The 56,089-nt window shown below is 40.8% G+C and carries 62 protein-coding genes and 2 pseudogenes (1 of these 64 only partly in view); 47 read left to right on the forward strand and 17 right to left on the reverse strand.

Going from position 1 to position 56,089, the window contains the following annotated elements; genetic code table 11:
* Window positions 1-581: pseudogene (locus NDQ71_RS02700) on the reverse strand (porin); its annotated part reaches 319 nt to the left of the window's first position; the annotation flags it as partial.
* Between the two features lie 95 nt (window positions 582-676).
* Here NDQ71_RS02700 and NDQ71_RS02705 point away from each other — a divergent pair.
* Window positions 677-1,894 (forward strand): IS4 family transposase, encoded by a 1,218-nt coding sequence (locus NDQ71_RS02705; RefSeq protein ID WP_301562645.1) that lies wholly within the window; start codon window positions 677-679, stop codon window positions 1,892-1,894.
* 25 nt (window positions 1,895-1,919) lie between these two features.
* On the opposite strand, the pseudogene NDQ71_RS02710 reads toward NDQ71_RS02705, so the two are convergent.
* A pseudogene (locus tag NDQ71_RS02710) lies at window positions 1,920-2,240 on the reverse strand (porin); the annotation flags it as partial.
* Window positions 2,241-2,562: 322 nt separating this feature from the next.
* Between NDQ71_RS02710 and NDQ71_RS02715 the strand changes: the two are divergent.
* From NDQ71_RS02715 to NDQ71_RS02745, 7 genes are all read left to right on the forward strand, one after another.
* Complete coding sequence (locus tag NDQ71_RS02715) at window positions 2,563-4,149, forward strand: ABC-F family ATPase (protein WP_301562646.1); 1,587 nt, start codon at window positions 2,563-2,565, stop codon at window positions 4,147-4,149.
* 207 nt (window positions 4,150-4,356) lie between these two features.
* Window positions 4,357-4,839: a 5-(carboxyamino)imidazole ribonucleotide mutase gene (purE, locus tag NDQ71_RS02720; RefSeq protein WP_192542282.1), complete on the forward strand. Its 483-nt coding sequence runs from the start codon at window positions 4,357-4,359 to the stop codon at window positions 4,837-4,839.
* A gap of 1 nt (window position 4,840) precedes the next feature.
* Window positions 4,841-5,989 (forward strand): 5-(carboxyamino)imidazole ribonucleotide synthase, encoded by a 1,149-nt coding sequence (locus tag NDQ71_RS02725; protein ID WP_192542281.1) that lies wholly within the window; start codon window positions 4,841-4,843, stop codon window positions 5,987-5,989.
* A gap of 47 nt (window positions 5,990-6,036) precedes the next feature.
* A complete protein-coding gene (locus NDQ71_RS02730) occupies window positions 6,037-6,261 on the forward strand; it encodes a DUF2798 domain-containing protein (RefSeq protein WP_192542280.1) in 225 nt (74 codons plus the stop codon).
* A gap of 8 nt (window positions 6,262-6,269) precedes the next feature.
* Window positions 6,270-7,205 carry a YeiH family protein gene (locus NDQ71_RS02735; RefSeq protein WP_192542279.1) on the forward strand — a complete coding sequence of 312 codons (936 nt, stop codon included), beginning with the start codon at window positions 6,270-6,272 and terminating at the stop codon, window positions 7,203-7,205.
* 14 nt (window positions 7,206-7,219) lie between these two features.
* The gene (locus tag NDQ71_RS02740) at window positions 7,220-8,374 is read left to right on the forward strand and encodes an endonuclease/exonuclease/phosphatase family protein (RefSeq protein ID WP_192542296.1); all 1,155 of its coding nucleotides are present in this window, start codon (window positions 7,220-7,222) and stop codon (window positions 8,372-8,374) included.
* Between the two features lie 105 nt (window positions 8,375-8,479).
* Window positions 8,480-10,972, forward strand: coding sequence for a prolyl oligopeptidase family serine peptidase (locus NDQ71_RS02745; protein ID WP_192542278.1), 2,493 nt, complete (start codon window positions 8,480-8,482; stop codon window positions 10,970-10,972).
* Between the two features lie 23 nt (window positions 10,973-10,995).
* On the opposite strand, the gene rrtA is transcribed toward NDQ71_RS02745, so the two are convergent.
* A complete protein-coding gene (gene rrtA / locus NDQ71_RS02750; protein ID WP_192542277.1) occupies window positions 10,996-11,583 on the reverse strand; it encodes a rhombosortase in 588 nt (195 codons plus the stop codon).
* An 88-nt stretch (window positions 11,584-11,671) separates the two neighbouring features.
* On the opposite strand from rrtA, the gene ggt reads away from it, so the two are divergent.
* The 3 genes from ggt (at window position 11,672) to NDQ71_RS02765 (ending at window position 16,134) form a co-directional block, all read left to right on the forward strand.
* The gene (gene ggt / locus NDQ71_RS02755) at window positions 11,672-13,462 is read left to right on the forward strand and encodes a gamma-glutamyltransferase (protein WP_192542276.1); all 1,791 of its coding nucleotides are present in this window, start codon (window positions 11,672-11,674) and stop codon (window positions 13,460-13,462) included.
* A 159-nt stretch (window positions 13,463-13,621) separates the two neighbouring features.
* On the forward strand, window positions 13,622-15,316 hold the full coding sequence (locus NDQ71_RS02760) for an NAD-dependent malic enzyme (protein ID WP_192542275.1): 1,695 nt from the start codon (window positions 13,622-13,624) through the stop codon (window positions 15,314-15,316).
* Between the two features lie 107 nt (window positions 15,317-15,423).
* Complete coding sequence (locus NDQ71_RS02765; RefSeq protein WP_301562212.1) at window positions 15,424-16,134, forward strand: SIMPL domain-containing protein; 711 nt, start codon at window positions 15,424-15,426, stop codon at window positions 16,132-16,134.
* A gap of 17 nt (window positions 16,135-16,151) precedes the next feature.
* On the opposite strand, the gene NDQ71_RS02770 is transcribed toward NDQ71_RS02765, so the two are convergent.
* A complete protein-coding gene (locus NDQ71_RS02770; protein WP_192542273.1) occupies window positions 16,152-17,504 on the reverse strand; it encodes a DUF2254 domain-containing protein in 1,353 nt (450 codons plus the stop codon).
* 115 nt (window positions 17,505-17,619) lie between these two features.
* On the opposite strand from NDQ71_RS02770, the gene NDQ71_RS02775 reads away from it, so the two are divergent.
* The 5 genes from NDQ71_RS02775 to NDQ71_RS02795 all read left to right on the forward strand — a co-directional run bounded on the left by NDQ71_RS02775 (window position 17,620) and on the right by NDQ71_RS02795 (window position 20,790).
* Complete coding sequence (locus tag NDQ71_RS02775; RefSeq protein WP_192542272.1) at window positions 17,620-17,994, forward strand: MAPEG family protein; 375 nt, start codon at window positions 17,620-17,622, stop codon at window positions 17,992-17,994.
* Window positions 17,995-18,022: 28 nt separating this feature from the next.
* Window positions 18,023-18,886 (forward strand): ABC transporter substrate-binding protein, encoded by an 864-nt coding sequence (locus NDQ71_RS02780; protein ID WP_225736684.1) that lies wholly within the window; start codon window positions 18,023-18,025, stop codon window positions 18,884-18,886.
* Window positions 18,887-18,892: 6 nt separating this feature from the next.
* The gene (locus tag NDQ71_RS02785) at window positions 18,893-19,531 is read left to right on the forward strand and encodes a sulfotransferase family protein (RefSeq protein ID WP_192542270.1); all 639 of its coding nucleotides are present in this window, start codon (window positions 18,893-18,895) and stop codon (window positions 19,529-19,531) included.
* Window positions 19,532-19,638: 107 nt separating this feature from the next.
* A complete protein-coding gene (locus NDQ71_RS02790; RefSeq protein ID WP_064666240.1) occupies window positions 19,639-20,211 on the forward strand; it encodes a tRNA-(ms[2]io[6]A)-hydroxylase in 573 nt (190 codons plus the stop codon).
* Window positions 20,212-20,418: 207 nt separating this feature from the next.
* Window positions 20,419-20,790, forward strand: coding sequence for a hypothetical protein (locus NDQ71_RS02795; RefSeq protein WP_192542269.1), 372 nt, complete (start codon window positions 20,419-20,421; stop codon window positions 20,788-20,790).
* 434 nt (window positions 20,791-21,224) lie between these two features.
* On the opposite strand, the gene NDQ71_RS02800 is transcribed toward NDQ71_RS02795, so the two are convergent.
* A complete protein-coding gene (locus tag NDQ71_RS02800) occupies window positions 21,225-21,503 on the reverse strand; it encodes a hypothetical protein (protein ID WP_301562213.1) in 279 nt (92 codons plus the stop codon).
* 234 nt (window positions 21,504-21,737) lie between these two features.
* Between NDQ71_RS02800 and NDQ71_RS02805 the strand changes: the two genes are divergently transcribed.
* From NDQ71_RS02805 to NDQ71_RS02880, 16 genes are all read left to right on the forward strand, one after another.
* Window positions 21,738-21,986: a hypothetical protein gene (locus tag NDQ71_RS02805; RefSeq protein WP_301562214.1), complete on the forward strand. Its 249-nt coding sequence runs from the start codon at window positions 21,738-21,740 to the stop codon at window positions 21,984-21,986.
* Between the two features lie 944 nt (window positions 21,987-22,930).
* A complete protein-coding gene (locus NDQ71_RS02810) occupies window positions 22,931-23,140 on the forward strand; it encodes a hypothetical protein (RefSeq protein ID WP_301562215.1) in 210 nt (69 codons plus the stop codon).
* Window positions 23,133-23,456, forward strand: a complete 324-nt coding sequence (locus tag NDQ71_RS02815; RefSeq protein WP_064666245.1) for a hypothetical protein — start codon at window positions 23,133-23,135, stop codon at window positions 23,454-23,456. Before NDQ71_RS02810 ends, NDQ71_RS02815 begins: the two co-directional genes overlap by 8 nt.
* A complete protein-coding gene (locus tag NDQ71_RS02820) occupies window positions 23,453-23,878 on the forward strand; it encodes a hypothetical protein (protein ID WP_301562216.1) in 426 nt (141 codons plus the stop codon). The genes NDQ71_RS02815 and NDQ71_RS02820 overlap by 4 nt, the downstream gene beginning before the upstream one ends.
* Window positions 23,844-24,494: an ATP-binding protein gene (locus NDQ71_RS02825; protein ID WP_301562217.1), complete on the forward strand. Its 651-nt coding sequence runs from the start codon at window positions 23,844-23,846 to the stop codon at window positions 24,492-24,494. The genes NDQ71_RS02820 and NDQ71_RS02825 overlap by 35 nt, the downstream gene beginning before the upstream one ends.
* Window positions 24,495-24,777: 283 nt before the next feature.
* Window positions 24,778-25,587 (forward strand): major capsid protein P2, encoded by an 810-nt coding sequence (locus NDQ71_RS02830; protein WP_301562218.1) that lies wholly within the window; start codon window positions 24,778-24,780, stop codon window positions 25,585-25,587.
* 9 nt (window positions 25,588-25,596) lie between these two features.
* Window positions 25,597-25,959, forward strand: a complete 363-nt coding sequence (locus NDQ71_RS02835; protein WP_301562219.1) for a hypothetical protein — start codon at window positions 25,597-25,599, stop codon at window positions 25,957-25,959.
* Window positions 25,959-26,081: a hypothetical protein gene (locus NDQ71_RS02840; protein WP_264373506.1), complete on the forward strand. Its 123-nt coding sequence runs from the start codon at window positions 25,959-25,961 to the stop codon at window positions 26,079-26,081. Before NDQ71_RS02835 ends, NDQ71_RS02840 begins: the two co-directional genes overlap by 1 nt.
* Window positions 26,082-26,095: 14 nt before the next feature.
* Window positions 26,096-26,257: a hypothetical protein gene (locus NDQ71_RS02845; protein ID WP_167542962.1), complete on the forward strand. Its 162-nt coding sequence runs from the start codon at window positions 26,096-26,098 to the stop codon at window positions 26,255-26,257.
* A gap of 4 nt (window positions 26,258-26,261) precedes the next feature.
* Window positions 26,262-26,615 carry a hypothetical protein gene (locus NDQ71_RS02850; protein WP_301562220.1) on the forward strand — a complete coding sequence of 118 codons (354 nt, stop codon included), beginning with the start codon at window positions 26,262-26,264 and terminating at the stop codon, window positions 26,613-26,615.
* Window positions 26,615-27,487 carry a hypothetical protein gene (locus tag NDQ71_RS02855; protein WP_301562221.1) on the forward strand — a complete coding sequence of 291 codons (873 nt, stop codon included), beginning with the start codon at window positions 26,615-26,617 and terminating at the stop codon, window positions 27,485-27,487. The genes NDQ71_RS02850 and NDQ71_RS02855 overlap by 1 nt, the downstream gene beginning before the upstream one ends.
* Window positions 27,488-28,906 carry a hypothetical protein gene (locus NDQ71_RS02860; protein ID WP_301562222.1) on the forward strand — a complete coding sequence of 473 codons (1,419 nt, stop codon included), beginning with the start codon at window positions 27,488-27,490 and terminating at the stop codon, window positions 28,904-28,906.
* Window positions 28,906-29,370: a virion protein gene (locus tag NDQ71_RS02865; RefSeq protein WP_301562223.1), complete on the forward strand. Its 465-nt coding sequence runs from the start codon at window positions 28,906-28,908 to the stop codon at window positions 29,368-29,370. Before NDQ71_RS02860 ends, NDQ71_RS02865 begins: the two co-directional genes overlap by 1 nt.
* A complete protein-coding gene (locus tag NDQ71_RS02870) occupies window positions 29,363-29,764 on the forward strand; it encodes a hypothetical protein (protein WP_301562224.1) in 402 nt (133 codons plus the stop codon). Before NDQ71_RS02865 ends, NDQ71_RS02870 begins: the two co-directional genes overlap by 8 nt.
* Before the next feature lie 3 nt (window positions 29,765-29,767).
* Entirely contained in the window at window positions 29,768-29,917 is a 150-nt protein-coding gene (locus tag NDQ71_RS02875; RefSeq protein WP_301562225.1) for a hypothetical protein, read from the forward strand.
* The gene (locus tag NDQ71_RS02880) at window positions 29,911-30,066 is read left to right on the forward strand and encodes a hypothetical protein (RefSeq protein ID WP_301562226.1); all 156 of its coding nucleotides are present in this window, start codon (window positions 29,911-29,913) and stop codon (window positions 30,064-30,066) included. Before NDQ71_RS02875 ends, NDQ71_RS02880 begins: the two co-directional genes overlap by 7 nt.
* A gap of 51 nt (window positions 30,067-30,117) precedes the next feature.
* Here the strand turns inward: NDQ71_RS02880 and NDQ71_RS02885 are convergent, their stop codons facing one another.
* Entirely contained in the window at window positions 30,118-30,630 is a 513-nt protein-coding gene (locus NDQ71_RS02885) for a DUF3653 domain-containing protein (RefSeq protein ID WP_301562227.1), read from the reverse strand.
* Window positions 30,631-31,040: 410 nt separating this feature from the next.
* Here NDQ71_RS02885 and NDQ71_RS02890 point away from each other — a divergent pair, with 410 nt between their 5' ends.
* The 5 genes from NDQ71_RS02890 to NDQ71_RS02910 are packed head-to-tail and all read left to right on the forward strand — an operon-like array spanning window position 31,041 to window position 36,655.
* Complete coding sequence (locus NDQ71_RS02890) at window positions 31,041-31,421, forward strand: response regulator (RefSeq protein WP_016707179.1); 381 nt, start codon at window positions 31,041-31,043, stop codon at window positions 31,419-31,421.
* A 24-nt stretch (window positions 31,422-31,445) separates the two neighbouring features.
* On the forward strand, window positions 31,446-32,351 hold the full coding sequence (locus NDQ71_RS02895) for a MoxR family ATPase (protein WP_192542268.1): 906 nt from the start codon (window positions 31,446-31,448) through the stop codon (window positions 32,349-32,351).
* Entirely contained in the window at window positions 32,351-33,340 is a 990-nt protein-coding gene (locus NDQ71_RS02900; RefSeq protein ID WP_301562228.1) for a DUF58 domain-containing protein, read from the forward strand. Before NDQ71_RS02895 ends, NDQ71_RS02900 begins: the two co-directional genes overlap by 1 nt.
* Before the next feature lies 1 nt (window position 33,341).
* Window positions 33,342-35,336: a DUF3488 and transglutaminase-like domain-containing protein gene (locus NDQ71_RS02905; protein ID WP_301562229.1), complete on the forward strand. Its 1,995-nt coding sequence runs from the start codon at window positions 33,342-33,344 to the stop codon at window positions 35,334-35,336.
* Window positions 35,333-36,655 carry a Na+/H+ antiporter NhaC family protein gene (locus NDQ71_RS02910; RefSeq protein WP_283710695.1) on the forward strand — a complete coding sequence of 441 codons (1,323 nt, stop codon included), beginning with the start codon at window positions 35,333-35,335 and terminating at the stop codon, window positions 36,653-36,655. The genes NDQ71_RS02905 and NDQ71_RS02910 overlap by 4 nt, the downstream gene beginning before the upstream one ends.
* A 162-nt stretch (window positions 36,656-36,817) precedes the next feature.
* Here NDQ71_RS02910 and NDQ71_RS02915 read toward each other — a convergent pair whose 3' ends face one another.
* From NDQ71_RS02915 to NDQ71_RS02925, 3 genes are read right to left on the reverse strand one after another with little or no spacing between them, the layout of a single operon-like run.
* Window positions 36,818-37,249, reverse strand: coding sequence for an acyl-CoA thioesterase (locus NDQ71_RS02915; RefSeq protein WP_064666260.1), 432 nt, complete (start codon window positions 37,247-37,249; stop codon window positions 36,818-36,820).
* 5 nt (window positions 37,250-37,254) lie between these two features.
* On the reverse strand, window positions 37,255-38,070 hold the full coding sequence (locus NDQ71_RS02920; RefSeq protein ID WP_064666261.1) for a M23 family metallopeptidase: 816 nt from the start codon (window positions 38,068-38,070) through the stop codon (window positions 37,255-37,257).
* Window positions 38,063-38,920 (reverse strand): 6-carboxytetrahydropterin synthase, encoded by an 858-nt coding sequence (locus NDQ71_RS02925; RefSeq protein ID WP_064666262.1) that lies wholly within the window; start codon window positions 38,918-38,920, stop codon window positions 38,063-38,065. The genes NDQ71_RS02920 and NDQ71_RS02925 overlap by 8 nt, the downstream gene beginning before the upstream one ends.
* 203 nt (window positions 38,921-39,123) lie before the next feature.
* On the opposite strand from NDQ71_RS02925, the gene fabA reads away from it, so the two are divergent.
* Window positions 39,124-39,639, forward strand: a complete 516-nt coding sequence (gene fabA, locus NDQ71_RS02930) for a bifunctional 3-hydroxydecanoyl-ACP dehydratase/trans-2-decenoyl-ACP isomerase (protein ID WP_064666263.1) — start codon at window positions 39,124-39,126, stop codon at window positions 39,637-39,639.
* Between the two features lie 93 nt (window positions 39,640-39,732).
* Here the strand turns inward: fabA and rmf are convergent, their stop codons facing one another.
* Window positions 39,733-39,903 carry a ribosome modulation factor gene (rmf, locus tag NDQ71_RS02935; protein ID WP_016707188.1) on the reverse strand — a complete coding sequence of 57 codons (171 nt, stop codon included), beginning with the start codon at window positions 39,901-39,903 and terminating at the stop codon, window positions 39,733-39,735.
* A 467-nt stretch (window positions 39,904-40,370) separates the two neighbouring features.
* On the opposite strand from rmf, the gene NDQ71_RS02940 reads away from it, so the two are divergent.
* The 5 genes from NDQ71_RS02940 to NDQ71_RS02960 all read left to right on the forward strand — a co-directional run bounded on the left by NDQ71_RS02940 (window position 40,371) and on the right by NDQ71_RS02960 (window position 45,059).
* Entirely contained in the window at window positions 40,371-41,006 is a 636-nt protein-coding gene (locus NDQ71_RS02940) for a TetR/AcrR family transcriptional regulator (RefSeq protein WP_283710692.1), read from the forward strand.
* Window positions 41,007-41,062: 56 nt separating this feature from the next.
* Entirely contained in the window at window positions 41,063-42,055 is a 993-nt protein-coding gene (locus NDQ71_RS02945; RefSeq protein WP_301562230.1) for an MDR family oxidoreductase, read from the forward strand.
* 144 nt (window positions 42,056-42,199) lie between these two features.
* Entirely contained in the window at window positions 42,200-42,616 is a 417-nt protein-coding gene (locus tag NDQ71_RS02950; RefSeq protein ID WP_064666266.1) for a VF530 family DNA-binding protein, read from the forward strand.
* Between the two features lie 320 nt (window positions 42,617-42,936).
* Window positions 42,937-43,572 carry a hypothetical protein gene (locus NDQ71_RS02955; protein ID WP_301562231.1) on the forward strand — a complete coding sequence of 212 codons (636 nt, stop codon included), beginning with the start codon at window positions 42,937-42,939 and terminating at the stop codon, window positions 43,570-43,572.
* A 125-nt stretch (window positions 43,573-43,697) separates the two neighbouring features.
* Window positions 43,698-45,059 carry a methyl-accepting chemotaxis protein gene (locus tag NDQ71_RS02960; RefSeq protein ID WP_301562232.1) on the forward strand — a complete coding sequence of 454 codons (1,362 nt, stop codon included), beginning with the start codon at window positions 43,698-43,700 and terminating at the stop codon, window positions 45,057-45,059.
* Window positions 45,060-45,181: 122 nt separating this feature from the next.
* Here NDQ71_RS02960 and NDQ71_RS02965 read toward each other — a convergent pair whose 3' ends face one another.
* A complete protein-coding gene (locus NDQ71_RS02965) occupies window positions 45,182-45,991 on the reverse strand; it encodes a sulfite exporter TauE/SafE family protein (RefSeq protein ID WP_301562233.1) in 810 nt (269 codons plus the stop codon).
* A gap of 561 nt (window positions 45,992-46,552) precedes the next feature.
* Between NDQ71_RS02965 and NDQ71_RS02970 the strand changes: the two genes are divergently transcribed.
* Window positions 46,553-47,527, forward strand: coding sequence for a DUF1852 domain-containing protein (locus tag NDQ71_RS02970; protein WP_301562234.1), 975 nt, complete (start codon window positions 46,553-46,555; stop codon window positions 47,525-47,527).
* Window positions 47,528-47,580: 53 nt separating this feature from the next.
* Entirely contained in the window at window positions 47,581-48,627 is a 1,047-nt protein-coding gene (locus tag NDQ71_RS02975; protein WP_301562235.1) for a methionine synthase, read from the forward strand.
* Window positions 48,628-48,734: 107 nt separating this feature from the next.
* Here NDQ71_RS02975 and NDQ71_RS02980 read toward each other — a convergent pair whose 3' ends face one another.
* The 6 genes from NDQ71_RS02980 to NDQ71_RS03005 form a co-directional block, all read right to left on the reverse strand.
* The gene (locus NDQ71_RS02980; protein ID WP_301562236.1) at window positions 48,735-49,028 is read right to left on the reverse strand and encodes a HigA family addiction module antitoxin; all 294 of its coding nucleotides are present in this window, start codon (window positions 49,026-49,028) and stop codon (window positions 48,735-48,737) included.
* Window positions 49,028-49,306, reverse strand: coding sequence for a type II toxin-antitoxin system RelE/ParE family toxin (locus NDQ71_RS02985; RefSeq protein ID WP_301562237.1), 279 nt, complete (start codon window positions 49,304-49,306; stop codon window positions 49,028-49,030). Before NDQ71_RS02985 ends, NDQ71_RS02980 begins: the two co-directional genes overlap by 1 nt.
* A 23-nt stretch (window positions 49,307-49,329) precedes the next feature.
* On the reverse strand, window positions 49,330-49,785 hold the full coding sequence (locus NDQ71_RS02990; protein ID WP_301562238.1) for a DUF3859 domain-containing protein: 456 nt from the start codon (window positions 49,783-49,785) through the stop codon (window positions 49,330-49,332).
* Between the two features lie 29 nt (window positions 49,786-49,814).
* A complete protein-coding gene (locus tag NDQ71_RS02995) occupies window positions 49,815-51,638 on the reverse strand; it encodes a serine/threonine protein kinase (RefSeq protein WP_301562239.1) in 1,824 nt (607 codons plus the stop codon).
* Window positions 51,639-51,862: 224 nt separating this feature from the next.
* A complete protein-coding gene (locus tag NDQ71_RS03000) occupies window positions 51,863-52,789 on the reverse strand; it encodes an electron transfer flavoprotein subunit alpha/FixB family protein (RefSeq protein ID WP_192542634.1) in 927 nt (308 codons plus the stop codon).
* Entirely contained in the window at window positions 52,790-53,539 is a 750-nt protein-coding gene (locus NDQ71_RS03005) for an electron transfer flavoprotein subunit beta/FixA family protein (protein WP_064666275.1), read from the reverse strand. It abuts the gene before it with no gap.
* A gap of 196 nt (window positions 53,540-53,735) precedes the next feature.
* Here NDQ71_RS03005 and NDQ71_RS03010 point away from each other — a divergent pair, with 196 nt between their 5' ends.
* Complete coding sequence (locus NDQ71_RS03010; RefSeq protein WP_192542633.1) at window positions 53,736-55,382, forward strand: electron transfer flavoprotein-ubiquinone oxidoreductase; 1,647 nt, start codon at window positions 53,736-53,738, stop codon at window positions 55,380-55,382.
* 98 nt (window positions 55,383-55,480) lie between these two features.
* Window positions 55,481-55,951, forward strand: a complete 471-nt coding sequence (locus NDQ71_RS03015; RefSeq protein WP_064666339.1) for an acyl-CoA thioesterase — start codon at window positions 55,481-55,483, stop codon at window positions 55,949-55,951.
* Window positions 55,952-56,089: the final 138 nt, after the last annotated feature.

Below are 56,089 nucleotides of genomic sequence, written 5' to 3' on the forward strand. Positions count from 1 at the left end.
AAACGACCTAAATTATCGGTATCGTGATTCTCATTTTTATTGATGTTTGCCGCAAAATAAACACCGTCACTATCAAAGTTACCCCAAGTAACTCCAGCGCCATAAATAAAATCATTAACTGATTGAACGCGTCCTGAGGTGTAATTTACGTTGAGCTCACCGCGGTTAAAGCCAGCGGTGAGTGTTAAGTCATCATTTACTGCATAGGTAACAGCTGCACCATAGGTGGAATTAAACTCTACCTGTTGAGCTATATTACTGCCATTCTCCCATAATGTTTGACAAGCAGACTCTGAAATAGCCTCAATATCACAGGTATAAAAATCATTATTTTTAAACTGCACTTGGGCTGCAAAGCTAAAATCACCGTAACTATTGCGGTATTGTAATAACTTATCGCCGCGGCCGGTACCGTTGATCGCTCCGTCGTCTTTATTGTATGTGTAAACACCTGCCGCATTACCGTCCCACACTAAACTGTAGTTGGTGCTATAAACAACGTCGTACCATGCTCCCCATTGTTTACCTATAGTCACTTGTCCATATTTTTCATGCGCTATGCCCACATAACCCAGACGGTCTAAAGTATCCCCAAAATTAGCCTTTATATATCAATGAACTAATAGTGTTAAAAAATATGGGTAGTGAGGGAACATTCATGGTGTTTTGTGATCTTATGAATCGCTTAAAAACAACAGAACTAAACACCATGAATGCGTCTACTATTTTGCACAATATGCTCCGCGCTGTCACCCCTAACTCTATTCATAAAGCCAGATTTAATACTCTAGTCGCTGCCGTTAAATCTCTTTTGCACTGTCAGCAATGCACCTTGACATCTATTGGTCGCAATTTGGATTCAAAAACAACTGAAAAACATGATATTAAACGTATTGATCGACTACTCAATAACCACGAGCTTTTGCGTGAGTCGACATCGGTTTATGTTCGCTTAAGCCGTTTTGTGGTCACTGAAAAGCATCCCGTCATTTTGGTTGATTGGAGTCATGCAGATACACAAACCAAATACTGTATTCTGCGTGCCAGCATTGCCAGTGAAGGTCGTTCTTTGACCCTGTATCAGGAAAGTGCATTCAGTTTTCAGTATCATTGCCCAAAAGTTCAAAAACGGTTCTTAAAGATGCTCAAACTGATCTTGCCGAGTGATTGCCGCCCCGTCATTGTGACGGATGCGGGCTTTAAAGTTCCCTGGCTCAAAGCCGTGCGGAACAATAGCTGGCATTATATCAGCCGGGTTCGAGGTACGGCACATTTGAAAACGCAGGGCAGCGATGAGTTTGTTCCATGCCAGTCACTATTCAAGAGCAATCAACGTAAGAGCCAGTATCTTGGCGCGACCGAGTTGACCAAAAGTGCAAAATATCAAACTCATGCAGTGCTGGTTGGCAAGGGACATAAGTTATTAAAAAGAGATAAAAAACGTGGTTATAAGGAGCCTTGGCTACTCGTTTCTTCTCTTCCAAAGAGGCACCACTTTCTCGAAAAAGTACTCAAATTATATGGTATGAGAATGCAGATAGAAGCAGGATTTCGAGATCAAAAAAGTGTTAGGTTCGGCTTAGGCTCAGATCTGCACAGGACAAACAAACTCTATCGATTAGACATACTGTTGCTGCTTGCCACACTGGCTCATTGGTTCTCAATGATGCTGGGGGCAGTGATAGACAAAGCAGGAAAGACAGGCGCTTTTCAAGCTAATTCAACCAAAAAAAGACGAGTAGTGTCATGGGCATTTGTTGGGCTGCGATACTTCAAAAAACAGTCCATTAAACTGCGACGGCGAGATTATTTGGCAGGACTAGCCTATTTCGTACAGGTGGTAGTGCAACTCGATTGGAAAAATATGGATGTGAGTGATGTAATTGAAACTTAATGATTATTTCTGGGGATCCCTTAGCCAGACGGTTGTATAAAAACTCATCTTGTATTGATTCAAAGCGATTATTATAAAGAATATCGCTACTACCAACAGGATTTACACCCCATTCCAGTAATGCCAGAGCGGTCCACTGATTTTTAAGTTTACGGCTAAAATCAAAACTGATCCGTGATGCACCATTAACTATTTCTGTCTGTCCTTGGGTATGAATGACGCGCGCATCGATAAAACCGCCAATGGTCACGTTATTTGTTCCATCATCGTAAAGCTCAACAGCACTTACATAAGGAGTAAGCATGATGCTAGAGGTGAGGATAAGCTGAGCTAACTTGTTATTCATTCAGTTTTGCCTTGTACTAAAATTTGTATCGTTTACAGGTAGGGCGCAGACTAACAAAGCTAAATTGAGGGTAAAGTGAAAAAATATCATCAAAAAACCATAGAGGAAATTTGAAAATAGCTTTTCGATTGCTTTATGAGCAAGCGTTACTAATTAGTAATCAAAACGATGACTAATTAGTTGAGTTTAGCGCCTTGCTTTTTAATTACAAGTACGCTGATATGCGCTTAGAACATAGCTAATAATACATGGAAAAATCGGCCTAATTAATATAAACTCCAGCCAATTTTATTTTATGATTTCCCCGTTGGAGGGTAGCGCTATCATTAGTACAGCTAACATCACCATGCAATTTGGTGCTAAACCGTTATTTGAAAATATTTCAGCTAAATTTGGCGAAGGTAACCGTTATGGTTTAATTGGTGCAAATGGCTGCGGTAAATCTACATTTATGAAGATCTTAAGTGGTGAACTTGAGCCATCAGCTGGTAATGTTAGTACAGATCCAAATGAACGGGTTGCTAAACTAAATCAAGATCAATTCGCTTATGAAGAATATTCAGTAATCGACACTGTAATAATGGGTCATAAAGAATTGTGGGCAATTAAACAAGAGCGTGACCGTATCTACAGCTTACCTGAAATGAGTGAAGAGGATGGCATGAAAGTGGCCGACCTTGAAACTGAGTTTGCTGAAATGGATGGTTATTCTGCTGAATCAAAAGCGGGTGAGTTGTTAATGGGGGTAGGTATTGCAACTGATCAACATTACGGCCCAATGTCAGAAATTGCCCCAGGTTTTAAATTACGCGTGCTACTGGCGCAAGTGCTATTCTCTGATCCCGATATTATGCTACTCGATGAGCCGACCAATAACTTGGATATTTATACTATCAAGTGGTTGGAAGACGTGTTGAACCAACGCGATTGCACCATGATCATCATTTCCCATGACCGTCATTTCTTAAACTCTGTATGTACGCATATGGCTGATATTGATTATGGTGAATTACGTGTTTACCCAGGTAACTATGACGAATACATGTTTGCTGCAACGCAAGCACGTGAACGTTTATTAAGTGAAAATGCCAAAAAGAAAAGCCAAATTGCTGAGCTGCAACAGTTTGTTTCGCGTTTCTCAGCGAATGCGTCTAAAGCAAAGCAAGCCACATCACGTGCTAAGCGAATTGATAAGATCCAATTAGATGAAGTGAAAGCATCATCGCGTCAAACGCCGTTTATCCGTTTTGAACAAGAAAAACAGTTATTCCGTAACGCGCTTGAATTAACCAATTTAGGCCAAGGCTTTGAAGAGATGCTGTTCACAGGCCTTGAAGGTTTAGTTGAAGTAGGTGAGCGTATTGCCATTATCGGTGAAAACGGTGTGGGTAAAACCACATTATTAAATACCCTAGCTGGGCGTTTAGCGCCAAAGCAAGGTGAGTATAAGTGGTCTGAAAACCATAATATTGGTTATTATGCACAAGATCATGCGGACGAATTTGCTACTGACATGAACTTATTCCAGTGGATGGAGCAATGGCAACAAGAGGGCGATGATGAGCAAGTTGTTCGCAGCTTCTTAGGCCGTATGTTGTTCTCACAAAATGATATTAAAAAGTCTGTAAAAGTGATCTCGGGTGGTGAGCAAGGCCGCATGCTATTTGGTAAAATCATGATGCATAAACCAAATATATTGCTGATGGATGAACCGACTAACCACATGGATATGGAATCAATTGAGGCATTGAACCTTGCGCTTGAAGCGTATGAAGGCACGTTAATGTTCGTTTCTCATGATCGTCAGTTTGTATCATCAGTGGCTACCCGTATTTGGGAAATAAAAGACGGGAAAGTTACTGATTTTAGAGGCACTTACTCTGAGTACCTAGCCAGCAAAGAAGCCTAACGCTAAATTTGTTTGTTAACCTAAAAAGCCATGCATGTCATGGCTTTTTTGTTGTTTTGTATTTCAGGTTTAGTGTTCAATGCGTTGCCTAACTTGCTTTTAATACCAACGACGCTCGCATCTTGAGGTGGCTTGGGTATATAATACCGCCCATAAATGCGGACATTAGTCCGCTATAAGCTTTAAAACTATTACTGAGGAGTATTTATGACTGTTGGCATTATTATGGGTTCCAAATCAGATTGGCCAACGATGGAACACGCTGCGATCATGCTAGAAAAATTTGGTATCGCGTATGAAACTAAAGTTGTATCGGCTCATCGCACTCCTCAACTCCTAGCTGATTACGCAAGCTCTGCGGCAGAACGCGGTATTAAAGTGATTATTGCCGGTGCCGGTGGCGCAGCTCACTTACCAGGTATGGCGGCAGCATTTACGTCTTTACCTGTTCTGGGTGTTCCTGTGAAGTCTAAAATGTTAAATGGCATTGATTCATTATTGTCTATTTGCCAAATGCCTAAAGGTGTTGCAGTAGGGACTTTAGCAATCGGTGAAGCGGGCGCTGCAAATGCGGGTCTACTTGCTGCACAAATTTTAGGTTGTCAGCAGCCTGATATTTTTGCCAAAGTTGAAGCGTTCCGTAAAGAACAAACAGAGACTATTTTAGCTAACCCTAATCCAGCAGAGTAATATGACTATCTTAATTTTAGGCGCTGGCCAATTAGCACGCATGATGTGCTTAGCCGGTGCACCACTGAATTTAAATGTGGTTGCCTATGATGTGGGCAGCAAGCAAATTGTCCACCCACTAACCGGGCAAGTGTTTGATACGACTTTAGCGCAAGCAATCGCGGATGCCGATGCAATCACGGCTGAGTTTGAGCATATCCCAGATGATGTGCTCACACTATGCTGTGCAAGTAATAAATTTTACCCAGGTAAAGCGGCAATCAAAACCGGTGGCGATCGCGCTCTTGAAAAAGCCTTACTTAGCAAAACCGCTGTTGCATGCGCGCCATACCAGTTAATTACTGAAAAAGCGCACCTAGAGCAAGCAGTCGCGACTTTAGGCAAGCCGTTAGTGATCAAAACCTGTCAAGCCGGCTACGATGGTAAAGGACAATGGCGCTTAAAATCAGATGAGCAAATTGACCAGATTTGGTCAGAAATGGCTGATTTTATTGCCTCCGGTACTGAATCTGCTCCTCACTCCATTATTGCCGAGCAGATGATCCCATTTGACCGTGAAGTTTCTATTATTGGTGTACGCGATAAAAGTGGCAACACAGCAATTTATCCCCTCACTGAAAACCAACATACTAATGGCGTTTTAACGTTATCAGTGGCTGGTAAAGAAAAATCAACAATCCAAAAACAAGCTGAAGATGCCTTTAATAAACTTGCGAGCGAACTGGAGTACGTGGGTGTGCTCGCCATTGAGTTTTTTGATGTTGGTGGCCAATTACTCGTTAACGAAATTGCGCCTCGCGTGCATAATTCAGGTCATTGGACTCAACAGGGCAGCCATTGTAGCCAATTTGAAAATCACATGCGTGCGGTTGCCGGTTTACCATTAGGTAGTACAGAGCTGCAGCGTGTAACAGCAATGATCAATGTACTTGGGCAAGCATCTATCCCTGAGCAAGTACTGAGCGTACCTAGTGTCACCAGTCACTGGTACGGAAAAATGGCAAAACCGGGTCGCAAAATGGGCCACATCAATGTCTCAGCAAATAATCTTCATCAGTTAGGTGAACGTTTAGCACAGCTTTCAGAATATCTTCCGGAGGAGGATTACCCCGGCGTGTTAGCTGCCAGTACCGCGCTGATTTTAAATTAATCATAAAAGCCGAGTTTATCTCGGCTTTTTTATTAAGGAGATTGTTCATGTTCAGTGCTAAATACCGCACTATCGTATTTGCTTTTTTAATGGCGTTATTTATGTCTGGCTTTATGTCATTCGTTATTTCAATTTTCAATGTTGGTTTAGTCAATAATATTATTTCTATTTGGTTAACTGCTTGGGCTTTTGCATTTTGCGTTGCTTTTCCAACCGTCATTTTTGTAGCGCCCGTTGTTCATAAACTTACAGCAAAGCTTGTTCGTCCTTAAGGATCATTATGCTTTTGTCAGATCGCATTAAAAAACCTTTTTATATTATTTTACTCGGTTTGTGTATTACTCCTCTGATAGGCGGTGGCACGGCACTGATCCTTGGCGCATTGTTTGCTATTTTATTAGGAAATCCGTTTGCTGAGTTATCGCAACAAGCCAGTAAGTGGATGCTCAAAGCCGCAGTGGTTGGTTTAGGTTTTGCTGTCGATTTTAATCAAGTTATAGAAGTCGGCCGCAGTTCTTTGGTGTTAACGATTGTTAGTATCACTGCAATCATCGGCTTAGGGGAAATTTTAACGCAAGTATTTAAATTAAATCGTAATACTGGCGTGCTAATCTCCTTTGGTACTGCGATTTGTGGCGGTAGCGCTATTGCGGCTATGGCTCCTGTTATTAAAGCCAAAGATCACGAAGTGGCTGTTGCACTGGGCGTGGTATTTTTATTAAATGGCGTGGGCTTATTGCTGTTTCCTACAATTGGCCATTACTTTGAGTTAAGCCAACAACAATTTGGTTTATGGGCTGCTTTGACAATTCACGACACTAGTAGTGTAGTTGGGGCGTCAGCCGCCTATGGTGCTGTTGCGCTGAGTATTGCCACAACTGTAAAATTAACTCGTGCAATGTGGATCATTCCCTACACCACCATTGCAGGGGTATTTTGGCGCTCAGAAGAAAAAGCCAGTATCCCTTTATTTATTATTGGTTTTTTAGCCGCAGCCTTGATCAATACTTATTTGCCGCAGTTTTCTGACACTTGGCAGCTGATCAACACAGTTGCAAAACAGCTACTAGTCATGACTTTGTTCTTAATTGGCAGTGGCTTATCACTTTCAGTTTTAAAACAAGCAGGACTAAAGCCCTTTATAATGGCCATTATTTTATGGATAGTGGTAAGTAGTGTCATTTTATTATTAATTTTAGATGGATTCATAATATGAATAGTAAGTTTTGTATGGCTGCATTAGCATCTGCCATGTTTTTCAATGGTATGACAAACAGTGCCGAGGCCGCCAATACACTTAGAGTGGCAACATTCAATGTCAGTATGGATGCCACCAATTATACTGAAAAAGATCAACAAGTAGACCCAAACGCGTTGACTAATGCACTACAAAATAAGCACCCGCAAATTAAAAATATTGCTGAGATCATTCAACGTGTTCGCCCTGATATACTGCTATTAAATGAGTTTGATTACATCAGCAAAGCGCAAGGAATTGATTACTTTAAGGCTAACTACCTGGCGATAAGTCAAAATAAACAACCCGCAATTGACTATCCCTACAGCTATATTGCTCCTGTTAATACCGGTTTAAAAACCCCATTTGATCTGGATCACGATGGCAAAGCCACTGGTGTGAAAGGGGATGCTTTTGGCTTTGGTTTTTTTGAAGGTCATTATGGCATGGCGGTACTTTCTCGTTATCCAATAGATTTTGATAAAATAAGAACGCTACAAACATTTAAATATAAAGATATGCCAGCTGCACAAATGCCTATTGATCCAAAAACAGGCGAAAACTGGTATAACCAAGAGCAGTGGCAAGTACTAAGACTGAGCTCTAAATCATTTTGGGATCTGCCAATTACTGTAAAAGGCAAAACACTGCACGTTATTGCATCGCACCCAACGCCGCCAGTATTTGATGGTGATGAAGACAGAAACGGCAAGCGCAATCACGATGAAGTGCGTTTAATAAAAGACTATATCGGCAATGCAGATTATTTATACGATGACAATGGTGTAAAAGGTGGCTTAGCACCGCAATCACGATTTGTTGTTGTTGGTGATTTAAACGCAGCCCCTGAAGGCGATAAAAAACGTCCTAATACAACGGATCAGCTGTTAAAAAATCCATTAATTAATAGTCAATTCGTACCAAGTAGTAAGGGAGCTAAAACCAGCTATAGTGAAAAATATGCAGCGGCTTACACTGCATTTTGGCAAGCTCGCGTTGATTATGTGCTGCCTTCTACTTATGGCATAGACGTTCACGACGGTGGTGTATTTTGGCCAGTTAAAAATAGCGAATTATACCGATTAATTAAAGATCGTAATGCCTCATCAGATCATCGTATGGTGTGGTTAGATATTTCGTTAAAGTAACTTTGCTATTAAACAGCAAAGTTTGGCGGTTTATCTGAAATAATTGCTATTACATAGGTGCTTCTGCTTAAATCAAGGTAATTACAATAACCTTACAGAAGCCCTATGATTTTTAAATCTTCTACTAAAAAAACCTTAATTGCACTTGCCGTAGCGTCCAGCGTTATGTTGTCCGGTTGTCAATCAACCGCATCTACGCCAACTGAGCAACCGCAATCCACTGTTGCAAGTGTTGTGGTAACAGCCGCCGATACAGGAACTACAGCCATCACGCTTGAACAAGCAATGGCTCATCCGGATTGGTTAGGTCGCCAAGCAGAGCGCGCCTTTTGGGCTGCTGATTCAAAAACGGTTGTGTATGCACAAAAACAACAAGGTAATGAGTTAAGAGATTTATACACACAAGCGGTGAATAGCCAAGCTGCCAGCCAAGTCGCACTTAATAAATTGCATACCTTAGGTGCTGCGAATGCGGTTTATTCTGCAGATCGCACAGTTCAAGCTTATGTGTTTGAAGGCAATGTATTTGTAAAAAACATCAACACCGGTGCAATTACACAAATAACACACGACAGCGCTAAACAGTCTAAACCACAATTTTTAACCGATGGTAATTTAGCATACCGCCAAGGCAACGCCTTTTATAAGGTAAATCTAGCCACTGGTTTGCAAACCGAAATTGCAAATTTACACTTAAGTGATGCGCCAGAAGGGATTGCTGAGCCTGCAACTTACATTGCCAAAGAGCAACATAAACTAATTGATTACATTGCACTTACTCATAAAAATAAAAAAGACAAACAAGCCCGCAAAGAGCAGCTCAACGCAGAAAACTCTTCTATTGCTAATGCACAGTTTTATTTAGGCAAAGGCAATGAGTTAGCCGACGTGCAATTATCACCAAATGGCAAAGCATTAGTTGCTGTGGTAAAAGAAAGCCGTTCATGGCGAGAAGACAGCGATATAATGCCAAATTATATTGCCGATGATGCTGGTGTTAAAGCTGAAAAAGTACGCCGTCGTGTTGCCGATGAAAAACCAATAACGTCTGAAGTGATTTACATTGATTTAGTTGAGCAAAAGCAAACTACCTTGGCATTCGATACCTTACCTGGCTTTGATGAAGACGTATTAGCGGCAGTTAAAAAAGAAAACTTTGCCCGTGACGGCAAAACATATGAATCTCAAAAACAACCCCGTGCTATCAACCTAATGATGGATTGGGGGTGGGATCAAAGCGCTATCGTATGGAATAAAACCGGTACGCAAGTCGCGATGATGCTCGAAGCATGGGATAATAAAGATCGTTGGTTAGCAACTGTTGATGTTGAAAGCTCGAAGCTTGTATCACAACATCGCTTACACGATGATGCTTGGGTTAACTATGCTTATAACGATTTCGGTTGGTTAAATAATTCAGATACTTTGTATTTCTTATCTGAAGAAACTGGCTACAGCCATATCTATAAAAAACCACTTAATGGCAAAGTAAGTCAACTTACTAAAGGTCAATTTGTGGTATCAAATTTAACCCTTACTAATGACGACAGTGCAATTTATTATAAAGCCAATGTTGAGCATCCAGGTCTTTATGAAATTTACCGTGTTGATCCAAGCAATGGTAACTCTGAGCAAGTAACTAACTTAGACGGCATGACCGACTATAAACTTAGCCCAGATCAAACTAAACTGTTGTTAACGCATTCAAAAATCATGGCTCCACCAGAGTTATATGTTGCTGATGCTAAAGCAAATAGTTCAGCTATACAGTTAACCCATACGGTATCTGAGGCATTTTTAGCGAAGCAGCTTATTGCCCCTAAAATTGTAGCAGTGCCATCAAGCCACACTGATCAACCAATCTATGCCAAAGTATATTACCCAGCAGACTACGTTGAAGGTGAAAGCGGAAAAAATCGTAAAGCGGTTATTTTTAACCATGGCGCAGGTTATTTACAAAACTCACATATGGGTTGGTCTGGTTACTTCCGCGAATTTATGTTCCATTCGCTATTAGCCTCAGAAGGTTATGTTGTAATGGATATGGATTATCGTGCATCAAAAGGCTATGGTCGTGACTGGCGCACAGCTATTTATCGTCAGATGGGTACGCCGGAAATTCAAGATTTAGCTGATGGTGTAAGTTGGATGGCTGAAAATGCCAATGTTGATACAGGCTCGGTTGGTACATATGGTGGTTCATACGGCGGCTTTATGACCTTTATGGCCTTGTTTACCCAACCTGATTTATTCCAATCAGGCGCTGCGCTTCGTCCTGTAACAGATTGGGCACATTATAATGGCCCATACACATCAAACATTTTAAATCACCCAGATGTAGATCCGATTGCGTATGAAAAAAGTTCACCAATTTATTATGCTGAAGGTCTTAAAAATCGCCTGTTGATCAATGCTCCAATGGTCGATAACAATGTGTTTTTTCAAGACTCGGTACGTTTAGTACAACGTTTAATTGAGCTTGAAAAAGAAAACTTTGAAACGGCAATCTTCCCAGTAGAGCCACATGGTTTTGTTCAGCCTTCAAGCTGGTTAGATGAATACCGCCGTATTTATAAGTTATTTAAAGAAACACTTTAAGGTTTAAAAATAAAACGCCAAGTTTACACTTGGCGTTTTTTTAGGTAAGTAATAAAAACCGGTAAGGCGAGTACAATGCCACCAATCGCACCAATCAAATGTGCATCAATCGCAACACGTGAAGCGATTAACTTACCAATCTCTGCGCTTGGGCCGTGAAATTGCTCATAGCCAATCTTCAGCCAGATACCGATAAACAATAATAGTCCGGTTTTCATACCCGCCTCAATATCTTTAATGGCTCCCCATACAATCACTCCATGCAGTAAAGCACTTAGGCCTGTGTATATTCTTATGTCTGGGCAAAAGTAGTAAATACCGATACCACACCAAGCGGCCAAGAATAGTGTATGTAACGCATATTGAGTGGGTTTTGTATGCTCAGCATGCAGTGCCCATATCAATATGATGCCTGCACAATTTAATGCCAAATGGGGCCAATTAGCATGAACGTATTGGCTGGTGATCAAACGCCACACTTGGCCTTGCTCAATTAATTGGCGATTAAACTCTAATACATCGTTTAAGTTTAATGCAGCCAATAGGGCACTTAATGCCATTAAACACAGCGGAGGTAAAATATAACGCGGTTGCAGGGGTAAATTGACCATTTTATTCTTATTTTCATAGTAAAATTTTGCATATTGTGCCCGTTTAACTTTAAGATGCCAAATATCTCAATGCAAATCAGGCTTTTTTATGTATTTACCTTTTCAGCGCAGTGTTGCCTTTAGTTTAACGCTGCTCGCTTTACCCGTTTTAGCCAGCCAATCCCCGCGAGAAGTCCGTGAACCAGAAGCTGCAACCGGTCATCAAATTAAGCAACAAGTCACTGGTAAACAGTTTATGGTTGCTGCGGCCAATCCTTATGCAGCGCAAGCAGGGCAAACAATCCTCGCGCAAGGTGGCAGCGCTGTTGATGCGGCAATCGCAACGCAACTAGTGCTGACTTTAGTAGAGCCACAATCATCAGGGATTGGTGGTGGTACTTTTATGCTGTATTACAATAAACAGCACAACAAACTTACTAGTTTTGATGGCCGTGAAACTGCGCCAAGTCATGCTGATGAAACATTATTTTTAGATGAAAATGGTAACGCTGCGCCGTGGATAGAGGCGGTTGTTGGTGGTCGCTCTGTTGGCGTACCCGGACTATTGCATGCTTTTGCTAATGCACATAAACAGTATGGCAAACTTGCTTGGGCCGAATTATTTAAGCCCGCGATAGCACTTGCTGAGCAAGGATTTGAAGTTTCACCGCGGTTACATGCGTTATTAGCCAAGCAAATAAACCCTGGTGTGACTAAATTACCAGTGATCCGTGATTATTTCTTTCCTGATGGCAAACCACTTGCAGTTGGCACAGTTAAGAAAAATCAAGCCTTAGCTGATTTATATAAGCAAATAGCCGATGTTGGCATTGATGCTTTTTATAAAGGCGACAATGCTAAAAAAATGGTTGATGCGGTCACTCATTCAGTGGTTGCACCAGGTACCTTAGCATTGACTGATTTAGCAAACTACCAAAGTAAGCAACGCGACGCAGTTTGCACCCCTTACCATGCGTATAAAGTATGCTCTATGGCTCCACCTAGCAGCGGCGGTGTGGCTGTGTTGCAAATATTAGCCTTATTAGAAGATAAAAATATGGCGCAATATAAACCTAATTCAGCACAAGCATTGCATTACTTTAGCCAAGCTTCACGTTTAGCGTTTGCTGATCGCAATGTTTATATGGGCGATCCTGATTTTGCAGATATTCCAACAGCCGAATTACTTGATAAACGCTATGTAGCGCAACGCGCAAAACTTATCAGCGAACGCGATCAAAAAGCCGAAGCTGGCCAACCTCGGCCATTACTTAGCTACGCGCAAGATGATGCCTATGAGTTGCCTTCTACCAGTCATGTATCAATCGTTGATAGTGAAGGTAACGCGGTATCAATGACCAGCTCAATAGAAATGGCATTTGGTTCAACCGTGATGGTAAATGGCTACATTTTGAACAATCAACTAACCGATTTTGCATTATCACCACGCAAAAATGGCAAATTACTAGCAAACCGAGTTGAAGCAGGCAAACGTCCACGTAGCTCTATGTCACCAGTAATAGTGTTTAATAATGATGGCAGCCTGCGCTTAGTAGTTGGTTCACCCGGTGGTAGTCGGATCATCAATTATGTTGCACAAGTTGTGATTGGGGTATTGGATTGGCAATTAACCGCTCAACAAGCAATCGATTTACCACGAATAACCAATCGCAATAGCTACACCAGCCTTGAGAAAGGTACTGCAATAGAAAGCATTATTGCTGATTTTGAAAAGCGCGGACATACAGTGAAAGTGGTTGATTTGAATTCAGGGTTACATGCTGTTGAACTAGTTAACGGAAGCTTAGTGGGGGCTGCTGATCCACGCCGCGAAGGTATAGCACTAAGTGAGGTTAATTTTGTGCTTAAAGAGCATGAAATGCCTGCTAATAAGCCTTAATCGCCGCCGTTATTTAATGTACAATTGCCTTTTAGGTGTGCTTAACGCGCACCGAGTATTTTCTTTTAATGGTCTGACAAGGTTGAATGTCGTTGCTTTTTAATATTCAACAGCAATAATGGCAGATCACAACTTAAAGACATCGTTAAGCTTGGACTTATGACTACAAATACAGACCCAAATTATCTTTATATTCATCACTCAGGCCCAGGTCTGATCGAAACACCACTCCTTAATAAGGGCAGCGCATTTACACAAAAAGAGCGTGAAAGTTTCAACCTTGCGGGATTACTGCCTCCTCGCTATGAAACAATTGAAGAGCAAGTTGAGCGTTGTTACCAACAATATTCAAGTTTTCAAGACAATTTAAACAAGCACATTTATTTACGTGCTATTCAAGATAATAATGAAACACTTTACTACCGTTTAGTACGTGATCATCTTGAAGAAATGCTACCAATTATATACACCCCAACAGTGGGTGATGCCTGTGAAAAATTCTCTGACATTTATCGCAGTGCGCGTGGTTTGTTTATTTCATACGAAGACCGCTATCAAATCGACGACATTCTGCGCAATGCCACCAAAGGCAAAGTGAAAGTAATCGTTGTTACCGATGGTGAACGTATTCTTGGCCTTGGTGACCAAGGTATTGGTGGTATGGGCATTCCGATTGGAAAATTATCATTGTATACCGCGTGTGGCGGTATTAGCCCTGCGTATACGCTGCCAGTAATGTTAGATGTTGGTACCAATAACGAAAAATTATTAAACGATCCTATGTATATGGGCGCGCGTCATAAGCGTATAGCACAAGATGAATACGATGAATTTTTAGATCTATTCATTAAAGCCGTTAAACGCCGCTGGCCTAATGTCTTGCTGCAATTTGAAGACTTTGCTCAACCTAACGCCATGCCTTTATTAAAACGCTACCGTGATGAAATCTGTAGCTTTAATGATGATATCCAAGGTACCGCGGCTGTGACGGTTGGTTCATTACTTGCGGCATGTCGCGTTAAAAATGCGAAGTTATCGGAGCAAAAAGTTGTTTTTGTCGGTGCGGGTTCTGCAGGTTGTGGTATTGCAGAGCAAATAATTACGCAAATGGTGTCAGAAGGTATCACTGACGAACAAGCTCGCAGCCAAGTGTTTATGGTTGACCGCTTTGGTTTGTTAACTCAAGGCATGGAAGGATTACGCGACTTTCAACAAGCGCTTGCCCAGCCAACAGATAAATTAGTTGATTGGAAATACAGTGGTGAATATGCATCGCTACTTGATGTAATGCATTGTGCAGCACCTGATATTTTGATTGGTGTTTCAGGACAACCAGGCTTGTTCACTGAACAAGTTATTCGTGCCATGCACGCAGGTTGTGCGCAACCAGTAATTTTCCCGTTGAGTAATCCATCTAAGCAAGTAGAAGCACTGCCAGAAGATGTGATCAACTGGACTGAGGGTAACGCAATTGTTGCAACCGGTAGCCCATTTGCGCCGGTAATATACAACGGTGAAACCTTTGTTATTCCACAGTGTAATAATAGCTATATTTTCCCAGGTATAGGTTTAGGTGTGATCGCTGCTAAAGCGACCCGTATCACCGATGCAATGTTGATGGTCTCTAGTGAAATTTTAGCTGAGTCGTCACCACACGCTAACACTGGATTAGGCAGCTTATTACCCGCATTGACTGAAATTGAAACCTTGAGTAAACGCATTGCGTTTGGTGTTGCTAAAAAAGCCATTGAAGAAGGCGCAGCACTCGAGATCAGTGATGACATGCTGTGGGCTGCTATCAACAAAAATTACTGGTTACCAAAATACCGTAATTATAAGCGTTGTAGTATCTAATCAATCGCTAATCAAACAACAGGCTTCGGCCTGTTTTTTTTGCTTGTTCATTTTAAATTAACCGCGTACGGTATCTAATAGTGATACTAAAATTATTAAGGATATTTATGCGTTATTTACCATTGTTAGCCGCGGCACTTAGTTTCAACGTTTTTGCAGCCAGTAGCCCCGATGCACCGCACATTTATATTCAAGGCCAAGCACAAATTTCCACTGTTGCTGATAATGTGAAGCTTAGCGTTGGCATTGTTGAAGTTGAAAAAGACCTCATGGCAGCAAAGCAAAAGGCTGATACAACTATGGCTAAAGCAATTAAACTTGCTAAACAAGCTGGTGTATTAGACAAAGACATTAATGCAGGGCAGATCAGCATTCATCGAGAAAGCCAATACAACCGTGAAACTAATAAGCAAGAGTTTGTTGGTTTTAGAGTATCACGCAGTTTATCGTTGACTTTAAAGCAAATTGACAAATATCCGCAACTATTACAAAACTTAGTGAGTGGCGGTATTAATGAAATTAATCAAACTGAATTTGTATCTAGCCGATACCAAGAGCTACAGCAACAAGCACAAAAAATGGCAATTAAAGATGCCAAAACTGCCGCCCAAGAGTTTGCTGCTGACTATGATGTGGAAATTAAAGGTTTATACAGTGCGTCAATGAGTCCTATGGACACCAATGCACAGCCTTATATGCGCGTAAAAATGGCCAGCATGGCAGACAGCGCTGAATCAGGCAGCTTTGTACCCGATGCCTACCATGCAGGTGAATTAGTTATTAAAGCATCAAGCTATGCAATTTACTTGATCGAATAATAACTAACTCGCGTTCATTACTGTTGCTGGTGCTCAAAGCGTGCCAGCAATTTATTGCCTTGCTCCTCACTCGTTCTCGTGATTGCTCTTAGCATATTACGCACTTCATTACGGTCATATTGATTACTAATGTGTTCGTTAATATCATCAACAATGGCTGTTAAGTAATTAAATAAACTGTTTGTCGCTTGCTCATTTGTATGGGCAATAAACAATATATTTTTAAACGCCTCTAAAACGTTAGTCATTACATAGCCATCGTTTTTTGCATAATTACGAATAGGGGTAAAATTATCATGTAATAGTTCGTCGAATGAAGTCTCGTGTAAATACAATAATGGTGAACCTTCACTGTGTTTAAACGAGTAATTCGTATCACTTATTTTTAATCGCTCAATCAATAAAATACTCAGCATATCGATTGCTTTAACGGCCGTGCCCGGATCGTTTATGCCAGGACTCATCGCTTTAACTGCAATTTCAGATATTTGCGTTAAACCATAGCGGTAGTGGTCGCTTATGTATTCTTCAATGTAAAAAATAAAACAATTGAGTAGCTTTTCAAGCAGTTCAGGATCTTGGCTTAGATCATGATTACATTTTAAAAATGGGTAACCTTTAACGGTAAAAAAGCCCTGGTTAACCACTATGTACAATTCAATGTTTTGTTCAGCCAAAATGGCGCATAACTTATCGCTGTGTACGCCTTTAAAATAGCCTTCGGTGTGACTGCCGATCGGATACCACTGCTCAAAATCAGGAAAACTCTCAATTTTATCTTGCTGCTGGCGTGTAATGATTTGTTGAATGACATTTTTGGTGTGTTTAAATAAATCATTTAATACATTATCTACTTGAATCGCTTTAGAAATTGAGTGAATAAAGTAAACAAACAGCACAAGTGATATCAGCCCAAAAATCAATGCAAATAAAACGCCAAGGGCAGGGATGGCCACCGTGTTATCGTCAAGCTGTTTAATGTTGATCAACATAATGATTGAATAAATAATACTCCCCAGATAAAAACCGAGCACCATTTGATGTGACTTTCGGGTAATAAGGCCTGGTACTACCCGTGGCGATAAACTCGCACTGGCACTATTTAACACTATCATTACCATGGAAAAGCTAAATACTGTCAGCGATATAATGCTACCTGCCAGCGTACTTAAAATGGTTCGTGCGTTTTCTTCGCTATCAACTAACACAACAGATAAGAATTTTTTTATCTCCTGTACTATAGCGGTATATTCGATTGACATACTTAATACGGCAAACAGTAGAAAGCAAATCGACATCATCGAAGGATAAAAGCCAATACTGTTGATCATTTCTCTGTAGTTATCCGCAATCTTACGGGGTGTGAACATGGCAATCCTTTATTTTTGCATTGAATTAGTACGTTATCATATAAATCAGCACAATAGCTGGCTATTCGTTAATTAATCTTGTGTTATTATGGCAAAAAATAATTAGGAAATTATTATGATCATCTCTTTTTACGCAGCTGTATTAGCCTTTATGTACATTTATTTAAGTATAAATGTTGTGAAAGTGCGAAAATCAAATCAAATATCATTAGGTACTAACGATAATCAGCAATTGCTAAGGGCAACCCGTGCTCATGGTAATTTTATTGAATACGTGCCTTTTGCACTTATTCTAATATTTTTAGCAGAATTCCAAGGGTTAAGTAGCCATTATTGCCATATTTTAGGTGCGTTACTGGTGTTTGGCCGCGTTTGCCATAGTATTGCCATTAATGACAACACGCTAAAGCTTAGAGCAATTGGTATGTTATCTACTTTTGCGACATTAGCTCTGGGTGCACTTGCTTTGTTACTTGGTCGTTTTTTCTAATATGTTGACTAGGTTATTCGCGCTGGTAATGACTTTGCTGGTATACCCAATAACGTCGTTTGCCAGCAATAATGAGCCTGCTCCAACACTAAATATTATTTATCCTAAGCCTGAACGAGATCATGAACTTGAAAATTGGTACCCGTTGGCGTTACTCAAACTGGCACTAGCGCATAGTGGCCAAGCTTACACATTACAGTCATCTATAAAAATGGTACAGAGTCGCTCTTTAAAAGAGTTAGAGCAAGGTGAGTTGGTCAATGTAGTGTGGTCTATGACGAGTGTAGAAAGAGAAGCTATTTTTAAGCCGATCCGAGTTCCAATTTATAAAGGCCTGTATGGTTGGCGTTTATTACTCACTACAAAAGACAAACTGCACCTATTTGAGCCGCTCAAAACACCAACTCAGCTGAAAAAACTTCACTTCTTGCAAGGCCATGACTGGCCTGATACACAAATTTTAAAGGATAACGACTTTCAGGTATCTACATCAACAAGTTATGAATCTTTGTTTAATATGCTTGTTAAAGGGCGAGGCGATGCATTTCCTCGTTCTATTTTAGAAGTTGATTGGGAACTTGAACAACTAGCTGACACGCACACTATTACTACAGTACCCAATGTTGTGTTGACATATCCAGCGGCAATTTATTTTTTTGTTAATTCAAAGCGTGATGATTTACATCACGCGATCCAAACCGGACTTGAAGAAATACATCGCAATGGCCAGTTCAATAAATTATTTAGCCGTTATTTTGCACAAACTATCGCTAATGCAAAACTAGCGGAAAAAGAAATTATAAAATTAGAAAACAAACACCTTCCTCCGTTAACCCCAGTGGATAATAGAACATTATGGTTCACACCTGAAAACAACCAACTCGATAAATAAGTCGTTATGAATTCAAACCGCAAAATTTTTATTATTGGCTTACCGCGTACAGGTACCACCAGTGTATGTCATGCCTTTTTACAGTTAGGTTTTAGCTGCGCGCATACGGCGTACACTCAAAAAACCTTTGCTACTGCTCAAGTGCTAGCTGATACGCCAATTTTTAATGACTATCAACAACTTGATAAGCTTTACCCAAACGCTAAGTTTATTTATTTAGAGCGCGCGTCTGACAAATGGCTGCCGTCAATTCGTCAACTATTACAACGCATGCAGGTAAACTTAACTAGAGCGGATGGGGGATTTAACCCGCATATTAAGCGCTGCTATTTAAATACTTTCGGTGATTTTACGAGTAATGACCTTGAAAATGATGCTTACTTGCAACGTTGTTACGAACAGCACAAAGACACCGCTCAGCAGTATTTTGCAAATCGTCCAGCAGATCTCCTTAGCATTGATATCGCCAACGCCAACAGTTTTTCATTACTTTGTCGATTCTTACAGATACAAACAGCACTCACTCAATTTGAAAAAATGAATATTGGCGGTAAAGTCACCGCTTGGAATGCAATTAAGCACCCACTTAAAATTGCCTCTACAGCAAACGGTAAAATTGATAAGCAATTATACCCAACAGCTTAACGACGCTTACAAGTTATCATTTAATTGGTTTTAAAATTGCCACGGTAACAAGATTTTGCAGCGCAATTACGTTAAAATCCCGCCATTAGTTTTTAGGTAAGATATTTATGTTTGAATTAAAATACCATACACCATTTTCATGGACTGAAGCAGTACTCGCTGACTTTGATACCTTTTTACAAGATCACGCTGCTGCAGAAAAAAAAGCATCGGGCATGGCTATGTCGATGTTGTCGCATTACCCTGATCGCCGAAAGCTAGTTAAAGCAATGACCGATCTAGCTCTAGAGGAAATGATTCATTTCAAACAAGTACTTAAGCTGCTCCTTGATCGCGATGTTAACTTAGGCAATGACCAAAAAGATCCTTATGTAAAACAAATTCGCGCCGTATTTAGAAATGGTCGTGATGAGTTTTTAATGGATCGACTGCTAGTTGGCGCTGTAATAGAGGCGAGGGGACATGAACGTTTCTCACTGGTTGCTCAAGCTCTGCCGATAGGCAAAGAGAAAGATTTTTATGTTGCTATCGCCAAGTCGGAAGAAAAGCATAAAAACTTATTTGTTGAATTAGCTTATGAATATTTTGATAAAAGTGACGTTGATATCCGCTTAGAAGAAATACTTATTGCCGAAGCAAAAATTTGCCAAAGTATTCCATTTACCGCAGCACTTCATTAAAAATATCAACTTGTTAAGCTGTGAGTTATAGCGTTCTAGGGTAGCCAGGCGCCAATAACTCACCGTTTATGACAATAAAAAAACACCGTTAAAACAACAATCATTAATTTTAAAAATAATAGTCAATTTTGAAATTGATTAAATAAACATCAACTGTAATATTCATCTCCTATACTTATACTCATACGTAATGATGAGGCGTTGAGCATGAAATGGATGATGACACTCACAACTTTATCTTTAGTGGGCATAGGTATTACTGGTAACTCAATTTACAGTGAAGTTCAGCTGTTTAATAAAACAACTGCATCGGTTGAGGTAACACCCAATATGTATCGATCACTAATTTGGCACATGGATGTATACAACGACGGTGAATTTATCAGCGTTGCCAAATCTTATTTTGAAGATGGTAAAATAGATGCACGTGAATACGCTAAGTTACTGCACCTAGCAAAAGAAACCTCAGGGCCTGTAATTTATCAAATGCAATCTGAGGAGCAACTTTGGCACGCACGCATTACGTTTAAAAAGTATTTAGAAAATCGTGAAGAGTTTAAATTTATGGCACTGCGATAAAAGCAATTATAATAAAAAGAGCCAATGGCTCTTTAATATTTTTGTTCATTTGTGCTCATGAGGCTTTAATTTAGGGTGCTTAGGTTGATTCTCTGGTGTGACACGACGTCTCTCATCTGGAGTTCCATCTTCTTTTTTAGGCTTCGGGCCTGGCTTTATACTCATATTTACTCACTCCTTACTTTGGTTGTTTTAGATAGCTAAAGGCATAAAAAGTGAGTTGGATAAATTTTTGAATAGATGCCACTGATTGGATGTAAATTGGCATAGTGGTAAAGGAAATAGCGTTTATTAATCACGGTAATTAGACTGTTATTATATAATTTATCTTATTTAACATAATGTTCCCTTTAGGCTGCGACCGTGGCTGTAGGGTGCAGCACAAAAGGGATTGTGCATTTCTTACCCGCCATTCTGACGGGGGGTAAAATGGCCTAAGCGACATATTGGCGCCATAATTTAGCGCGTTCAGTATCACCAGCCTTTTCAGCTTTAGCTAACTCAATTGTAGCCACTATTTTCAAGGGTTCGGGGTGTTTACCTATCGTTGCGATCATTAAAGCGTTATCTTCACTAAATTCATTGATTCCTTGTCTAATCTTGGATATCGCTTGTTTTGATACACCTAGCAAGCTGGCTGTCATATAGTCGGACTCAATGTCCACGGTGGATTTAAACCAATCGAGTAGTTCAATCGAATTGCTTATTTTCATAACTTTTCTCATTCAGGCCGCAGGTGCAGAAGCATAAAATAATCTAATTTCAGGGCTTTGCAAGGTAACTTGACAATTGACTTGGTCGATTGGCAAGTTACTATTAAGTGGCCTCGGCAGAGGTATCATTCAGGTCAGCGGGGCGGCTGAGAGGGTCGCAGCTTTCAGTTTAGCCCCGTTCTCTTAATTTGGCATGAATGGTTACTTAAAACGTCCCTGAATGGATTAGAAGCGATGACAAACCAAGTAAAAATATTACACCTAGAAACCGCCCTTGGCTCAAAAACTCGAATTGATCTCACTAATAAAAATGTTGGCTCCGATGGTGGGCTATTTGCGTACTTTGATACGCTGGCATTTAACGATGAGTGTGAGTTCGTTTCATGCGTTAAAAAAGGTGAGCCATGCGCTCACTTTCAAATATTACCGCAAGAATACCTAAAGCTTAAAAATGAGGCTAAAGCCCTCAACCTAATAACCTAACCAGCCTGTGCTGGTTTTTGTGTTTATAGCTAAAGCTATCAAGGTAGCTTTAGCTATAAATACACTCGTTAAATAAACGGTTGCGGAGCTTTAGCGCTTAAATTGGATCATAGAGTTTTGTGGTTTAAGCGCACCGCAACAGTGGGAGTTGAGTGCTCCAATAGGGCTATCACGGGAACAATACCAAAAGCCCTACCTGTACGAAGCGATAACATTTTGGCTAGGATAAGCGCCCAACTGGGGTAATTGGAGACTCGCAATCTCCCGCACATAACCGTTAGGAACACGGCCAACGTTATGAGAGTGAGCAGGGGTATCAGGGGTGCGTAGGTTGAAAGCACTTGAATAGTCACTCTTGCGGTACGTTTACCAGGACAAACCGCCATCCGAAGCAACGGCTTACCAGTACGCACTAAATTAGCGTGTACTGATAAGCCCCTCAAGCGGCTTTGGGTGCAGCGCCTACATTGCAATTAGCATAAGTACCGATTCAGTTCGGTTAATCTTATAGCGGTTTGCAAGGGGCTTGCTGCACCCGAAGCGCAGCGAGGGGCAGCAAGACTATTAAGAGTCCTCAGCCCTTTTAGGGCGCGCATCATAAACAAGGAGAATAGCCCCGCAGGGGCCATCCTTTTACTGGGCTGCAATGGCTCTTTATTGCGGCCCATACAACCGAAGGGCGTAAGTGAGGTGAAAAGCCCCGCAGGGGCCAGCATTTGGCCCGCCGCAGGCGAATAAAAAAACTGACCTGTTTTGATAAAAATGCAAAAAAAACTTATTGGGCGGTGCGGTATGTGCGTCAACAAGGCGCGAAGCGACTTTTGTCCACATATCCACGGCTTATTGTATTGTGCGGTAAGTGTGGCAACAAGACGCGCAGCGGCTTTTGTCCACTTATCCACAAATTTCGTTTTTTTCGTTACAAAACAGGTGGTTAAGTTTAAATGTCTGATTCTAAAGAAAAAATCCATGCTCAATTTGAATCAATCCTGCTGCTTGAAACAGAAGTGGCCGCAAGTAGTGCATTCAATGTCAAAGCTAAAGCCCTGGAACTCGCTAAAGCCCAACGCAGGCTGTGTGCGTTGCTTATGAAAGAAGTGATCACACTGACTCACAATGTAGAGCAGCTACAACGGGAGCGCAGCAATGGGTAAAGCCGTACTAGGTAAAATCACCTGTCCGCACTGTGGCAGTGAGGACGCAACCGTTCACGAACAAGCGAGCCGCTCCGCGCGTTTATATTACCGCTGTATGGACGGCCCACATGGGCCATGCGGCACTATTCAATGCACGTTACCAGGCGGGCAAAAATTCATTCGTGACAACGTGCGCCCGCTTAACGGCGTAGAGATTGACGAAGCCGCCCACGAAGCCGCCGAAGTTGCCCGCGAGGAGCAAACCAAAGCAGCGACCACTGCAACCCGTAAAAAAACATTTATGGATTCACTATTTGGAGATGATGACGCATGAGCCTAGAACAAGACGTATCAGAGCAAACAATTGACGATATTGCAGCTCGTTTAGGTAGCCCCGACTTTGGTGATTTTGCTGATGATGAAAAAAGCCCCGAAATAACTGATCAGGTTATGGCCGAGAAGGGCGAAACCCCCAAAATTAATGCCGGTGATCTACTTAGTACCATGGTGGTGTTCGGTACTAATTACCTAGCGGCTCGCCGTGGTGAGCATTGGGTACTAAGTGAGGATGAAGCGCGCGGGCTAAGTCATGCCATTGATGAAGCTATGCCAGACGTTGAAATGTCGCCTATGTGGGCGCTGGGGGCTGTTTCAGTGGGGATATTTGGCCCGCGCATAATGACCGATATTAATCTTAGCAAAGTTGAGGAGGAAAACGAGGATGAAGAGACCACCGACACCCCTAAAGCGACATGATGCCAGTTTAGAAAACCGTAATGTGTTAATCGTAGGCGCGTCAGGTAGCGGTAAATCAGCGTTTTTGCGTGAGACAGTCGACTTTAAACAAAAGCGGATCATTGCGTGGGACCCTGACGAAGATTATTCATTGCCCCGTATTCGTACTATGGCCGCGTTTGAAAAGCTGGTTAAAAAGTGCGGCTTTGGCCCGATTCGTTGCGCGCTTACAGTTCGGCCCACAGAGGAAAACTTTGAAAAGTGGGCGGCCCTGGTCTTTGCTATTTGCCACCAAGCGGCGCCAATGGATATTTTAGCGGATGAAATAGCCGATGTTACCCGCGTTGGTAAAGCCCCGCCTAATTGGGGGGAGCTATGTCGTAAGGTGCGTAAATACGGCGGTAGGTTGCTTGCAATCACCCAGCGCCCACAAGAATCAGATAAAACCATCTTAAATCAGGTTGAGTTTATGTGGTGCGGCGCGCTTAAATCCGCAGCCAGTTATAAATACATGGCCGCAGAAATGGGGGTGACTGTGCAGCAGCTGCAAACGATTAATAACATTCACCGTAAGCAAATTCAGTATTGGATCCGCAAAGGAACCGACGCGGCCAAGCTCGAAACTATTAAATTTTAGTGCTTTGGTACCCTCATCAATGAGGGTACCAAAAAATAATTTAGCTAAAGCTATAAATCAAAAATGTTTAATAGGCCGTTTTAGCTATAAGTAAAGCTAAGACGGCCTTTTTAATTCCCCTTTACGCTCCAGTTTCCACAAACGTGCAACCAACTGGAGCAGCACTTATGTTTAATAAAAATCGCTTGATCACTATCGGCATGGCTTTAGCCGTTTTTGCCGCAATCAACAAAGTACGCGCTTTGCGTCCTGTTAAAAACTTAATTAACTAGGAGCTGCATACATGCGCGAAATTTCAAAAATGCCAAGTATTACGGGTGTAGAAGCTGGTAACACTGTATCGCTTGATGTCCCCGTTGGCCTGACTTACGACAAAATCCACCTGCATTACACAGGTGTAACCGCCGCACAGCTTAAAAACATTCGTATTGAGCTAAATGGTAACTTGCTGACTGAATACAAAACGTTGCAAGACTTACTGAATGAGAACAACACCTTTAAACGTGAGACGTTAGGTGACTATGCAACCTTCCACTTTGTACGTGATGAACTTAAAAGCGCACAAGGCCCGCAGCTGGTTGAGCAACGCTTTTTTGCATTGGGTACCGTTGGCCTTTCAACTGTACAAATCAAGTTTGATATTGATGCCGCAGCAGCCGCGCCAGCACTTCAAGCATATTGTGAAAAATCAGCGCCCGCTGTGCCTGGTTGGTTATTCAAACGCCGCTCATTCATGAAAAACCTAATTGAAGGGCGTACAGAAATTGAAAACTTACCACGTCCGACAGATGCCCACATCGGCCAAATTCTCATTAAAGCGCCAGGTATTACAGGCGTTGAATTTTTGGTTGATAACGTAAAATGGCGTGATGCAATTCCTAAAGCGCTGCATGAGCACATTTTGAAACAAAATGGCCGTAGCCCACGCGTTGATGAGTACCTGATTGATTTCATGCTAGAAGGCGACATGTACGGCAGTCTAAAACTTGATCAGGCAATTCGTGATATGCGATTACGTATTGATTCTGAAGTAGGTGGTCAATGTGAAATTGTTGTTTACTACTTCTCAAATTACGCGCAATCGACTTTCTAAGGGGGTTGTATGTTTGCAAATATGTTAGGTGCAACGGGGGTCGCAGCGAATAATATTATGCCTGTTGGTGCCCCACAACCCTCAAGTATTTGGGGCGATATGGGCGGTTTCTTATCGCAAGCTGTTAATTCTTACGGCCAGTTTGAAGCCATCAAAGCGGCTAAAAACAGCACAGGCCAAGGGCGTGTTGAGCACACTAGCACGCCTGAGCTTAAGAACGGCGCAGCGCGTTTAGTTGATGCGCCAAAGGTGCCACAAGTACCAGGCTCTCAAGCAGCTGAGCCAATGGTATTTGGCTACCCACAAAAAACGGTGATTATGGCCTTTGGTGGGTTACTTGTCCTGGGCTTAGTTTTGCGAGGTCGAAAATAATGCAGCAACCATCAGGAAAGGGCCTTAAGTTTTTTGCTTACGGTGTGGCCGTAGCGGCCATTGGTGCAATCGTGGCTGAGTATGCCCGCGATTGGATCCGTTCTCGTAAGGCGAGTAAGTAATGGGCGGCGGTGGCATGAGTGCCTCAAACTCCAGTGCTGCAAGCTCGGGTACGGGTGACCAAGCGGCGAATATAGGATTCCAAGGCGGGGCGGTTAATTTTGGGTCGAATAACAACAACCAGTTGTTGATACTCGGCGCAATTGCCCTTGCTGCATTATTCTTATTCAAAAAGTAATTCTATGCGTATTGCACACAGTAGCGAACTTGAAAACATCAAAACAGCAGCTGGAAACCTCAACGATTACGCTGATATACAGCGACAAATAGAACTTAGCCAGGCTTTATTAGTTGAATTTCAAAACTGCTACTGTGTGCTCCGTCTTGATAATGACGGGTTATGTGTGGTCTGTGCCGAGGGTAAAAACTTGCTCAAAATGGCCCCGCACATCGTTAGAATTGCGCGCAAATTAAAAACTCCCTCCATTGTGTACCACACAAAGCGAAAAGCCTTAGCGCGTCATTTACGTGCTTACAATTTTAACTATGAAATGACCGATACCAACGGCCATTTTGTTTATAGGATGGTTTTATAATGGGTAGTAAATCCAGTTCAGACAGCCGCCAAGCCACCACTAATAACAGCACATCATTAGGTGTTCAGGGTGATAACACCGGTTATATGACCGTTGGCAACGGCAACACGTATAACATTCAACAAACTGATCATGGTCTAGTTGACGGTGTAGTAGATATTTGGGGTGATATGTCTAACAACATCAACACCGCGTTTAATGCTGCAAATGATATGAACTACCAAAACAACATAATGACCGAGAACGTTACCACCGGTGCATTTGATTATGCCCGTGATGTAAACAGCGACAGCTTAGACTTTGCCAATAGCAGTTTAGGCGAAGCGTTCGACTTTGGCCGTGATTCACTCGACTTTGCAGAACGTTCTCAACAAGGTGTATTTGATGCAGTTAATAGCGCGTTTGGTTTTGGCTCCGATGCGTTAGACGCTAATACTAATTTAGCTCGTGACAGTATTGATGCGCAAAACTACTTGGCTGAAACCTCCATCGATGCAAATAGTAGCTTGGCCCGTGATGTAGCGAGTCTGTCCGAATCCATGCACGCGACCAATACCGCCTTTGCTAACAACGCTATGTTAAACACTATTGACGCAATCGGTGATAGCAATGAACGGGTATCAGAATTAGCCTATTTTACCGCGAACAACAGCAGCGACTTAGCCCGTGATTTCGCCACCGGTACTGCCTCGGCTTATGCCGATGCGGCTAAAAGTTCACTCTTGGCCAGCGAGCAAGCATTGCAGTTCGTTGATGACATGAGCCGCAGCGATGACAGCCAATTGGCCAAAGACACAAACAAAACTATGATTTATGTGGTTGTCGGCATGGCGGGCGTTGTCGCCCTGGCGCTAACCGTAGGGAGAAAGTAAATGCTTTACAAACAAACCATTCGTGCTGGTGAAGTGCGAGAAATTGCAAAAGTAGGCCGTCAAATTAAAATTATTAATTGTGAATCGACATTACAATTGCGTGTGTTTTTAAAGGGTGAAAACTTACTCGATACAGAAGTTAGAAGCGGCTTTGATGTCACTTTTTCTAAATTTGATTCAATCACGTTGCAATCAGACCAAGAGCAACGAATCGAAGTATGGGCTAGCCCAAACCCATTAGGCTATAAAGCGCCAACCAAAGGCAGTAATTCAAATCTAAGTGAAATTGTTGATCATTATGGTGGTTCTCAGCAGATTTTACCGTTTGAACGTAACCGCGTAGCCATTACTTTATTCAGTGATACAGAGCCTTTTTGGTACGGCGGTCAAGGTGTAACCATTGCAAATGGTATTCCTGTCGCCGCAGGTGTGCCTCATAAAATTGAAGGTTCGGGCGAGTTTCACATAGCAATAAATAAACCACCAAAATTTGGAATTACAGGTGTTTTGGGTGATATAGATTCCGAATATAGCGCGTTATTGGCAGACGAACCGCAGATTGTTAATAATGGGTTTATAGATAACCAATCATATAGAGTTAATTTTTTTACTAACAAATACGGGGCAAGTGTTTTTGAATTTTCAGACTTAGATGCAAAGTTTTTTGCAAGTGATGGGAATGGGGATTTAATCGGTGTATCACAAGCGCAGTTTAATTATAAAGGGCAAGTTATTACGGCCAATACGATTGGTGCAACTGGGTTTGGTTGTGTTAACTATTCAAACGGGCGGCTTTTTGTTGGTGGTTGGGTTGACAATTTTGCCACAATTTGGGAGTACGACTATGCGACAGAACGGTTAATATTGGTAAAGACAACAAGCTTAGCAAGTGTAAGATTTGCGTATGCTGTTTTTTGTACTTTGGAAAATGAGTTATTTTGCTTGGCAGGTACAAATGGCGATGGTTATGTGTATAAGGTAGGCGGTTCGGATTTTGAAAAAGTGGCAAATATGACCACATCAATGGAAGGGCTGAGCGCAATAATAACCGAAGCAGATGGTTTCTTATGTGTTTCTACTAATAAAGACCGAGAAATCATAGACAAAGCACAAAGCGCCAGAGTAGATATTTTACCAAGCTTTTTGTATGACGTAAGTATCACCCCTGAAAAGTGGGTGGGTATTAACTCCACAGAAGTATATGAAAGCCTAGATGCAGGCACAAGCTGGCGGCTTGCAGGTGATTTTGGGCGCTCAATTGGTAATAGCAATTACAAGCCGCGGTTAATTAATGTGGGTGTTGATTGGTATGTAACAACTAATAACATTCCAGAGCCTGCTGGTTTTGCCCTACTTGAGCAAGTGAAGCTAACAGAAACAGCTATAGCCAAAATCCGCATGCTGAAAGAGGTGATCTAATGTCTCAAAACACCGTAATTACTCTAACCTTTGTCACTATTATTCTGCTATCTGGAGCGCTGTACATGGCTAAATCAAAAGGCTTACGCAACAACAACCCTTTAAATATTGAAGAAAACGGCACTGATTGGGTTGGCCGTGCGGGCGATGATGGCCGCTTTGTGATCTTCGAAACCGTAGAGCATGGTTTAAGAGCGGCGGGGCGCATATTACGCACCTACGCCACCAAATATCAGCTAAACACGATTGCGGGTATTGTGTCGCGTTGGGCGCCGCCCGTTGAAAATGATACACAAAATTACATCAACTTTGTGAGCCAAAAAACAGGGATTGAGCAAGACCGGCCTTTAACGCGGGAGACCTATCCGCACGTATTGGCCGCTATGATACACATGGAAAATGGATCGCAACCGTTTAGCCTGGACGAAATACGCCAGGGCTTCGAATGGGGGTTTTATGGATAAGTTCTTAAACGCTAATTTTAAATGGTTGCTTCTAGCAGCTGGTGCATACTACTGGTACACAAAAGAAGGTGGCTTTTTTGATACCGCTCAAAAAGTAACACGCCCATTAACGCGGCACGTAGCGGCAGCATTGGCCGAAGTGCAATTTGCCATTAATGACAGTAATTACATCAAATACCCTAATCCAGGCTTCTACTTGAACCCCGATAAATTAGACAGCGCCCAACGCGTCATAGATAAGACCTGGCTTAAAGCCATGTACATGACTCATGACGACCACGGCGATTACATCGAACAAATATTCGATGCCAATTTACAGCTCAAAGCGCCCTATATACCGCTGATTGGTCAACTTATAGACGCATCTAGTATCGTTACAGCGCTTAAGGGGTAACGTATGGATTCAAGCACATTGATAGTAATAGGCGTACAAATAGGGGGCTTTGTTGCCACCGTAGCCACATTAAAAAATGACATTAACTGGCTAAAGGTGATCATCAACGCCCAGGACGAACGAATAAAGAAGTTAGAGGAAAAACAATGTTAGCAACACTCGGCAAATACTTAGCAGTAAAGTTAGTCACTGAAGCATTTTTAAAGCGCGTATGCCTGGCTACGGCCAAACACCTAGCAAGCAAAACAAGCAATAAACTGGATGACGAACTTGTCAGCGCCTTAAGTGATGCGCTAAAGTAATGCCTCCTAAAGGTAAAAAGCCCTGGCATAATCGCCAGGGCTTTTTTATTACTACGCCTTTTTAAGCGGTGCAATCACCTCCAGCTCTGCCAGTTCCTGCGTTTGTTCAGCCATTTGTTTTTGCATTTGCTCCACAAAATTCCAGTTAGTAGAGATTTCTATCAGCTCATGGCCCATCTCTTTTAAGCGCTCCCGCGTAGAAACCAGGTTCTTTAAATGCGTAAGCTCAGTCTTTAAGTTTAAAATCGTTGCATCCTTAAAGCGGGTGCTTTGCTGTAAAATCCACACACGTTCTAAATACAACGGCTCAAAACGGCGGCCGTTAGGTGTCCACAAATACCCCTGATGGCAGATAAAAAATCCGTTCCAATTGCCATGTTGAACAATGCCCGCAATCTTTTGTTCGAGTAATTTTAGGGCGCGTTTGCATGGTTTATTGGTTGTGATCCAACGCTCCAAAGTGCGTTCAGAGGTCAACAAATACTCAATTGCCGCTTTTCTATCAATCAATCCTGTAGCTGTAACAAAGCCAGCCTTACGTAGTGCGGTTTTAAAATCGGTCATTTTTTACTCCTTTGAATGTCGATTTAATGGTTCCGCGTAGGGTTGTTTCATGAAATTGATCCAAAATTTGAAAAAAGATCGAAAAAAAATAAAAAAAATTGAAGAAAAATGAAAAGTTATAAAAATGGGGCTTAGGGCTGTCATTTTGATTGAACTGCAATAGTGGCCTGATTAGTGACAAAATAACAGTATTTAACATAATATAAATTATAGGTTATTATCTATGTTGCTTACTAATGTGGCACACCTTCCTTATTTAAGTCTCGCTAAGTCCAATACTAGGCGGTATCGGACATTTGGTCGATTTATTTCAAATAGTTGGTTTTATTACGGTATCTTTCTTGAGCTTCATTATCGCTTAGCATAGTATTAAAAATACAATTTAAGCTGTATCACAAGAAGTAAACAATATGGAATTTGTGCGCCCGTTAGAACCAATCCTAATAATTGATGATGTTCAAGATATACGTGACTACTTAAATCAAATCTTAACTGAGTTAGGTTTTGAGGATATTCTCGAAAGCAACGATTTTGAATCAGCTAAAAGCTTGATTGATGAAAAATCCCCTAATGTTATTTTTCTAGATATTGAATTACCCGACACCGACGGTACAGAAATTCTTGAGTACCTCAATGACAACTACCCACACACCCATGTTGTAATGTGCTCTGGCCACAACAGCCTTGAGAATGTGCAAAATACCTGGGAACTTGGCGCTAAAGGATTTATTGCAAAACCCTTTAATGCTAAAAAAGTTGATACGGTAATGAAACGCTTAGAACTAATTTAAGCCGATTAAAATCATAAGGTTACTATGCAACAAACTGTACAAGCGATCATTGATGATTTATCTGGGGTTATTTATGGTAAACAGCAGCAAATCAAACTTGCGTTAACTTGCTTGTTTAGCCAAGGGCATTTATTAATTGAAGATTTGCCAGGTATGGGAAAAACCACGTTATCCCATGCCCTTGCTGCGGTGTTAGGCTTAACGTATCAGCGAGTGCAATTTACCAGTGATTTATTACCCTCAGACATTCTCGGTTCAAGTATTTTTAATGCCAATAAACATGAATTTACTTTTCATAAAGGACCTGTGTTCAGCCAAGTAGTATTAGCTGATGAAATCAATCGGGCTGGCCCAAAAACACAAAGTGCTTTATTGGAAGCTATGGAAGAAAACCAAGTAACTATGGATGGCGATAAACACGCCCTGCCCAGTCCTTTTTTTGTTATAGCCACCCAAAACCCTTTCTATCAATCAGGTACTTACCCTTTACCTGAATCTCAATTAGACCGTTTTTTTATGCGAATTAGCTTAGGTTTTCCACCACAAGAAGCTGAGCGAAAATTAATTTTAGGGCAAAATAATCGCGATTATGACCGTTTACCAATACGCATTAACGCAGAGCAATTAATTGCGATACAAAATAAAATTAGCACTGTTACTTTGAGCACACCGGTTGTTGATTATATTTTGGCGCTTGTTTGGGCGACGCGTAATAATAGTCAATTTGCTAATGCACTTTCTCCACGAGCCAGTATTGCTTTAGGGAAAGCCGCACAAGCCTGGGCGTTTATTGATGGCCGTGATTTTGTTACTCCAGATGATATACAAGCCATTTTCGCAAGCGTAACAGAGCACCGATTAGGTTTAAATCATGACACCAGTAGTCAACATCTCAACCAATTATTAAATGACGTTAATGTACCTTTGTAATGCATGAGAATAAGAAAGTATCACGCCCTGCTCTATTTTCTAAATTAAAGGCTCAGCTTTTCAGTTTGTTACTTAAAAATAAGCACAATACCGAACAGCTAACATTAACGCATAACACCATTTATATTTTACCTTCTAAACTTGGCAGCAGTTTTCTACTGATCACTGCTCTGAATTTTATATTGGCAGTTAACTATCAAAATAATTTGATCTTAGTGATGGCGTACTTAATGCTCGTGGTGATGATTTTTTCATTATTACTTGGCTATAACAATGTTAAAGGTTTAACGGTATCTTACAAAAAGCATATTGCCAGCTATACCCCAAGTTGTGCGCAACTTCAATTGCAGCTCTCAAACGATAAAACATGCCATTCTCTGCAGTTTATTTACGAAAATAAACTTCTCACTACGATTGATGAAGTAACCGCCCCCTCACAATTAGTGAGTTTAGACTTACCGCTTAAAAAACGAGGTGAATATCCATTAAAACGTTTAAAAATTATTAGCCGTTACCCATTCGGTTTGGTCTCAACGTGGAGCTATATGCAATTAACACATAGTGTATTTGTTTATCCGCAACAGCTCAAACCAGTGCAACAAGCAAATCAGCATTTTAATCAAAGCATGAATGATGGTGAACACAAAAACACACATGGAAGCGACGAGTTTGATGGACTCATTCCTCATCAGGTCGGTATGAATATGAAACGGGTGTCATGGAAACACTATGCTAAAACACAGCAGTTGATGGTTAAAGAGTTTGTAACTTACTCAGCGCAAAGTGTATTTTTTGATTTTAATCAGTTACAAGGCAACACTGAATCTCGCCTACAACAATTGAGCTATTTGATAAGCAATGCGTGTCAGCAAGGGACTCCATACGGTTTACAATTAGAGGCCCAACTATTTGATGTGGACGAAGGAAAACAACACTGTAAAAAATGTTTAGAAGCACTTAGTCGCTATTCCAATATGGCCAAGGATTAACATGCCAGTCATTAATAATTTAAGCGCAATTAATTTGTCGCTATCAGTTATTTATATCTTAGTGTTGAGTTTTATTTTTACTGAGCTGCCACCTGCTTTTAATGCACTGTTAGTGAGTTTGTGTATTTGGAACCTTGCCATTACCTTACTAAAGCGCAATAAACCCAATGCAATACTTGCAAATACATTAGCGGGGTTTAGTCTATTGGTTTTGTTTTACGATGTTGGTTTTGGCGATACCGTTACTTTGTTTGTAGCCATGCTGATTTTGTCGAGTTTATTTAAATTACTCCAAGCAACAACAAAAAAACATTACCAAACCATCACCTTACTTAGCTTTTTTAGCCTTTCTACAGTGTATCTTTTTTCTCAAAGCTTATTTGCAACACTGATCATTAGCATACTTTATATTCTAAATTTTGCTGTACTGGCTTTGATTGAGTCTAACCATAATTTAAAAATTGCCGTAAAAAGTAGTTTAAAACTGCTGTTGCTGGCATTGCCTATCGCTATATTTTTATTACTACTATTACCGAAAATGCCGGCATTTTGGCAGCTGCCTGGGCCAAAACTAGCAAAAACTGGGTTGTCTGAGAGTGTCGACCCATTTGATATTGCTAAATTGTCTAATTCAGATGAATTAGTGTTTAGAGCAAAGTTTGACCAGCAAAGGCCCGCAGCGCCCTATTACTGGCGTGCCATTATTCATGATGAATTTGATGGTAAAACTTGGTTAATATCGGACATTTTGAAAGCTAAACAAGTTATAGGTCAAAACGGTGCTAAGCGTGCTGATGAGCCTTTGTTTAGTTATCAGATATTTGCAGAGCCTGCAGCTAAACCGTGGCTTTATGGCTTGCAGCTTGCGACCTCAACGCATAAAGACGTAAAAACGACCAGTGATGGTTTATTACTTCGCAAACGTTTTTTAGCTAACAGTATTAGTTATACAGCACAAAGTTATCCGTTGGATATTACCCAGTTATCTCGCTCAGTACAGTATCAAAACGTACAGCTAAATTTAGCAAAAGACACAAATATGCGCTCGCAATCTTTTGCCCAGCGATTATATGAGCAACACAATAATAATGACGACGCTTTCTATACAGCTTTATACGATTACTTCGCCAGTAATGGCTTTAGTTATACATTAACGCCGGATCCTATTACGGGTAGCAATACTTTAGATCAATTTTTATTTAATAATAAGCGTGGCTTTTGTGGCCACTACGCCAGTACCGCTGCATTTATGTTTAGAAGTGTTGGCATCCCGGCACGTGTGGTCTCTGGTTATTTAGGAGGTGAATACAATGAGCAAAATAGCTACCTCAGTGTTTATCAATATGATGCCCATGCGTGGGTTGAAGTGTATATAAAAAACAAAGGCTGGCAGATTTTTGATGCAACTGCAGTAGTTTCACCTGAACGATTAAATGGTTCATTATCACAGCATACACAACTGAATAATGAATTTACCAGCAACTTAAGTTTTGGACTACTGCGGTTAAGCAATATAGCTGGTTTTAATTGGCTTAGACTAAAACTTGAAACCCTTGATTACCAATGGACAAGTTGGGTATTAGGGTTTGATCAGCAAAAACAGACATCTTTGTTAAACACCTTGTTTGGCAACAAGCAACTGTGGCAGATTTCACTGATGGTGATTGCAACCGTTTGCTTGGCATTTATTTGTTATTTTGTGTACTTATCGTGGCCAAAAAAATCCCCGGACCCCAAACATGCTCTGACCAAAGACTATCTTAAACTAGTGAGTTGGTGTGAAAAACAAGGCATTGTTGCTAAGCCAAACCAAACACCGTTACAGTTTTTAAACTATGCCGCCGAGCAAAAGCCAGAAAAACGAATGTATATCGAACAATTTGCACAGTTATACTCCGATGTGCGTTATCGCCAGTTAGTATTTAGTAGTTATCGTAAAAAACACAGTAAAGATCTGATAAAATTAATTAAAACAAAGATGAAGAGAAAGTTATGAATGCAGTTGTGATCGGTGTTTTATTAATGCTGGGGCTCACTTTAGCGCGGGTTAATGTAATAGTCGCAATGACACTGAGTGCTTTAGTTGCGGGTTTAACCGCAGGTTTAAGTTTAACTGATACACTCAATGCGTTTAATGCAGGTCTTTCTGGTGGCGCTGAAATTGCGTTAAGCTATGCGATGTTAGGCGCTTTTGCGGTCGCAATCTCAAAGTCTGGACTGACCCGTATACTCGCTGCAAAATTACTGGCAACTGTTAATAACAACAGCGGCAATAGTGAAACCAGCTTAAGTTATTTTATCCTCTTTATTATTTTAGCCTGTGCTATTTCATCACAAAACCTTGTGCCTGTTCACATCGCTTTTATACCAATTTTAATTCCCCCATTGCTGATTGTATTTAATAAGTTAAAGCTAGACCGCCGTGCAATCGCCTGTATTTTAACGTTCGGTTTAGCAACATCTTATATGGTTTTACCCTATGGCTTTGGTGGCATTTATTTATACTCAATTTTACATAAAAACTTGGTCGATAATGGGTTAGAAATTATTAATACTCAAGTACCACTGGCCATGATCATCCCTGCTTGTGGTATGTTAGTCGGTTTGCTTGTTGCGGTATTTATTAGTTATAGAAAACGCCGTGTCTATCAACAAGACGAAAATGAAGAGCTGGCGACCAGTATTGTAATTGAACAGCCTAAAAAAGTATTACTCGTAGGCATAACCGCGGTATTGGCCTCTTTAGTTGCACAAAATGTCAGTGGCTCAATGATTTTAGGTGGCTTAGTTGGGGTGATGATTTTTAGTTTATTTGGTGTGGTTAAGTGGGAGCAAAATAGCGACGTATTTAGTAAGGGCGTGGCAATGATGGCGATGATTGGCTTTATTATGATCTCAGCCCAAGGTTTTGCATCGGTTATGAAAGCAACCGGCGATGTAACTAGCTTAGTACAAAGTGCAGCGTTAGTTATCGATGGCAATATGCCACTGGCCGCAGCGCTGATACTATTAGTTGGTTTAATGATCACAATGGGCATTGGTAGTTCGTTTTCTACGGTGCCAATAATTGCCACGTTATTTGTGCCTTTGTGTTTAGAGCTTAATTTTTCAATGATGGCTACCGCAGCATTAGTTGGCACAGCGGGCGCTCTAGGAGATGCAGGCTCCCCTGCTTCAGATTCAACGCTTGGCCCAACCTCAGGGTTAAACGTAGACGGCCAACATGACCATATATGGGATTCAGTGGTTCCCACCTTTATTCATTTTAATATCCCACTACTTATATTTGGCTGGATAGCTGCTATGGTACTTTAATCCTGCAAGTTAAAACCAAGTAGAAGCCCTCTTTCTACTTGGTTATTAATTTATAATTTATACGCTGCTGCTAAGTATATATTTAACCTAATATAGTATGATGTGTTCTTTTAACTGTAAAAAGAAAGCACAAAAATGTGCTCACTTTTTTAACAACAGTTTTTAAAAACCATAAATCATTTTATCGCATACAACAGGAGTTGGTCGGTGGTTATCATCTACCGCTACAAAGGTGAAACTTCCTGTAATAGCTGAGTGTTTATCATCTCTATGCATTGTTTCTAAAAAGATCTCTACATCCACTCTTAAGCTTGTATTACCTACATGCACGACTTTTGAAATCAATTCAGCAAAAGTACCTGCCGGAATTGCTTCTTTAAAGTCTACTCTGTCTGATGAAATAGTTACCAAAGGTTTACGGCAAAAACGAGTTGCAGCAATAAACGCAACTTCGTCCATCCATGCCAGTGCATCACCACCAAATAGCGTGTTGTGATGATTCGTGCGCCCAGGAAAAACGGTTTTAGTTACCGACGTGGTTGAATCTTTAATGCGTTGAGCAATTATTTCTTCACGGTTTACTTGTGTTGTCATGTTCTCTACTTTTGGTTCGCTAATGTGTCTAACATCATAAGTGCAGGGTCAAGGCGTTCACCTTTCCAGTTAAAACGCCAATCTAAATGTGGTCCAGTTACACGGCCTGTTGCACCGATCTCAGCTATTTTATCGCCACGTTGAATGGTATCCCCTACTTTTACATCGAGTTTACTCAAATGTATATAGGTAGAAGTAACACTATGCCCGTGGTCTAAGATTAATGTACCGCCAGAGTAATAAAGGTCATTATCGGCAAATACCACAGTGCCACTTACGGGAGCATACACAGGGCTACCGGTTTTATTGGCAATATCTAACCCGAAATGAGGACGACGTGGTTCACCGTTAAAATAGCGCTGACTACCATAAACACCAGATATACGACCTTCTGCTGGTTTGTATACAGGATCTAAAAAATACTTCAACTCGGAGTCTACTTTACGGGCATTTTTAACCGCAACCGCTTCGCGGCTAATGCGCTCGCTGACTTCTTTTGGAGGCGATACATATTTACTCGCAACACCGGTTATTTTATCAATTTTATAATCACGTTTGGTGATCACAATTGCTTGTTGGTGTTGTGCACCTGTTGCATCAACCCAAACTAACTGGTGTTCAAGTTCAGCATCACGACCAAAACCAAATACAAACTCACCTTGCTCAGTGGTTTTTAATGCTTGGCCATTGAAGCTAATTGATTTAACGCCTTCAATTTTGCCAGTCACTAAACCGCCTTGTGTTAAGTGACCTTGTAATTGCACGGCATCTGCAAAAAAACTGGCCGTGGCAAAAAAAGACAGTGCTAATAATTTACGCATAACAAATTGATCCTTTTGCGACCCCTTCATACGCTGTAATTTTTACATCATTTTCAGGATGCTGGGCTTTAACTTGCTCGGCTAAATAACCTGCAATACATTCAACCGTTGTATCAATCGGCAAAATATCACAGCGAGCTTCACTAATAGCCATTTCAAAGTAACCTTGCGCCGCTGTATATGCAAAACAAAGGTCATGTTCTTTAGCGCTGATATGCTGTAACTGCGCAGCTGAAATTTGATCCTCCGCGGTTGCTAAATAAATATCTTGCCACTTATCAGCCCACTGCTTTTGTAAGCGCGGCATCGCCATGCCATCAAGTGCAATACCAATTTGCGAACGATGACCATGAATAATTCGCTGGCAATTACCATCATGCTTTTTAAGGCCATGGCTGTAGTGATAGTAAAAACTCTTGCTATGCTCTGGCTTTAATTCAATTTCAATTTTATCTATATTACTTGGTAATTGCGGCATTATAGTCGCAATTAAAAAATCTATAACTGATTGCTCATTAACTTCGTCGGCATCAATTAGGCAATATGCTTGGTTTGGTGCGCTCATCGCCAAATGGTGATCATCACCAAACGTACAATCAAGTGTTGTGTAATCACCATGGTTTTCAATAAGGCCGTTAATTTGATTACCTATAGCAAGTTTGTGATCTATGCATTGGTCAATAATGCCTTTAATTTGCTTTTTAACTAAGCCAAAATCGAGCACCATAGACTCTTCATTCAACTTGCCATGCAAGGTTAAATCAACAATCCAGCTTTCACCTACTGCGCCTCGTTTGTTACAAAGATAAGAAAAATCAATTACGGTAAGTGCGTTAACAAAAAGGATCATAAACTTCCTTTATACTGGTTAAAAAATCACGGTAATTATAATGATTTTTGCTCCTAATTGCGCGATTAAATCGTGTAATTAGCATGTTCTTCACCTAAGCGGTGCAATTTCATGCAAAAAAATTATTTTTTAACTGCTCCGAGTTGTTTAGCGTACAAGTGTACGCTAAAGTACGAGGCAATTTCTAAGCGATGATAAGTGTTATGGAACCTAAAAATAGCTATACAAAAGAAGATTTGATCCTATGTGGTCAAGGTGAAATGTTTGGTGAAGGCAATTGTCGTCTACCAAGTGACAACATGTTAATGATGGATCGTATTACCTCAATCACTGATGATGGTGGCGAGCATGGTAAAGGTGAAATTGTTGCCGAATTAGATATTAATCCTGATCTGTGGTTTTTTGACTGCCACTTTAAAGGTGACCCTGTAATGCCTGGTTGTCTTGGCTTAGACGCAATGTGGCAATTAGTTGGTTTTTTCCTTGGTTGGTCTGGTGGTCCAGGTCTTGGCCGTGCACTCGGTGTGGGTGAAGTTAAATTTACCGGTCAAATTCTGCCTACAGCTAAAAAAGTGACTTACCGCTTAACAATGAAGCGCGTGATCAAGCGTAAATTATTCATGGGTATGGCTGATGGTACTGTTGAAGTTGACGGTCGCGTTATTTATGAAGCAAAAGATTTAAAAGTTGGTTTATTCCAAGATACCAGTGCGTTTTAATTAACTAACTAATTAAATAAATAAATAAATAAAACTGCAACAAAAACGCCGCTTCATACAGCGGCGTTTTTGCTTAAATTCGAAACATGAAAATTAGGTTTTATACATATTACGGTTTTCTATCGCTTCGCGCCAACCACCTAACCACTCTGATTTTGGGTCTACTTGTTGATAAGGGCAAAGGTCTTTTGAACGACCCGCTAAGCCTGCTTTAAAACCTTGAGAATGAGCTCTTTCTAACCGATCTCTTTTCTGTCTCTTCATAGGTAAATCCTCACCTTTTATATTTATAAATTTGTAGTGCTCACGGCAGCTACATTTAATGAATAGTTAATAAAAGTGTAAAACTCAAATCACAAAAGCAATTAAATAAATTGACTTTAACTAAGCTGCTGATGCAAAAATGAATTAACATATAAAAAAGTAAAGTGGTCGTACCAACTAACGTGCGACCTATTTCTGTACAAAAAATTACGACTATTTAATCATTAACACGCAGTTTCCTGCTTTAATTGTGACTACCGTTTTTAAGTGAAGTTCCTATAAAAAGTGTAATTATGACAACTTTATTTCAACTTATTAATTGTAAAGAAGTTTAATTTTTGAACTTATTTATAGCCTATTTAGGACGGCTTACTCGCACAGTATTTACCCACATTCCACAACACTTTTTTAAATTGATTAATAATTAATCCTTGCAACTATAAATACGATCGGTCTAATATGTATTTATGCTAAAAAATAATCAAAATCCACCTCGACGTGGTCGCCCACCAAAAGTTGCCCGCAGTAATGCAGACACCAAAGCATTACTCATATCAACTGGGGTAGAAACACTCACTGAGTTTGGTTTTAGTGCCACAGGACTGGACACTATCTTAAAAAAGATAGGTGTTCCGAAGGGCTCTTTTTATCATTATTTTGCCAATAAAGATGCTTATGGTTTAGCGGTCATTGATGCCTATAACGACTATTTTGTGGCGAAGCTTCGTCGTTATTTAGAGCAAGACGATATCCCCCACCTAGAGCGGCTTATTAATTTTACGCAAAGCGCAGCTCGCGGCATGCAAAAATATGAATTTAATCGTGGCTGTTTAATTGGTAATTTAAATCAAGAGCTCAACCATCTCAGTGATGAATTTAAAAATAAGCTGTTGGGCAGTTATCAACTTTGGCAACAGCATGTACAAGCTTGCTTAGAGCTAGCGCAACAACAAGGCGTTATAGCCACCAGCGTTAATACACAACAGATGAGTGAGTTTTTCTGGATCGGCTGGGAGGGTGCTGTAATGCGCGCTAAGTTGACTAAAAATACTCAACCGTTAATTTTATATACTGAAATGTTTTTACGCGCATTACTTAGGTAATTAAGGATGCGTTTTTATTTATCAATTAAAAGACGAACGGTCTAAATGGAGTCGCCATGAACACCCAATTTAAAGCTGTTGTAATAAATAATAGTGATGATACTTATTCTGCGTCATTACAAACGCTCAATAATACTGATTTACCCGAGCATAATGTCATGCTTGAGGTCCTTTACAGCACCTTGAACTATAAAGATGGTTTAGCAATTACCGGCAAAGGCCCTGTTGTACGATCATTCCCAATGGTGCCAGGCATAGATTTGGTGGGTAAAGTATCAGCAAGTAATTCTAGCGAGTTCAACACCGACCAGCTCGTACTATTAAATGGCTTTGGCGTTGGCGAAAAATATTGGGGTGGTCTTGCTCAACAAGCCTCATTAAAAGATGAATGGCTGATCCCTCTACCCGACACCTTAACACCAAAACAAGCAATGCAAATTGGTACTGCCGGCTACACGGCAATGCTCAGTATTATCGCCCTTGAGAAGCAAGGGATCACACCCGCATCGGGAGATATTTTAGTCACTGGCGCAAACGGAGGTGTTGGAAGTTTTTCGGTGTATTTACTAAATTTATTAGGTTATACCGTTGTTGCAGCCACGGGACGAGTTGATCAAACTGATCATTTAAAACAACTTGGTGCTGCACAGGTAATAGATCGCGCTGAATTATCAAACCCAGGTAAACCTCTTGCCAAAGAGCGTTTTGCTGGTGCTATAGATTCTATAGGGAGTCATACCCTTGCCAATATTTGTGCCTCTTTAAAATATGGTGGCGTAGTGACCGCATGCGGTTTAGCACAAGGAATGGATTTTCCGGCATCCGTTGCGCCGTTTATTCTACGTGGTATTTCATTGATCGGCATAGACAGTGTCATGCGCCCGAAAACTGACCGTATCCAAGCATGGCAACGTTTAGGTGAGCTTGTAGAGCAAAGCTACTTAGATAAAATTTCAACCGAAATCGGCTTAGATGAAGTTGTTAGCGCGGCAAGTGAACTTATGGCCGGTAATATTCGCGGCCGTGTAGTGGTTAACTGTCAGCTGTAAAATACAGTTGTTAAAGCTTCTTATGTCTGGTGATTGAAGAAGCTTTAATCGTGCTTTAGCTAGTTTTTGCTCTTTTTCTTGTATCAAATTACCGTGATAAAAATTATAATTCTGAGATTAGAGTTTAGAAAAAGAGTGTAAAACATGAGTAATGAAGATTTATTCGGCAATAACCCGCTACAAGGCGTTAAACTTGAGCAAGTTGTATCAGAGTTAGTTGATCAATATGGGTGGGAGCTTTTACATGCTTATCTACTGCTAAATTGTTTTAAAAATAACCCTGATATTAAATCTGCGGTTAAATTTTTGCGTAAAACCCAGTGGGCACAAGATAAAGTTGAAAACTTTTACTTATACCGTTTAAAAAACTTACCAAAGCCAGATGACGTACAGTATGCGCTTCCCCCACGTGACCGCGTTATTCCTGAAGATCATAAACCGGGTGAACCATGTGAATTAAGCTTTAGTGATGCAAAGCGCATTCAAGCGAAAAAAGAAGCCAAGGATCGCGCACGTACGCGTAAACAGCGCTCTAGTGCGAGTAATCCTTGGGGTAACTAACACACTCAGACAATGAACAACTCAGTGCTTGCGTTATTCATTGTCTTTGCTTTGCTGTAGTCTCCTTTAAACTATCGTACATTCATATCACTTACTCTGTAACAGTGCATTAATGCACTCACAGCACCACAATAGTGCAAGCGTATTTTTACTTTAACCAATTAATTTATAAATCATCTATAAATAACAGATTTATAAGATAGTAATTGTTGTATTAGCATCATTTACTGTAATTTCTACTTAATTCATATACATGGTCAGCTTCTTGCTTTACGTCTATTGCACTGATTTATAAAGGAGTAATAGGTGAGTCTGTATCGATGTTTTTAAGTAATAAAGAACTGTCGTGGTTACCCTACTTTGGTAGTAATGGAAAAATAGCATTAGGTATAGCCTGCTATTTAAATCGTCATAGAACAACATTTATTCGCAATACCTTTGAAGGCATCGCAAACACCCGACTTGAACTGCTACTAGATTGGACAAATAATCAGTGGCATTTTTTATCCAGCATTGCCAACGAAGTTAACTTAACTGAGAATATTTTAGACAGTGCGACTTTATTAAATAAACTAAAGCAATCTAATGATATTACAGAATTATTTACTATTGATGAACAAGGGCTCGTATTAGCATCCAGTCATAGTGCACATGTTGGACTAAATAACTTATCTAGAGCTGCAATTACTGCGGGGTTTAAAGAACGTTTTTTACATGGCCCATACAGCGATCCATTAACTAAATCATTAGGCCCAAGCTCATCTAAATTTCATGATGCTGTCACCTTAATGTTTTTCTTGCCTATTGAATTAGCCGATAACCATAAAATTTGTTTATGCGCACGAATTCCAAACGATGTGATCGGGGATTTAATTCAACGTGAGGCAGGCCATATTTATCAAGACTCTGGTGATAACTATTTGTTTATGGTCAAGCAAACTTTGATAATTCGATAGCATCAGGCACAGCACTTTCTCGATCTCGATTTGAAGATCGAACATTTTCGCTTGGTGATAATTTAAAAGATGGGGTTAAAACAAACTGGGGCGTTATAAAAATAAAAGAGCACACAGAATTAGAATTGCGTTTTACCGATCCTGCCACTAAACAATTACACCCTGGCGTTCGAGAAACAATCAGCCAAGGGCAAAACTTATTTGTAAACTATCCTGGCTACTCTGATTATCGACATATCCCTGTTATTGGTAAAGGCATTACCTTTACTCTCCCAGGCTCTCACGATCACTGGGGAATGATGTGTGAAGGCGATTTAGAAGAAGTTTACCGAGGCCGGTCTATTAGTTTTAGCTTGGTTACTCTGCATACTATTATTAATGCGATTGTCGCCAGTATCGCACCACTATGCCATGAAGTTATCGGACTTAGCTGGTTTACCTCATTGAGTATTGCTGCAGCATCTTTAATTGCATCCAGTGTATTATTCGCAAAACGTGGACCTAGCCACTTAGCGCTTCGCTTGCAAAAAATGACAGATGTGATCAGAGGGATCGCAGAAGGAGGTGGAAACTTAAAACAACGCTTAGACTGTACCCGTTTGCCTAATGATGAAACCGGTGAATTAGGCCGCTGGACAAATAGTTTTATAGACAGCTTAGATAGAACAGTCGGTAAAGTGATCAAGGTCTCGCAAGAAGTACGCGAAGCCAAAACTTTACTTGTTACTAAGCAAGATGAATTTAGTAACAATGCCAACATTGTACTCGCTGAAACGCAAAAACTACTAAAACGACTAGAGATTCAGCTTGCAAATATCCAAGGAGCTACCAATGAAGTTGAAGATATTCGTGATAATTTAGAAGCCGCAGCAAAACAAAGTGTTCAGCGTTTTCAAACCATCAGGCAACAAACTCAAGGGATACACACATCAATAGATAGCTCAACAAAAACAATTAACGGCTTACATAGCCATGTGAATAATGTCGGCTCTGTGGTTGGCATGATCAGCCAAGTAGCCGATCAAACAAATTTACTAGCATTAAATGCCGCCATTGAAGCAGCCCGAGCAGGAGAACAAGGTCGAGGTTTTGCTGTTGTTGCAGATGAAGTACGAAACCTTGCTGGCAGAACCGCAGAAGCAACCACTGAAATTAGCCAATTGATTAGTAAAATTCAAGACAGTGCCAAACAGTCAGTAGAGATAATGCAAGCCAGTATGCAAAGTGTTGAACAAGATATGTTATCAACACAAGATATAGTACATGATGATAAACAACTTAATGTAACGTTAAGTCATATGTTAGCGACCTTAACTGATATAAATCTAAAAGGTACCGAACAATTACAAAGTGCGCGTCAAGTTAATCAAATCAGTTCACTATTGCAAAGCTCTTTAGATGAGGTCCGCTTAGGCACAAGTTCGGTAGATAGAAGTGCAACGGAACTCGAGCACCTTATTGCACGCTTTGAAGTAACAACGAACTAAATGATAAAGCATTTATTACTGCCTATGTAATAAATTTGGTAAGGGGGCTGATAGCGACACACTTCAATCGTTACCAGCTTTATCATCAAAACTGGTACCGAGTATAAAATATAGGTGTATTATTAATACATAATCATTTTGACAGCGGTTGCGAGTAATAACGCGGCGAAGATTTTTTTGATCAAAGAAACCGGTAAGTAATGGGTGGCTTTGGCGCCTAATGTGGCGGTAAACCATGATGTGCAAATAATACCGAATAATGCAGGCAGGTAGACAAACCCAGCGAAACCATCGGCAAGCTTATAAACAGTACTACCTGAGCTGATATAACCCACTGAGCCAAATAAGGCTATCACTATTCCACAAGCAGACGCACAGCCAATGGCTTTTTTCATATTTACCGAGAAAAACGTTAATAAAGGCACTAGCAATGCCCCGCCGCCTATCCCTATCATCGCTGACACACCGCCGGTGATTGTCGTCAAGACAGTTAATAAGCCTTTATTTGGAAGTGGGCGCTCTTGTGCTGTATTTCCTTTACTGCTTAAAAACATTTTAATGGCAATCAGTACAACTGTAATCGCAAATACAATTCGTACTACTTTTTCAGGTAGTAGTGCCGCTAAAAACCCGCTTATCAGCGCGCCAAGTGCAACACCCGTCATTACCCACGGCGCTAACTCCCAAGGTACATTGCCATTTTTATGATGAGCAATAGCTGAAGACGTTGAGGTGAATAATATTGATGCTAATGAGGTTGCAATTGCAACTATAACCACGTGCTCTTCTGGTAAGACATTAAAATGCAGTAAAATAATACTCAACACTGGCACAATGACCAACCCGCCGCCAATGCCTAGTAAACCCGCTAAAAACCCCACGCCACTGCCTAATAATGCACAGTACACAACTAACACCAGTAATTCATTCATTCCGTTCGTCTCTTTATTATTGGGGCAATCATCCTAGATGAATGCAGTTATTAAGGCTGCAAGTGAGCTTTCATAAATTTACTTCTCAGCACGCCATTAGCTATGCGTTACAACAGCATGCTCTTAACTCACTATAGCAATAGCGAGTATATCAATATAACTAACGGCACTTTATATTATTGCCTGCAATAAGCCCTGAATAATCCTCATGTTTTAGATGAAAAAAATACAACACGCACATCTGGATGGCTAGATGGCTTGAGTTAAAAGGTTAAATTTTTATGTTTTAAGCCAAAATTGCGCACTATTTATAATCAGGTACAGGTAACTTTAGTAACCATGAATGTGGTTCATGTTTTAGGTGAAATTAAACCGTTTTTCTTCATGTACTGATCCACGTATAAATATCTAAACGCTTACACGTTATACAGATTGTTATTACGCCTCTAGGCAGAAATCTCTTAGCTGTGTAGTGAGTTGCTAATAATTAGCTGAGCAACTTAAGAATTCTAACATTGAGCAAGGCTCACGTTTTAAATCAAATATGGATACCTGATCACCATGAATACACACTTTAAATTTACTATTAAGAGCATTTGTCTTGATGAAAATTATCATCCAGCACAAAGTACCCGTATCACAACTAACTTTGCGAACCTTGCAAGAGGCAGCTATCGTCAAGCTAACTTACGCAATGCTTTAAAGATGATTGATAATCGCTTTAATGCCCTAGCCCATTGGGATAACCCTAAAGGCGACCGTTATTCTGTTGAGCTTGAAATTGTATCTGTGGATATGGATATTGCAGGAAGTGGTGACAGCTTCCCATCGATTGAAGTATTAAAAACCAATATCATTGATCATCAAACAAATAAACGCATTGAAGGAATTGTTGGTAATAACTTTTCATCTTACGTGCGTGATTACGATTTTAGTATCTTGCTGCAAGCGCATAATAAAGGGAAATCAAGCTTTAGTATCCCTGATAATTTTGGTGAGTTGCACGGCAAACTATTTAAATACTTTATTAACTCTGATGTATATAAGCAGCACTTTAACAAGCCGCCTGTTATATGCCTAAGTGTGTCAGATAACAAAACTTATCAGCGCACTGAGAATCATCACCCGGCATTAGGCGTTGAATATCAGCCCAATGAAAGCTCTTTAACTGAACAGTACTTTAAAAAGATGGGCTTACAGGTTCGCTATTTTATGCCTGCAAACAGCGTTGCACCGCTTGCATTTTATTTTGTTGGCGATTTATTGAATGATTACACTCATCTTGAGTTAGTCAGCACGATAAGTACGATGGAAACGTTTCAAAAAATCTATCGTCCAGAAATTTATAATGCCAATGCGGTTGCTGGCAAATGCTATCAGCCAAACCTAAAGAACTTGGATCACTCATTAACGCAAATTGTCTATGACCGTGAAGAGCGAAGCCAATTAGCAAATCAGCAAGGCAAATTTGCAGAGCAACACTTTATCAAGCCATATCAAACGGTACTTGAGCAATTCTCTGCAAGCTACGCCTAAGCGTATTGCTTAATCGCTACCAAAATTAAATTATAGAGACGGCATTACTTATTATGAAAACTAGTATTAACAAAACCCTATTACCGACTTCAACTGCGGGCAGTTTGCCAAAACCAACATGGCTTGCAGAGCCAGAGACACTTTGGTCACCTTGGAAGCTACAAGGTGATCAATTAATCGACGGCAAACACGATGCGCTGCGCATCTCTTTACAAGAGCAACAACACGTAGGTATTGATATTGTTAGTGATGGTGAGCAAACCCGCCAACACTTTGTCACCACCTTTATTGAGCACCTTAATGGCGTAGATTTTGAAAACCGCAAAACAGTGAGAATTCGTGATCGCTATGATGCCAGTGTGCCTACAGTGGTTGGCCCTGTTAGTCGTATAAAGCCCGTTTTTATCGATGATGCAAAGTTTTTACGCAGCCAAACTAAACAGCCAATAAAATGGGCACTGCCAGGCCCTATGACCATGATTGATACGCTTTATGATGACCATTATAAAAGCCGTGAAAAGCTTGCGTGGGAATTTGCCAAAATTCTTAATCAAGAAGCCAAAGAGTTAGAAGCGGCCGGTGTTGATATCATCCAATTTGATGAGCCTGCTTTTAATGTGTTTTTTGATGAAGTAAATGATTGGGGTATTGCTTGTTTAGAGCGAGCCATTGAGGGTCTTAAATGCGAAACAGCCGTGCATATTTGTTACGGTTACGGTATCAAAGCTAATACTGATTGGAAAAAAACCTTAGGCTCAGAATGGCGCCAGTACGAACAAGCGTTTCCTAAACTGCAGCAATCTAATATCGATATAATCTCATTAGAGTGCCATAACTCGCATGTGCCAATGGAATTACTTGAGCTTATTCGCGGTAAAAAAGTGATGGTAGGTGCCATTGACGTTGCAACCAACAGCATAGAAACGCCAGAAGAAGTCGCCAACACGCTACGTAAAGCACTGCAATTTGTAGATGCCGATAAACTCTACCCTTGTACTAACTGTGGTATGGCACCACTTCCTCGCGCAGTTGCAAGAGGCAAGCTGAACGCGTTAACCGCAGGTGCAGAGATCATTCGAAAAGAACTCTTGGCCAAGTAAAATATATAATCTGGTGGGTTAATTAAATTCGACACATTGTACTTATAATTAAGCGTATAATGGGTAGTAAAGAAGCTAGATACTTCCTTGCTACCCGATTATCTTCACTACGACAAAGCAAAGTTGATGGTGTGAACCTTCGTTAGATTTACGTTTTGCTTTGCTTGCCATAAATCGTAATTATCTTGCATTGTTAGCCAACTTTCCGGTGTACGCCCTAGTGATTTTGAAAGTCGCAATGCCATCTCAGGAGAGATTGCGCCCTTTCCTTTTATCACTCTATTTAATGTTGAAGCAGCAACATCGAGTTGTTTAGCAACAAAGCGGCAACTATAACCAAATGGTTCCATATAAACGTCATGGATAAACTCACCTGGGTGTGGGGGATTGTACATAGCCATTAATGGTAATCCTCGTAATTTAAAATGTATGCATTACCATCGACAAATTCGAAAGTAACTCGCCAGTTCCCATTTACTGTAATTGACCAAATCCCTTCTCTATCACCCTTAAGCAAATGAAGCTTAAAACCAGGTAAATCAATATCATCAATAATGGTTGCAGTATCGATAGCAGATAACTGTATTCTTAATTTGCGATCATGCTTCGCTTGAATGCCAGCTTTACTGCCAGTCTCAAAAAACTTTTTAAGATCTATGTGCTTAAATGTTTTAACCATACGGAGATATAGCGTGTTGCGCATCATGGCGCAAATATACAATAAGTATCAATACCCGCGCTTTTGCAAAATTCTATTTCTGACATTGCTTCTTGTTCAAACACAGTAAATGTTTTATCGGCGATCAATTTACCGTTTAGCTCTATGGTCATGCGCCAATCGCCGGTTTTATTGCTGATGGGTGCCCATAAGGTATCACCTAAGTAAAAGTGCCAGTCGTTGTCTTTAACGTATTCAAAGCCATCAAAGGGTGGCATTACCTCGCCATCGGCATCTGGAATATTAGGGTGATAAATACAGTAATGGAGCTTTTCGCCTTTGGCTTTTTTAATATTGACGATTAAGCCAAATTCAATATCGAGTTTAGCGGGTACTTTATTAGTAAACGATTGAATTTGTGGTAACTCTTTTGACGATGAGTCCCAATGACTATAAATACCATAACTTTGTAAAGTGATCTCAGGCTTATTTTTTGCCATTGCTGCTCCTATCTTTAATGCTTTATTCGTTAAGCGTCATAACGCTTTGGATCTTTCGGGAAGAATAATTCAGGTTGCTGGTCACATAAACCAAATTCACGGGTGTTTTTGTAGGGTAATTTCATAAACCCGGCAACGCCCACATCGGTAATACTGACAGCATATTGCATGAGTTTATTGAGCAGACGTTTAAATTCAACTTCTTTACTGGCATCTAGTAGCCGATAGTAATGGTGAATTTTCATTCTATCCGGCAGGGCTTCAAAAATAATACAGCCAGTATGATGAATTTGGTTTAGTTCAAATACACACTTGATCACTTTTTTCGGTAGCTGTAATTGCTCATCGGGATCTTTACCATCTTCAAAGTATGAATGCGGGCGCGTAACATCTGAGCTGGCTAAGTTCATTACTTCGTAATCAAGCTCTGGGAGTTGTTCAAATTTAAATGCCCCCGTGCCATCACGCTCTAGTTGAATCGTTTTACGGGCATCAAATAGGCAACATTTAAACAGTCCTTTTTGGCTGATCCCTTGAGCCAACATCACTGTGTTATTAATCGCTTGGGTAAACGCAGCGCCTAAACTTTCGTCATGCATTATCAAGGAAGATTCAATAAACAGTGAGTCTTCTTTCCAATGAAAACTTAAGCCCCCCACTGCGGGGTATTTTGCTAAGCGGCTAATTGAAGCTAAAAATGCTTTTTCGGTATCACCGGTATCAAACAAAAATTCTTTATAATAACGGTCAAGTTGCGCATCATTTACATCAAGTAATTGCTGATTGTGATCGGCTTGACGTAAAAACTGTTTTCGCGAGCTATATACCACAGTATCAGGAAGTTCATCAGCGTTACCAAACCAAAATGGGATCTGCGCCCTATCATCTTCCGCCAAATTGAGATCCGGTAAATAGGCTTTTGCCATACTTGGCATATTACGCATAAAGTAATCACCTGCGCCATCACGGACGGTTTTGTCTTTTGACAACATGCCGTCAATTACTTTTGCTAGTTCCATCGGTAAACCCAGTGAGCTTGCGGGGATCACTTGTGCACCAAAACGACACGATTGCGCGGAGGCAAGCGCATAAAGAGTCGATGCCACTCCTTGCTCATCAAAACGAGGGGATGACTTAGCTCCCGACATTTGCTCGTCACCTATAAAGTACACATCTCCCATACGGGCATTGGTGGTACTTAAATCACCGGACATTAAATCCATTATATTACTGGCTATTGGGTTTGCATCACTGTCCATTTGCGCATAAACAGAGCTTCCCCAATCCACCAGCGATAATGCGCTGGCTGTTTCATCCCACACTAAATTTGAGGGTTTAATATCGCCGTGCACAATCGGCTGTGGGCTTAACCCGTTTTTATGATTTCGCAAATCAATCAGTACATTACGGAGTTTTAACGCAAGATCGGTGATTGTCGCGGCGCTGAATCGGCCTTTTTTGAGCGATATTTTTTCTAAGTCTTCACCCATTGCACGGGCCATCATTAAAATGCCCTGTTTTTTTATCCGCTCAAACGCATAAAACTTCGGCACTAATGGATTATCAACTTGGGAGAGCATAAATGCTTCATCTTCAAGGCGGTCACGCACACTTTGTGCAAGGGTGATACGAGAGAATTTAAATACCCAGGGTAAGTTTTGATGATCAAGCCCTGCAAACACAAAACCAAACGCACCAGAGCCAATCATTTCAACGTCTCGATAGCCTAAATTAGTTAGCTGCTTAATACAGATATTAAGCCACTGGCGATGTTTTTTAGCATCGTGGTGAGAAAGCAAATAGACCGACTGCTCTTCATTGATATAAAAATTGCGGATCTCTTTGGTTTTCACTACTGGGTCTCAACGTTTTAGGAATAAATTTAAGGCTCGAGCCAATTTATGATGGTAACAAGTTAACCCGCTGATTATTCATTTTTTGGCTGTAAATTTCTAGTCCTTAGCAGCAATAGCTTAGCGTGAGCTGATATTTTGTGCAAAAAAGCCATAAAAAGAAAAAAAGCTGTGTGATCTGCAAGCAAATCACAACAGCTTTTAACAACCAGAATCGTTATAAATTAGAGCGCTTGTTCAAGCTCTGGCAGCACATCAAATAAATCTGCAACAAGGCCATAGTCTGCAACTTGGAAAATCGGCGCGTCGGGATCTTTATTGATTGCAACAATCACTTTTGAATCTTTCATGCCCGCTAAATGCTGAATTGCACCACTAATACCTACGGCAATATATAAGTTAGGGGCAACAATTTTACCTGTTTGACCCACTTGCATATCGTTTGGTACAAAGCCTGCGTCAACAGCAGCGCGTGATGCACCAATGGCAGCACCGAGTTTATCGGCAATGCCATGCAGTAATGAGAAGTTCTCACCGTTTTGCATACCACGACCACCCGAGATCACCACTTGCGCAGCGGTTAACTCTGGGCGCTCAGATTCAGTTTGCTCAACACTCACAAAACTGCTTAATTCACTACTAAATACCGCATCAATCGTGACACATTCAGCAGGTGCTTGTGTACCTTGCAGATCAAAACTACTTGCACGTACTGTGATCACTTTTTTACTATCGAGTGATTTTACCGTTGCGATTGCATTACCAGCATAGATTGGCCGTTTAAAGGTATCAGCATCCACTACCTCAATAATTTCTGAAATTTGTGCAACATCGAGTAATGCAGCCACCCGTGGCATAAAGTTTTTACCTGTCGTAGTGCCACTGGTAACGATATGTGAGTAATCAGCAGCAAGTGATACCACTAAGTCCGCAATGTTCTCTGCTAGTTGCTGAGCATATTCACTGTTATCTGCGATAAGTACACTATTAACACCTTCGATACTGGCAATCACTTCACTCAGTGGCGCCACACTTTCGCCAGCAACAAGCACATTAACCGGAAAACCAAGCTTTAGCGCAGCATTAATCGTTTTTGATGTTTCTGGCTTTAAAACGCCATTATCATGATCAGCAATAACTAATGTTTTCATTTAAATCACCTTCGCTTGTGTTTTTAACAAATCAACTAACTGTGCTACGTCGTCTACAATGATACCGCCACTGCGTTTAGCTGGCTCGTGTACTGCAACAAGTTGAGTACGCGGTGTTAAATCAACACCTAAGCTATCTGCTGCAATTACTTCAAGCGGTTTGCGCTTTGCCTTCATAATATTAGGTAATGACGCATAACGCGGTTCATTTAAACGTAAGTCGGTTGTCACAACCGCTGGCAGTTTTAACGCTACAGTTTGTAAGCCGCCATCCACTTCACGGGTCACATTAACTGTGCCATTTGCAACATCTACTTTAGAAGCAAATGTACCTTGGCCGCGACCCGTTAAGGCAGCAAGCATTTGCCCTGTTTGGTTGTTGTCAGAATCTATTGACTGTTTACCTAAAATTACCAGCTCAGGACTTTCTTGCTCTACAATCTTGGCAAGTAACTTTGCAACGTGAAGCGATTCTAGCTTTTCGTCAGTTTCAATATGAATAGCTTTATCTGCGCCTAGAGCCAGTGCGGTACGTAATTGTTCTTGTGACGCTTTAGCGCCTATGGTTACTGCAACTACTTCGGTTGCAGTGCCCGCTTCTTTTAGGCGAATAGCTTCTTCAATGGCAATTTCACAAAATGGGTTAAGTGCCATTTTTACATTAGTTAGATCAACGTCGCTGTTATCTGCTTTAACGCGTGCTTTCACGTTGTAGTCGATGACTCTTTTTATTGGAACGAGAACTTTCATAGGAACTCCATAATTATTTAAACCTACAAGCTAACGTGTACGTCAACCTATTTATTTTATGAATTCAGACTACTTCCTGTTGACGTAAACGTCAACCTAAAATAACCTTAAACTATTCAAAGCCTGTAACGTTTCATTTGCAAGTATGAAATTACCTTGGTTAAAGGTACGGCTCCGTCACACACAAGAGGTTATTATGGTCGAACGCGAAACCATGGAATTTGATGTAGTAATCGTAGGTGCAGGCCCTGCAGGGCTTTCTACCGCGATAAGATTAGCGCAGCAAGCCCAACAAAAAGATCAAGAGTGCATGATCTGTGTTGTTGAAAAAGGCTCTGAGGTTGGCGCTCATATTTTATCTGGCGCAGTATTTGAAACCACTGCACTTGATGAGTTACTGCCAAATTGGCAAGAATTAGGGGCCCCCGTTACAACCAAAGTAACTAATGATGAAATTTATTGGTTTAATAACGAAAATAAAGCAACGGCTATCCCCCATTTTGCTACGCCTAAAACATTCCACAATGACGGCAATTATATTGTGTCTATGGGTAACGTGTGCCGTTGGCTGGCAGAGCAAGCAGAAAATCTCGGGGTTGAGATTTTCCCAGGCTTTAGCGCACACTCACTGATTATTGAAGATGACACAGTAAAAGGCATTATCACCGGTGATATGGGCCTTGATAGCGACGGTAACGAAAAAGATGGTTTTATGCCAGGTATGGAGCTGCGAGCTAAATATACTGTATTTGCCGAGGGTTGCCGTGGCCATTTAGGTAAACAATTAATCAATCAATTTGCATTAGATAAAGACGTATCAGTGCAACACTATGGTTTAGGCTTTAAAGAAATTTGGCAAATTGATCCTGCAAAGCACAAACAAGGCACCGTTGTGCATGGCACGGGTTGGCCATTAAGTGGCGATACCAACGGTGGCTCCTTTATGTATCACAGCGACAACAATCAAGTTGTGGTTGGCTTAATTGTTGATCTTAATTACAGTAACCCACATTTGAGCCCGTTTGATGAGTTTCAACAAATGAAACATCACCCTATCTTTAAAGAGATACTTGAAGGTGGCGAACGGATTGCTTATGGCGCTCGGGCGATAACTAAAGGTGGCTTACACTCATTACCAAAAATGCACTTTCCGGGTGGTTTGCTGGTAGGTTGTGATGCGGGCACACTGAACTTTGCCAAAATAAAAGGTAATCACACGGCGATGAAATCAGGTATGGTTGCTGCTGAGGTTATTTTTACCGCGCTTGCAAACGAGCAACAGCATACTGACTTGGTTGATTACAGCGACGCATTTAAACAATCATGGGCGTATAAAGAATTACATCAATCGCGTAATTTTGGCCCTGTAATGCATAAACTCGGTAAATTTTTGGGTGGCGCTTACAATACGCTAGATCAAAACTTATTCGGCGGTGGATTACCGTTCACCTTTAAAGACAACACCCCAGACTATGCAACCTTGGTTGATAAAAACCAAGCACCACAACTTAGTTATCCAAAAGCGGATGGGCAATTAAGTTTTGATAAGCTGTCATCGGTGTTTTTATCTAATACTAATCATGAAGAATCACAACCGTGCCATTTAAAACTTAAAAACGCGGCTATTCCAATTGAAGTTAACTTAGTTAAGTTTGATGAGCCAGCTCAGCGCTATTGCCCAGCAGGCGTGTACGAAGTTCAGCAGATTGAAGGTAAAGATGAGTTTGTGATCAACTCGCAAAACTGTGTGCACTGTAAAACCTGCGATATTAAAGATCCAAGCCAAAATATTACTTGGCTGACACCAGAAGGCGCTGGTGGACCTAATTACCCGAATATGTAATTACTTTTAATTTTAAACAAATCCTAAATTGCAGGGGGCTTCGGCCCCTTTTTTGCGCTATGCTCAATAATAACTGTTTAATAACTATGAGTAAGTTTATGCCGTCGTCGAGTGTTATATTTCGTTTTTTAGCTGAGCCCACCGATGTTAATTTTGGTGGAAAGGTCCATGGTGGCGTGGTCATGAAGTGGATTGACCAAGCAGGCTATGCGTGCGCTGCAGGTTGGAGTGGTCATTACTGCGTGACAGTATCTGTTGCCGGGGTTAAATTTCAGCGCCCTATCCTCGTTGGTCAAATTGTTGAAGTTGAAGCAAAAATTGCCCATACAGGTAAAACCAGTATGCAAATTTTTATTCAAGTACGCTGTGGCGACCCAAAAACCGGCAACCTTGTTGAAACCAATCATTGTGTGATCAGCTTTATTGCTATGGATGAAACTGGCTACCCTGTCGCAGTACCGGCATACACAGCACAAAGCGATGAAGATAAAAAAATCGAAAACTACGCAATAAAAATGAAAGAAATTGCTATTGAGACCGAAACCCTATTGCATAAAACAGAGCCGTAACTGCCCCGCACTGCTCGCTGCGTAAAATCTACATAGCACTGAGAAATCATTTCTCTGGTGAAACTGAATGAGCGTTTGTTTAGCGCTCATTCTTACTAATTAATAACCAAAAATAGCTCTAACAGTATGTTATTCAAA

The sequence above is a fragment of the Pseudoalteromonas sp. KG3 genome (assembly GCF_030436385.1).
GTDB lineage: Bacteria > Pseudomonadota > Gammaproteobacteria > Enterobacterales > Alteromonadaceae > Pseudoalteromonas > Pseudoalteromonas prydzensis.

Bases quoted from the DNA above. Each gene is read 5' to 3' on its own strand.
- NDQ71_RS02985 (WP_301562237.1), bottom strand. From the start codon at position 49,306: ATGGTTAAAACATTTAAGCACATAGATCTTAAAAAGTTTTTTGAGACT.
- NDQ71_RS02790 (WP_064666240.1), top strand. From the start codon at position 19,639: ATGTTTGAATTAAAATACCATACACCATTTTCATGGACTGAAGCAGTA.
- NDQ71_RS02860 (WP_301562222.1), top strand. From the start codon at position 27,488: ATGCTTTACAAACAAACCATTCGTGCTGGTGAAGTGCGAGAAATTGCA.
- NDQ71_RS02915 (WP_064666260.1), bottom strand. From the start codon at position 37,249: ATGACAACACAAGTAAACCGTGAAGAAATAATTGCTCAACGCATTAAA.
- NDQ71_RS02825 (WP_301562217.1), top strand. From the start codon at position 23,844: ATGAAGAGACCACCGACACCCCTAAAGCGACATGATGCCAGTTTAGAA.
- NDQ71_RS02800 (WP_301562213.1), bottom strand. From the start codon at position 21,503: ATGAAAATAAGCAATTCGATTGAACTACTCGATTGGTTTAAATCCACC.
- NDQ71_RS02815 (WP_064666245.1), top strand. From the start codon at position 23,133: ATGGGTAAAGCCGTACTAGGTAAAATCACCTGTCCGCACTGTGGCAGT.
- NDQ71_RS02740 (WP_192542296.1), top strand. From the start codon at position 7,220: ATGGCTGCATTAGCATCTGCCATGTTTTTCAATGGTATGACAAACAGT.
- NDQ71_RS03000 (WP_192542634.1), bottom strand. From the start codon at position 52,789: ATGAAAACATTAGTTATTGCTGATCATGATAATGGCGTTTTAAAGCCA.
- NDQ71_RS02880 (WP_301562226.1), top strand. From the start codon at position 29,911: ATGTTAGCAACACTCGGCAAATACTTAGCAGTAAAGTTAGTCACTGAA.
- NDQ71_RS02925 (WP_064666262.1), bottom strand. From the start codon at position 38,920: ATGATCCTTTTTGTTAACGCACTTACCGTAATTGATTTTTCTTATCTT.
- NDQ71_RS02950 (WP_064666266.1), top strand. From the start codon at position 42,200: ATGAGTAATGAAGATTTATTCGGCAATAACCCGCTACAAGGCGTTAAA.
- NDQ71_RS02980 (WP_301562236.1), bottom strand. From the start codon at position 49,028: ATGGCTATGTACAATCCCCCACACCCAGGTGAGTTTATCCATGACGTT.
- NDQ71_RS02725 (WP_192542281.1), top strand. From the start codon at position 4,841: ATGACTATCTTAATTTTAGGCGCTGGCCAATTAGCACGCATGATGTGC.
- fabA (WP_064666263.1), top strand. From the start codon at position 39,124: ATGGAACCTAAAAATAGCTATACAAAAGAAGATTTGATCCTATGTGGT.
- NDQ71_RS02775 (WP_192542272.1), top strand. From the start codon at position 17,620: ATGATCATCTCTTTTTACGCAGCTGTATTAGCCTTTATGTACATTTAT.
- NDQ71_RS02975 (WP_301562235.1), top strand. From the start codon at position 47,581: ATGAAAACTAGTATTAACAAAACCCTATTACCGACTTCAACTGCGGGC.
- NDQ71_RS02820 (WP_301562216.1), top strand. From the start codon at position 23,453: ATGAGCCTAGAACAAGACGTATCAGAGCAAACAATTGACGATATTGCA.
- NDQ71_RS02845 (WP_167542962.1), top strand. From the start codon at position 26,096: ATGAGTGCCTCAAACTCCAGTGCTGCAAGCTCGGGTACGGGTGACCAA.
- ggt (WP_192542276.1), top strand. From the start codon at position 11,672: ATGTATTTACCTTTTCAGCGCAGTGTTGCCTTTAGTTTAACGCTGCTC.
- NDQ71_RS02770 (WP_192542273.1), bottom strand. From the start codon at position 17,504: ATGTTCACACCCCGTAAGATTGCGGATAACTACAGAGAAATGATCAAC.
- rrtA (WP_192542277.1), bottom strand. From the start codon at position 11,583: ATGGTCAATTTACCCCTGCAACCGCGTTATATTTTACCTCCGCTGTGT.
- NDQ71_RS02810 (WP_301562215.1), top strand. From the start codon at position 22,931: ATGTCTGATTCTAAAGAAAAAATCCATGCTCAATTTGAATCAATCCTG.
- NDQ71_RS02705 (WP_301562645.1), top strand. From the start codon at position 677: ATGAATCGCTTAAAAACAACAGAACTAAACACCATGAATGCGTCTACT.
- NDQ71_RS02730 (WP_192542280.1), top strand. From the start codon at position 6,037: ATGTTCAGTGCTAAATACCGCACTATCGTATTTGCTTTTTTAATGGCG.
- NDQ71_RS02835 (WP_301562219.1), top strand. From the start codon at position 25,597: ATGTTTGCAAATATGTTAGGTGCAACGGGGGTCGCAGCGAATAATATT.
- NDQ71_RS02965 (WP_301562233.1), bottom strand. From the start codon at position 45,991: ATGAATGAATTACTGGTGTTAGTTGTGTACTGTGCATTATTAGGCAGT.
- NDQ71_RS02870 (WP_301562224.1), top strand. From the start codon at position 29,363: ATGGATAAGTTCTTAAACGCTAATTTTAAATGGTTGCTTCTAGCAGCT.
- NDQ71_RS02735 (WP_192542279.1), top strand. From the start codon at position 6,270: ATGCTTTTGTCAGATCGCATTAAAAAACCTTTTTATATTATTTTACTC.
- NDQ71_RS02795 (WP_192542269.1), top strand. From the start codon at position 20,419: ATGAAATGGATGATGACACTCACAACTTTATCTTTAGTGGGCATAGGT.
- NDQ71_RS02840 (WP_264373506.1), top strand. From the start codon at position 25,959: ATGCAGCAACCATCAGGAAAGGGCCTTAAGTTTTTTGCTTACGGTGTG.
- NDQ71_RS02850 (WP_301562220.1), top strand. From the start codon at position 26,262: ATGCGTATTGCACACAGTAGCGAACTTGAAAACATCAAAACAGCAGCT.
- NDQ71_RS02780 (WP_225736684.1), top strand. From the start codon at position 18,023: ATGACTTTGCTGGTATACCCAATAACGTCGTTTGCCAGCAATAATGAG.
- NDQ71_RS02760 (WP_192542275.1), top strand. From the start codon at position 13,622: ATGACTACAAATACAGACCCAAATTATCTTTATATTCATCACTCAGGC.
- NDQ71_RS02990 (WP_301562238.1), bottom strand. From the start codon at position 49,785: ATGGCAAAAAATAAGCCTGAGATCACTTTACAAAGTTATGGTATTTAT.
- NDQ71_RS02830 (WP_301562218.1), top strand. From the start codon at position 24,778: ATGCGCGAAATTTCAAAAATGCCAAGTATTACGGGTGTAGAAGCTGGT.
- NDQ71_RS02910 (WP_283710695.1), top strand. From the start codon at position 35,333: ATGAATGCAGTTGTGATCGGTGTTTTATTAATGCTGGGGCTCACTTTA.
- NDQ71_RS02765 (WP_301562212.1), top strand. From the start codon at position 15,424: ATGCGTTATTTACCATTGTTAGCCGCGGCACTTAGTTTCAACGTTTTT.
- purE (WP_192542282.1), top strand. From the start codon at position 4,357: ATGACTGTTGGCATTATTATGGGTTCCAAATCAGATTGGCCAACGATG.
- NDQ71_RS02890 (WP_016707179.1), top strand. From the start codon at position 31,041: ATGGAATTTGTGCGCCCGTTAGAACCAATCCTAATAATTGATGATGTT.
- NDQ71_RS03015 (WP_064666339.1), top strand. From the start codon at position 55,481: ATGCCGTCGTCGAGTGTTATATTTCGTTTTTTAGCTGAGCCCACCGAT.
- NDQ71_RS02945 (WP_301562230.1), top strand. From the start codon at position 41,063: ATGAACACCCAATTTAAAGCTGTTGTAATAAATAATAGTGATGATACT.
- NDQ71_RS02905 (WP_301562229.1), top strand. From the start codon at position 33,342: ATGCCAGTCATTAATAATTTAAGCGCAATTAATTTGTCGCTATCAGTT.
- NDQ71_RS02855 (WP_301562221.1), top strand. From the start codon at position 26,615: ATGGGTAGTAAATCCAGTTCAGACAGCCGCCAAGCCACCACTAATAAC.
- NDQ71_RS02745 (WP_192542278.1), top strand. From the start codon at position 8,480: ATGATTTTTAAATCTTCTACTAAAAAAACCTTAATTGCACTTGCCGTA.
- NDQ71_RS02805 (WP_301562214.1), top strand. From the start codon at position 21,738: ATGACAAACCAAGTAAAAATATTACACCTAGAAACCGCCCTTGGCTCA.
- NDQ71_RS02785 (WP_192542270.1), top strand. From the start codon at position 18,893: ATGAATTCAAACCGCAAAATTTTTATTATTGGCTTACCGCGTACAGGT.
- NDQ71_RS02920 (WP_064666261.1), bottom strand. From the start codon at position 38,070: ATGCGTAAATTATTAGCACTGTCTTTTTTTGCCACGGCCAGTTTTTTT.
- NDQ71_RS02895 (WP_192542268.1), top strand. From the start codon at position 31,446: ATGCAACAAACTGTACAAGCGATCATTGATGATTTATCTGGGGTTATT.
- NDQ71_RS02900 (WP_301562228.1), top strand. From the start codon at position 32,351: ATGCATGAGAATAAGAAAGTATCACGCCCTGCTCTATTTTCTAAATTA.
- NDQ71_RS02865 (WP_301562223.1), top strand. From the start codon at position 28,906: ATGTCTCAAAACACCGTAATTACTCTAACCTTTGTCACTATTATTCTG.
- NDQ71_RS02955 (WP_301562231.1), top strand. From the start codon at position 42,937: ATGTTTTTAAGTAATAAAGAACTGTCGTGGTTACCCTACTTTGGTAGT.
- NDQ71_RS03005 (WP_064666275.1), bottom strand. From the start codon at position 53,539: ATGAAAGTTCTCGTTCCAATAAAAAGAGTCATCGACTACAACGTGAAA.
- NDQ71_RS02970 (WP_301562234.1), top strand. From the start codon at position 46,553: ATGAATACACACTTTAAATTTACTATTAAGAGCATTTGTCTTGATGAA.
- NDQ71_RS02940 (WP_283710692.1), top strand. From the start codon at position 40,371: ATGCTAAAAAATAATCAAAATCCACCTCGACGTGGTCGCCCACCAAAA.
- NDQ71_RS02885 (WP_301562227.1), bottom strand. From the start codon at position 30,630: ATGACCGATTTTAAAACCGCACTACGTAAGGCTGGCTTTGTTACAGCT.
- NDQ71_RS03010 (WP_192542633.1), top strand. From the start codon at position 53,736: ATGGTCGAACGCGAAACCATGGAATTTGATGTAGTAATCGTAGGTGCA.
- NDQ71_RS02875 (WP_301562225.1), top strand. From the start codon at position 29,768: ATGGATTCAAGCACATTGATAGTAATAGGCGTACAAATAGGGGGCTTT.
- rmf (WP_016707188.1), bottom strand. From the start codon at position 39,903: ATGAAGAGACAGAAAAGAGATCGGTTAGAAAGAGCTCATTCTCAAGGT.